Source organism: Pelagicoccus albus (genome assembly GCF_014230145.1).
In the GTDB taxonomy this organism is placed as follows: domain Bacteria; phylum Verrucomicrobiota; class Verrucomicrobiia; order Opitutales; family Opitutaceae; genus Pelagicoccus; species Pelagicoccus albus.
In genome coordinates this window covers 807,402-865,072 of sequence record NZ_JACHVC010000013.1, presented here as the reverse complement: position 1 = coordinate 865,072, position 57,671 = coordinate 807,402, and the positions used below count along the sequence as shown (strand labels likewise).

The following is a 57,671-nucleotide window of genomic DNA, read 5'->3' as shown; positions in this document are numbered from 1 at the left end:
GCTCATTTGGCGTCTCTGTTGCTCGGTCTTGAGGGCTTGTGATATGAGGCTCATCGCTTTCCGTTTCTTTGTTCAATCCGGACGCGGAAAATTCGCGTCCAGTTATGAAACGACAGGAGTAGCCTCCAGTTAAGCTCTCTTCCCCATTATAGTGGAGAGAATCCGCTATGACCCTAGGTAAGGCAGGCGTTAGCGTGGGCTTAGCCTAAATCGAGAGTTTTGATCTCTTTCAAGGCGGCTCGCACGTCTTTCCACTGCACGACTTCGCTGCTCCTGATGTAGGAGGATAGCAGAGCTTTGTCGCAAATGTTGTTCACGATACGAGGGATTCCCTTCGATTTCCTGCTAATTAGCCGCACCGCCCAACTGGTGAAGAAGGGGATGCCTTGGCCGCCGGCCATGGCGATACGGTGATGGATGTATTGCTCGATCTGCAGGCGGTTGAGCGGGCGAAGCTCTGTGTGGACGAGGATCCGCTGGCGGAGCTGACGAAGTCTTTCCTCTGCGAGGATTTCCTTAAATTCAGGCTGCCCCATCAGGATAATCTGTAGGAGCTTTTGTTTGTCGGTTTCCAGATTGGAGAGGAGTCGGAGCTGCTCGAGAAGCTCGAAAGTCAGGTTTTGCGCCTCGTCGATGATCAGCAGGATATCCTTGCCGGCTTCGATCTTCTTCAAAAGCAGGTCGTTGACCTGTTGGACGAGACCGCCACGGCTTCGGCTCATGGTTCCGGTTTCACCGAGTTCAGACAAGATGGTCTTTAGGAGTTGGGACTCCGTGATTCTTGGATTCAAAATGAGAGCGACTTCATATTTGTCGTCGTCGACCTCATTGATGAAATGCCGGCAGAGCGTCGTCTTTCCGCACCCGACTTCGCCGGTCAGGACGATGAAACCCTTGCGCTCTGAAATGCCGTATTTCAGATGTTGCAGCGCCTCTTGGTGAGTTGGGCTCAGGTACAGAAAGTTTGGATCGGGAGTTATGTTGAACGGCATCTCCCGGAGACCGTAGAAACTTTGGTACATTAGTGCGAAATCTCCGCTAATTGATTAGGGCTTACAATTATTTTTTTGCAATATTTGGAGGTGGACCTCTATTTGCTGCGTATCTTTCAAAATGAGTCTTAGCCGCTTCACTAATTTGCTGTTTGCTTTGCTGTTCATCGGAGCAGGGCTTTTCGCTGCGGTGTTTTTGTATCGAGACTATCAACACTACGATAATCTAAGATCGGAAAACACTGTGCTGGCGAAGCGACATGAAGCGCTCAAGCAGGAATCGGCCCGTCGGGAAGACGAAGTGGAAAAATTGAAAAACGATCCCGAGTTCATTGAAAGGGCTATCCGGACCAAGCTAAATTACGCCAAAGAGAAGGAAGTTATCTTCCGCTTTGAACGTTAAAGCGCTTCCTATGGCGCCGAGGCGCTGGAATGTTGACAGAAGAATGTTGCCATTCCCGGCGTGGGACGAAACCTATGGCCTCGGTATAAGTGAACTATGGAATTAAAACAACTTTTTGAATCCCACGGCCAAGGCCAAGTGTTCCGTTTCTGGGACGAACTCGATGAGACGCAGCAAGCGAACCTGAGTTCGCAAGCTTCCGAAATCGACCTCGACGAACTCGAGAATCTCGTAGCCACCTTGGTGAAGGGCGGTGGCGGCCACGACGAGGAAGATTTTTCGACCCTCAAGCCAGCTCCCTACATTTCCATTCCAGAAAATTTGGATACTGATCCAGAGTGGAAGGAAGCCAAGGAGCTTGGAGAGGCAGCTCTGAAAGCAGGCAAGGTCGCCGCTTTCACGGTAGCGGGTGGACAAGGCACCCGGCTGGGCTACGACGGGCCGAAGGGGACTTTTCCCGTGACTCCGATCAAGAGTAAGTCACTGTTCCAAGTATTCGCGGAGAAAATACAAGCCGCCCGCGTTCGCTACTCATGTGCCTTGCCATGGTTCGTCATGACGAGTGACATCAATCATACGGCGACTGTGGCTTTCTTTGAGGAGAACGCGTATTTTGGACTTGCTGAAGGTTCCGTTACCTTCTTTCGCCAAGGCCGCATGCCGGCTGTCGATCTAGATGGTAAGATCATTCTAGAAGACAAGGGGAGCATAGCCATGAGCCCAGACGGACATGGAGGCGCTCTGAGAGCCCTCGACCGCAGCGGCTCTTTTCAGGCTATGGTAGATGCAGGGATCGAAGTGCTCAGCTACTTCCAAGTTGATAATCCGCTGGTCCAGCCTGTTGATCCTTACTTCATAGGCTTTCACCTAAAATCGGGTTCTACTCTCTCGAGCAAGATGCTTCCCAAAGCCTACGAGAAAGAAAAGCTAGGCCACTTCTGCGTTCAGGATGGAATAAACAAGGTCGTTGAATACAGCGATATGCCAGATGAGCTTTGCGCTCTGCGCGATCCTGATGGGCAGCTTTCATTTAGAGCGGGAAGCATCGCTATCCACGTGATCTCTGTAGACTTCGCTCGCTCATTGGTAGCGCCCGGAAGTTCCGTTTCCCTACCATTCCACCGCGCGGACAAGAAGATTCCTTTTGTCGACGAAAACGGTAATGTCCAAAAGGCGGATACGCCAAATGGAGTGAAGTTTGAGATGTTTGTCTTCGACGCGATCCCGTTTGCGAAGACTTCCATCGTTATCGAAACGACAAGACTTGCCGACTTTAGCCCTGTGAAAAATGCGGAGGGCATCGATTCGCCCGAAAGCTGCAAGGCGGACCAGATCAAGCTCTTCAAGCAGTGGTTTGAAGCAGCTGGTATTGAGTTGCCGGAAGGGTACGACTTGCCGATCGAAGTTTCCCCCTTGTTCGCTACGGATAAGCAAAGCTTCCTAGAGTCCTGGTCAGCCAAGCCCGTAGAATTGGATTTTTCCAAGCCAATCTACCTTGGCTGAGCTTTTCCCCCTTTTCGGACTCCTCCCCATCTCAATCAGGGAGGGGTCTTTTGTTTTCTCTCTGTTGTTAATACCAATTCCCTAGGCTTGTTCCTCCCAAGCCGAAAGTGTCCTTCCTTTGCCTTTTCTGGCCATGCGGACCGTATTCTGCATAATCCTCGAACCCGATCCGGCCTTAGCCTGTAGAATCCTCGAACTCCTGAGTCGCTCGAAAAGCTATTCGTTTTCTTGCCACGTCGCGGTCGACTGGGTCGGCGAGGCTCGAGAACTGGATGGAGAGCGTTTTGATATAGTCTTCGCCAGTTACTCCTCGTTGGGAAATAGCGATCTTCTTTCCCGGATTCAGGAAAGTGAAAAGCCTAGCGTATTTGTATCAAGACCAGGGCAAAAGGATGCCGTTGCGGGCTCCAGCGGGTTCGTTTGTTGCGCCGAGTTGACGGAGGAGAGTTTAGATAAGGCAGTTGTTGAGGCTTTGGGGGCAGGTTTTGACGATTTAGTGGACGACTCTGCATTCGTGCATTTCGAGTTTCTCGATATTCCGATTTGCGTACTTAACAAAGAGTCTGGTCGTATTGTATTCAAGAATACATCCTGCCAAGACACTATTGGGAATCAGTTGAAGCCATTCCTCGAGGAACTATTCGAATTTGGAATTTTGGAGTCAGAGTCGGTTTCGATGGATACCGATGCTAGGGCGTTTGGATTGGATTTCGTGGAAGTGAAGTCGAACCAGTTTGTATCCAGAGAAACTGAGTTTGTCTCGATTTCCCTGAGAGATATTTCCAAGCGTAAGCGACTCGAAGCGACCTTGAAAGAGAGCCAGAGAAAGTCAGCTCTATTGGCTCGAGTTAATGGGGCTGGGATTTGGACTTGGGAGCGTGATCGCAATCAACTTTCCCTCAGCAAAGAGTGTTTAGACCAATTGGGATATTCGAGCCCAGATGAGAGCACTAGTTTGGATGCGTTTTTCGAAGCTATTCATCCCGAAGATCGGCAGGGGTTTCGTAAGCGATTTGAGGAGGTGAATTCGGGAAGCGTCTCGAGTTTTGACGAGAAGTTTCGCGTACGCCACCGAGATGGGGCTTATCGAAGAATTCGTTGTCTCGCAGAAAGTTCGCACGATTCTTCCGGAAATTTGACCGGCTTGCTGGGAGTAAATGTTCCTTACCCCGAACAAGCTGAGCCTGGTGGTAAGCGATCCGCTGACGCTCACCTGCAAGAGATCCTCCGAAGTCGGATTCGCACTTTGCTGAGTGATCAACAGTCTGTGTTGTCGGATTTCGAGGAGGTTTTCCGAAGTGATTCAGGTATTTTTAGAGAGCTTAGCCTCCTCGGAAAACAGTCCCGTCTTATCGAGCGACTGGCCGACATGTCTGGCTCTTTGCATAAAGATAATTCCCCTGAAAAGCAAAACGTCGACCTCGGTGCGGTAGTGGAAGAATCGCTTTCAGTCGTCTCGGTGTGTTTGTCCCAAAAATTTAAGGCTCAAGTGAGACGGTTAGGAAATGCAAGTGTCTGGAGCTCAAATCCAGCGAGATTGCGGTGCGTTCTGGCGGAAGCCTTTTTGCGACTCGGGTTGACGGTGGATAACGAAATCGGGTGCCAGCTAATGGTCTATGTACGAGCGACTGAAACGGGGGCAGGGGAGCTCATGTTCGAATTTTCCGGAAGGGTTGATGCCAAGCCACTGATGGAATTGTTCAACACTCTTGATGGGATGACTATCTCTTGCACGAACAAGAATGGCCGCACCTCTCTGCGGATCGTAATTGCTTCAGAGAGTCGGCAGTTAATAATGCCTCGTAGAGGCGGACGGCCTCGTGTCCTGCTGGCTGAAGACGAAGATGTATTGAGATTGTCTATACGCATCCTATTGGATGGTTTAGGCTACGAAGTGGTCGTAGCCGAGGATGGTCAGGATGCTGTATCCAAATTCATGAACAGAGATTCGGATTTTGATCTTGCTCTTATAGATCTGCAAATGCCGGGAGTGGATGGATACGGAGTCGTTTCCAGTATTCGAACCACGCATCCGCAGCTTCCCGTAATTCGCATGAGCGGAGATTTCCTTGATCAGGAAAACGATCTGCTCTGGCGGGCGGACAGGTACAGTACGTTTTTGGCCAAACCTTTTGGTGTTCTCGATTTGGAGGCAGCGATCGGAGAATTAACCGGCAGAAGCGTCTGCAAGGCTTGATTCTATGGGCTTGGTATAGGCTTAGATCAATTGACGAAGAGGCACCATTGGAGACAGCTTGAAGCCATGCTTCTGGTAAAACTTCTCAGCGGCCAAATCATCGAAATCCGTGAGCAAGGTGATCCGATGGCAATCGAGTTCCTTAGCCAGTTCCATGGCGGCTCCCACTAGCTTGCTACCACATCCTTTTCCTCTGAAGTCTGGGTGCACGATCATGTCCTCGAGCAGGGCCACCTTTGATCCAAGGGCGGTGCTAACGGTGAAGAGGAGACTAACCATCCCAATGACTTTTCCGGCCTCGTTCTGGGCCAGTAAGATTTTGCCAATTGTGGGGTCAGAGATAATCATTTCCAGTCCGGCTCTTTGACGATCGTAGTCTGCCGTAAACTCGGCTTCTTGCTCGAACAAGTAGCCCAGCAGTTCCGCTAGGTATGGTATGTCGTCTAGTCCCGCTTTGCGTATTGAAATCATACTACAACGATACTCAGCCAGAATCGTGCCTAGGCAAGTATCTATGAGTCTCTGAATACGTATCTTATCGGTTATCTTGAGCTCTCCTAAGTGGCTTTAGCGGAGATTATCACTCGGTAACACCTCTCCATTATGAGCTTGGAGAGGGCAGATAATCGGCTTTTCAACTATTTGTTAAAATTCTCAAATATCCTTTTGGCGATAAAAGGAGGGATCCCACGCGGCATAAATGAGCAATTCATCCGTACCGCGGTTTTTACAGAGAAAATAGATCATTTAGTCTGAGGGGCGGAATATTTCGAGCTGCCTCGATCTCTCAGGGGTATGACGAAAAGGCTTAGCATCATTCCTCTGCCGAACAGGAACATCGCCTTTTTCTTTATAGGTGCGGTATGGCTGACTTCGCTTGCTTTTGCCGGAGAGACGGGCCGAAACCTTGGCGAAGGCAACCTTGCCCTCGAGGGATATGATCCTGTCAGTTACTTCAACGATAGTGGCCCAGAGTTGGGCAAAGCCGATTGGCAGGTGACTTGGGAGTCAGCGGTTTACAGGTTTGCGAGTGAAGAAAACCGAGATCGATTTTTGAAGTCGCCAGAGCGTTACGGTCCCGCATTTGGAGGATGGTGCGCTTGGGCAATGCGGGAGGGAGATCTCGTTGAGGTCGGTCCTCTGAGCTATCGAGTTTTCGAGGGGCGGCTGCTCCTCTTTTACGACGGATTCTGGGGCGATACCCGCGGTAAATGGGTAAAGCTATCGGAAAAATTGGGCGAGCAGACGCTCTTTGATCAATCGGAAGCACAGTGGGGCAAACTGAGCCCAGTAGGAGAAAAATATGAATAGTGGTAACTCTAAACTCTGGTCAGTCAGCGACTTGTTGATGCGGGTGTTGGCGGCATTTATTTTTGGGCAAACTCTGTTTTTCAAATTCGCTGGGGCGGATGAGTCTATGTACATCTTCGATCGTCTCGGAATTGAACCGTGGGGACGAATCGGTTCCGCTCTGGCGGAACTCGTTGTGGTCCTAGCTTTGCTCATTCCCAGGACGGCTTTTCTGGGTGCTTTAGGAGGAATGGCGATTCTCAGCGTGGCCATTCTCTCGCATCTGACTGTTCTGGGGATCGTTGTTCAGGGGGATGGAGGATTGCTGTTTGGCATGGCTGTCCTCGCGTGGCTCTGCTGTCTGGGTATTTCGATTTTGCGTCGGAGGGACCTTAAATTGATTTTATGCCGGATTCGGAAACAAGACAGACCGTCCAACTCTTAGGAAGTGGTAGACTTCTGTTTGCGAAGTCGGCTGTCAGTCGGAAACTCCGGCTATGATCAAATCTCCCCGACTTCTCTTTCAGATCCTTCTTTCCATTTTCTTCAGCTCATACGCGGAGGTAGGTGCCGCTGGCCAAGAAATTGATCTCTTCAATGGCAAGGATTTGAGTGGCTGGAAAATCGTGGTCGAGGAGGGGGCGGAGGTCGATGGCGCGTCACTTTTCGCCGTAAGCGAAGGAGTGATCCATGTGTATCCAAATTCAGAGGATGGCAGCCAGCAGCCGTTTGCGGGGATTTTTACGGAAGAGAGCTACGAGAACTATAGGCTAACCGTCGAATACCGATGGGGCGATGATCGCTTCGCACCACGGGCGGATTCGGTCCGCGATGCCGGGATCATATTCCACATGGTGGGTGAGCCTGTTATCTGGCCGACTGGCATCGAGTGCCAAATTCAGGAAGGAGACACCGGAGATATTTGGATCGTAGGTCAGACGCGGGCTTCCTCTTACGTGCAGCCGATTGCTTTCAATTACGATCCGCGAGGCGATTTGCTCACCCGGGGCGTCGACCGAAATCCGCAGCGTTTCCCGCGGGGTTATTGCCGCGAAAAAGAGGGCTGGAATCGGATAGAGCTAATTGTGGAAGGCGATCATGCGACCTACATCGTCAATGGCCACATCGTTAATGAAGCGATCCACATGCGTTATCGAGAGGATGAGTCGGAGTGGAGCTGGATGCCTCTTGATCGCGGTCGAATCTTTCTGCAAGCGGAAGGGGCCGAAGTCTTTTACCGGAATATCCGGCTTCAGAGCTTGGACTAGGAAGCACTTCCGCCGGCTTGTATCCTAGCGTATCACTTGGTCTTTCTGTCCGCCGTACCACGGAGTTGCGTGGTCGCTAATGAGTTTGTGGATGAATTTGAGCTTGTTTGCCACGGGTGTTGCGGTCGTGAAGGGGTAGGCGTCGGGCATGCCCAAGCTGCGGTTGAAGCTGTTGATCAGGCAGGCAAGGGCGGGCCAAGAGCTGATGATCGAATCGAACGAGTTCAAATCTATCGATTTGTAGTCGAAGGTGGGATCCCCTTGTCGGGTTCGTTCTATGAGAGTGTGTGAATGCACTGCGGTCCCGATCGAGTCCATCATATGAAGGTAGTGGGCCCAAGTTTCCGCCCAATCTTCCCAGGCGTGGGCGGTAGCGTAGGCGCTGATGAATGAATCGGCCCAATCTGAGGGCGGTCCCTCCTTGTAGTGACGTTGCAGGGCTTCGCCGTAATCTTCTCGCTCATCTCCAAACAATTCGCGGAACCCCTCCCTGTCTTCCTCTTTGACGAGGAGGTCGAAATAATAGTGCCCGACCTCATGCCGCATGTGCCCAACTAAGGTGCGGTAGGGCTCTCCCATGGCGGTTCTTCGGCGCTCCCTCTCTGCGTCGTCCGCTTCGGCGATATTGAGGGTTACCACCCCGGCAGCATGGCCAGTCAAGACAGGAGGAGCATTCGGGTCGTCCGGATCGGCTAGGAATTTGAAAAGCAAGCCATCTGGGTTGGTTTCGGTCTTCGGCTTGGGGCGGAGGCCCAAGCGATTTAAGTTGTAGACCAAACGCCGCTTCGCCTCTTCGATTTTACCCCAGGCGACTAGGTTTTCCGTCAATGTCAGATCGGGTATCGTCTCGGTCAATTTGCAGGAGCAGCAGAGGGAGTCAGGCGAGTCCGCTGGGATGGCCCAGTTGCAGGTAGAGTGGGTCGTGTAGTTAAGGCACGGTTTGAATTGCCCAGATTGCGGATTCTCGGGGAGAGCCACCATTTCGCAGCTCTCGATGTCGAAGCCGATGGCGGTTCCGCAGTTTAGGCACACGGTGTTTGAGAAGAAGACGCGGGATTCGCAATTCTCGCAGTAGAAGTTTTTCATGAAAGTCGGATTTGATCGGGTGAGTCTGAATTCGAGAAGTGAGGCGTGGCTGTTGCAGGAAGCAAGCCGTCTTGGTTTTTATTGGAAGCGAGAAAAGCTAAGTAGCTGTAGGGCAAAGTTATAAGATGTTGCTCCGAGATCGGCGGCGTGGTGATTTCGGGCAGGATGCAATTTTATCTCAGGCCGGACGTTTCACTTTACGTCTTAAGAATCTCCAACGCCTAAGTATTATGAAACGCTTCGCATTTATCTCCGCGCTTTTTCTTTTCATTCTAAGTCCTATGAACGCTGACACTTCCATTTACGACATCCCTCTGGTCGATATTGACGGCCACGAAACAAGCCTCGAGCAGTACAAAGGTAAGACCTTGCTGATCGTTAATGTGGCCTCCAAGTGCGGCTACACCAAGCAGTACGCTGGCTTGGAGGAATTGAACGAAGAATATGCCGACAAGGGGCTAGTCGTTCTCGGGTTTCCGTGTAACCAGTTTGGTGGTCAGGAGCCCGGTAGCGAGGAGGACATCAAGGAGTTTTGCTCTCTGACCTATGGCGTTAGCTTTCCGATGTTCTCCAAGGTCGAGGTTAATGGCCCGGATCGCCATCCACTCTACGTGAAGCTTGCGGGCGAGGAATCTCCGTTTCCAGGCGACATCACTTGGAATTTCAACAAGTTCCTCATCGATGGAGAAGGCAAGATCGTGGCTCGCTTCCCGTCGAAGGTGAAGCCAAAGTCCGAAGAGCTTCTCGCCGCGGTGGACAAGTCGCTTGCCGTGCACTGAGCCTAAGTACCCAAACGATTATAGCCTCCGAGGGTTTTCCTGCACGGAGCACACTTTTCTGCCCCCTTGGCCATTGGCTTTTGGGGGCATTATTATTTTAGAGCGAATCCGGAGCGCGAAAAAGATTGCTCAAGCTTTCCGGTTGAACAGACGCATCTGTTCGTTTTTGGGCAATCTAGGTTGCTGGCCTGAGTGATGCTCGGAATGGGGTGATGTTTTAGGGGTGTTTTTGCTATGTTTTTGAGAGAGAGTTTCCGTTTGAGCTTCGATCCTTCGTTTGTACGAAGGCTTCTCGCTACGGCCATCCCGGTCAGTTTGCAGACCTTGATGTTTTCGTCGCGATCTTTGGCGGATATCATGATGACTTCGCACCTTGGCGTGAGCGAGGTAGCGGCCATTGGATTTTCCGGCCGAATCGCTTTCATCATGCACTTGGCGATCTTTGGTATCGCCAGTGGTGGCGGTGTCATCGTTAGCCAATACTGGGGAGCTAAAAATAGGGATGGGGCTCGTCGTGGCACCGCCATTTCCCTGCTCATGGGCTTGCCCTTTGCTTTGTTGTTCTTCGGGCTCTGCTTGTGGATTCCGGAGCAAATGGTGGCCTTAGCGAGTGATGATCCAGCGGTGGTCGCATTTGGAGCCGAGTATTTGAGGATTATGGGGCTGGTCGCCTTTCCAGTTTCTGCTGGAGCGGTCTTTTCGGTGGCTTTGCGTAGTATCGGCCTGGCCAAGATCAGTATGCGGATGAGCATCATCGGGGTAGGCAGCAATATCCTGCTCAACTACGCCCTGATCTTTGGAGCGTTTGGCCTTCCCAGATTGGGAACGGCGGGAGCGGCCTATGCGACTCTTATCAGCTCCCTGCTGGAGACAGCCTGTATATTCGCTTATGTTTACCTGAAGAAGAGTCCGCTGGCGTTTCGTTGGGGCGACTTCGGGGAAGGTATTCGCAGTGGATTGGCCCACAAGGTAGCTAAGGTCGGGTTGCCGCTGGCGGTGAATGGGGTGGTTTGGTCCATGGGCGTTCTCGTCTACAATGTTTTGGTGGGGCAAATGGGTACTCAGCAGCTGGCGGTATTCGCTATGATTACCCCGATCGAGTCTTTCATCACCGCGATGTATTTCGGGATCGCGACTGCAGCTTCGGTTATGACAGGGCATCGCTTGGGTGCATTCGAGTTCGCTGAAGCCTGGAGCGAAGGGAAAGCCTTTGTTGTTTGGTCAGCCATCTGCGCGGTTTTTTGCAGCGTCATAATCTGGTGCTGCAAGGGGTTCCTTTTGAAGCTGTATCCAGCGATCGACGCGGCCACCCTGCAGGAGGCGAATCTGGTCCTCACAGCGGTGGCATTCGTGAATGGTTTCCGTTCTATCAATGTGACTGTGATCGTCGGGATTTTACGCAGCGGGGGAGACACTAGGTTCTGCTTGGGGCTCGACCTGTTTTGCCAATGGGCCATCGGCATCGTTCTGACTTATCTTTCCATCTTCGTCTGGTCTATGCCACTCTGGGTGGTCTTTTTGGCCATGAACTCTGAGGAATTCGCCAAGGTGTTTCTCTGCGTCTGGCGCTTCGGCAGCAAAAAATGGATACGCAACTTGGTCGGATCCGACGACGCGAAACCAAGTCCGGTTATAGCGGGCTGAGGGTCTGCTATTGTTAGCGGAGCGGTCTTGCAGCTTTTACAGTCTGTGTGTGAGGCAGCTCTCTTACTGTAAGCGGTTTCTGGCTGGTGGGTGTATAAGCGCAATTACGTTTTGGGTGTTGATATTTGAGCGGTTTGCTTTTGTTAAAAGTACGCACTCTTCGAAGTATCCCCATGAAACACCCTTACCCCTTAGGATTTCGTGCCCGCGTGCGCGCTGGCTTTGCGTTAATGTCTGCTCTGATCCTCTTTGGCTCTCTGCAGGCCATAGAGAATTGGCGTGAGATACCCCCGGAAGATTTCGCGGTTAAGGCATCCTCAATCGATCCCGAAGCGAGCGTAGAAATCCTTTTTGCGGAGCACAAGGCTTCCCAGGAGCTCATCAGCAACACGGACATTACGGCCGGTATCATGACCATGGAGCGGTCTTTGGTAGGAAATCGAACTGTTTATGTTCGGATGAAGGTCTTCAATGAACTCGGTGTCGACTTGCTCTCAAAGCATGCGATTCGGCCTATGCACGGCGAGAAGGTGGTAGATGTGGCTGCAAGGACCGTTAAACCAGATGGTACATCGTACGAATTGGACGAAGCGGATGTTCATAAACTTTTAGTGGAAGAGACCGAGGATGAGTCCCAGAAGGCTGAGACCTTCGCGTTCCCATCGCTCGCAGCTGGGGATATCGTCGAATATCAGGCTACTTTCGACATTGATGATGTTGGGGGCGTCTTTACCCGCTTCTCAGATCGATTCCCAGCCCGGCGAGTAACGGTGAGGATCAAACCGACAGACGCGATTTCCCACCGCGTGATTTCGTTTGGATTCCCCCTCGATAAACTAAACCAAAAGGATGGGGATTACTATCTGTATGAGATGACGGATGTGCGGGCGGAGCTCGACGAGAAGTATGCGGTACCTCCCATGCAAGCGGAGCCGCACGTGGTTATGTTTTACGTGAAAGAGTATTTTCCGGATCCGGATGACTTCTGGGATGATTTCAGTTCCGAGCTCGCCTCCTACGCCAAAAAAGACTTCAAGCCCAGCAAGACGATCAAGGCGAAGGCAGCCGAACTGACTGCGGGAGCGAAAGACGATTCGGAGAAGCTCCGCCGAATCCTTAAATTTTGTACCGAGGAAATTACCAACTTTGTTTGGGATTTCACCAAGTACTCGGAAACGGAAAGAAAGGAGCTGAAGGACAATAAGTCTCCGTCCGACACCTTGAAAAATGGATACGGAAAACCAAGGCATATCCGGGCTCTCTTTGGCGCTTTGGCGACCGCAGCGGGATTTGAGGCTCGTTATGTGGCGATCGGAAATAGGGATGAGTTTTTCTTTTCGAAAGAGGTGTCGGTTAAACAAGTGGTCGATGAGCGTTTGATCGCGATCAAAGATGGTGAATCCTGGCTCTATTTTGATCCGGGCAACCCTGCTTTGCGTTTCGGTGAGCTTTCGTGGAAGCATGCGGGAAGCCAGTGCATGATGGGAGACTTTCGGGATCCGATATTTGCGGTCACCCCGGGCATCAAATCGGAAGACGCCGTGGTGCAGACCAAAGCCGATCTTGAAATCTCAGAAGAAGGAACCTTGAGCGGAAAGGTGACCAAGACCTATATCGGGCAGAAAGCCTGGGTGAAGCGTGACCAGTATCGAAAGATGACCTTCGGAGAAATTGAAGAGGATGTATCGGATACGGAACTACGGCACTATTCGAATGTCACGGTAGAAAACGTCTCCATGAAAAATCGTAGTGACGAGGATTTGCCCTTTGTCATCAGCTACGACCTTAAGATCGAGAACTATGCCGATGTGATTGGGGATAGGTTGGTTATCGCACCGGCCCTATTTCAGAAGGAATTGAGCCTGCCATTTGTGAAAGAGGAGCGACTTTCCGATATCGTTTTCGACTGTCCGTGGCGCGATGTCGATCGTATCGAAATTGTCATGCCAGAAGGTTATCAGTTTGAAGCTGGGGATGCTCCGGTGCCGTTTGCCTTGGGGGATGTGGTTCTTTTCGATTCCAAGATACGGATCAACAAAAAGAAAAATTCTTTGGTGTTGCAGCGAGAGTTTAGGGTCAATCAAGAGATTATCCCCTCTAAGGCTTACGCTCTGCTGAAGAGCGCTTTCGAGACGATGAAGATCGAGGACAATAAATCGATCACCGTTAAGAAGGCTGACTCCTAACCCCATTTCGTTGGTGTATGAAAATCTCTAGGCGGCAGCTTCGCTGGCTCTTCATTAGCGTATCCGTTCTTTTTGTTTTGGCGGGAAGCGAGGCATCACGCATACGTCCCAATACGAAAAAGGTACCCGATTGGGTGCTGACCCACCTTGATAAGGGAAAGGATGTAGACGGCGGAGAAGCCGGTTATGTGATTCTATACGACTCTCGTGAAATCGAAGTAGATAAGAATGGGAAGGCGACTGTGGTCACACGTCAGATCTTGCGAGTCACGGGCTTGGAGGGGCGGGGAGAGGCTCGTAGCGGAGCCTATTATACGACCGACACGGACAAGGTCGTTTCTTTGAAGTCATGGCTGCTGCAAAAGAATGGGAAAGTTATCGAGTATGACAAAAACGATACGGTGGATTCCATTCGGCTAAGTTCCGGCAGTATTGCCTCGTCTGGACGATTCAAGATAATCAATGCGGAGCTGGACGCTCGTATAGGCGATGTTTTCGCTTGGGAGACCGTTACTCAAGAAGCAGGGATCCTCCTCGCTTGGCGGTGGTTTTTTGAGTCCACTGGACCCAATCTTTTCTCAACTATCAGGGTACACGTTCCGGAAGGGTGGAAGGTGAATCCCTATTTCTTAAACATGGATGCCTTCGAACCGCGCCGTGAAGGCGATGCCTTGCGCTGGAGCACTCGTAATCAAGATGCGATTCTCGAAGAGGATTGGGCTCCGGCTTTGTCTGGTAAGTTTTTGGAGATCAATGTTCATCCACCGGAGGGCAGCCCCTTAGAGGACAGGCTTATAAGTGTCTCCTCTTGGAAAGAACTAGCGGCGTATTATACTCGCGAATACGATAAACTAGCTGGATCTCCCGAAGAGCTCGATGAGTTTGTTGCCCAACATACTTCCGGACAATCGAGTCGAATCGATCGGATTCGGCGATTGGCTGCCTTGGCCCAGGAGGTTAATTACGTAAACATCAGTCTAAATCTAGGCCGTGGGGGAGGTTGGTTTCCGAGGTCTGCTTCCGTGGTATGCGAAAGCAACTACGGTGACTGTAAGGATAAGAGCAATATGCTTTGCCATTTGCTGAAAGCAGCGGGAATCAAGGCGTATCCGGTAATTGTGAACGCGTATCTACGGAGTCCAGTAGAGGAAAGCTGGCCCAGCGGTTCACAGTTCAACCACTGTATCTCCGCTATCGAAATGCCGGACGGTTTTGAGGGGGGAGCTATATTGGATCATCCCGATTTGGGTCGGCTTCTTATCTTCGATCCTACCGATGAGATTACTTCTTTCGGAGACCTGAGTTCTCGCATGCAGGGTAGCGGAGCCTTGTTGCTGGCAGGAGAGCAAGGCGGTTATGTAGAGCTGCCGATCGTCGCTCCCGAGCTCGGTGTCTGTAAGCGAGACATCGAAGCAGAGATCCTTCCCAACGGAGGATTGGTTGCCAAGATGAAGGAAAGTTCGGTTGGCCAGTCCGCGAGAAAATTTCGTGTTTTGACTCGCTACACCGAAGGTCAAAGCGAGATATCGCAATCCGTTAAAACGCGCTTATCAAGATCTCTGCCTGCTCCGAAAATGTCTCCCCCGCAGATCGTTGACGACCTGGATGGGAATTCGTTTACCATGGAAGTCGATTTCGGTGCGGCTCAGTATGGCAAGACGATGGGTGGTGCTTTGATACTGTTTAAACCGGCTCTCGTCGATAGGCAGTCTGGGGTACCTTTCGAGGTCGAAGAGGAGCGTATCTACGATTTGATCCCTGAGCCCATGCATTTTGAAGAGACGGTTAAAATTTATCTACCGAATGGGTATCGCGTAGCTGAATACGTCGATCAAGAAAGTTTCGTCGAAGAGTTTGGTGAGTATTCTAATTCCATCACTTTGGAGAAGGATTATTTGTTATACCACAGAAGTCTCCGTATTGGCCGAGCCCGTGTCCCAGTGGAGCATTTCGAGGATGCAAAAGCCTTCTACGAAAGTGTGACCAAAGCAGATCAAGCAACTGTCGTTTTGGAGAAGATCTAAGAGATCGCGGCGGCCGCGTTTATTGTCGCGAGTCTTAGTAAGCGTTTAGCTTGCCATCTTCGAGTCCAGTGACGGATCGAGTCTCCAAGTTTTCCACAGCGGTGAGCTTGGTTTGCGGCAGCTGAGACGGATTGAAGATGCTTGTATTGAAGATTCGGGAATCGACCACGTCTTCGAGGAAGAGGCAGGGGCGATTGTCTTCTTCCTCCACATGGAACTGGACGGAGGAAAGGCTCAAGTTTTCGACATTTCGAGCGAACATGCCCCATGAGGGCATGGTTCCGAAATTATAAGGATCCGGGTAGTCGCGAGCCATTTCGGGGACGTCTCGGGCGGCTTGTTCTAATGTGCCACCTCCTTGGTAGTGCAGTTGTATGTTCGAAAGGGATACGTCCTTGATTCGGTGTCCGGGTAAGCCCGCTATAATGATCCCATGTTCTGGAGCTATATCCCAAGCGGTGAGATTGTTGATGGAGATTCTGGCCACGTTGCCCGGACCAGTAGCCTCCGGATTTCGAAGTCGCGCTCCGAGGCGGATGAAAAGGGGAGCATTTTGAACTTCTCTCATTGTTACGTTCGAGATAACGATGTCTTCCAGTATACCGCCGTCGACCTGTTCCAACGCGAGCCCTCGACAGTGGTAGAAAACGCAGTTTGAAATGCTGATGTTGCGGAATCCGCCGCCTGATTCGGTGCCGAGCTTGATACGGCCGTGTGGACCACCCCGCGTTTTCCAAGTCGTTTTGCGGGTTCCGTCCAGCAGGGTGCCTTCATCGTAGCCGCTTACGAAACAGTTTGTGATACTCACGTTTTCGGTCAGGCGTGCTTCGCCCAAGGCATGGGATGATTTGAGACAGATAGCATCGTCCCAAGGCGAGTTGACTGAGCAGTTGGATATTTTGACGTTGCTGCAGGCGTCGATATCCATCCCGTCCCGATTGGTGTCGATCAGCAGGTTGTCGATGGTCAGGTTATTGACCTCGGTCGCAATTATCGCGAAGTGCCCTCCATGCAGCATGGAAAAATCCTTCAGCGTGACGTTGCGGCAACTTTTTAGGGCGATGGCTTTGTTGGCGACGCCGTCGGCCAGCGTGTCTCGTTCGTTCGGGTGGTTGAATGGTCCTGGGACTATATCGGGGCGGCTCGGTATTTCGAATTCGCCGTCTGCAACGAGAACATCGGGAAGAAGTCCATCTATCGCTGCCGGTGGAGGCGATCCTAGAGGGGAGGCGATGGGTCCGTTTCCGCGACTCAGTCCGCGTCCGTAAATTAGGCCCGGTCCGGTGATGGTGACGTTTTGCAGGTTCTCTCCCCAAATCAGAGAGTTTCGAAAATGTGAGTGCCCAAAATCCTGATACTCGTTCCACTCAATCGCTTCCGGAGCGTCATAGCCGCTAGGGTCCGCGGCTATAAGCGTACATCCCGCTCCGAGTTTTAGGATGATATCGCTTTTAAGGCGAATGGTATACGACAAGTAGTCTCCCGCTGGCAGGATAACCTCGCCGCCTCCGGCGTCGCTAGCAGCCTCGATTGCTTGGTTGATCGCCGGGGAGTCTAAGATGACCCCATCTCCTTTCGCACCGAAATCTTGTACGTTGAATACGTTCCCGAAGAGATTGTTGCTTGTGAGGAGGGCTAGAAAAACCAGAGAGGCACTGTAATTCGAACGAATAGTCATGGCGTGTGTGGGGGGGGGACTATCGACTTTTTGGCATCCCGTTGATCTGAACCGAGGAAAGTTTCAGATTCTGGATACCGGTAAGGACGCTTGGTTTCTCGACGTTTTCGAAAACGCAGTCCACTACTGTTACGTCTGTGATAGGATGGTTTTCCAGTCCGTGAAAATAGAAGGCCCGGGGAGCCTTGCCGCAGTAGACATTTTCCATGGAGACGTTGCGTACCGGCGGCGGGAACTCGCCTCGCTGGCGGCCGTAGAACATGTTTATGCGAAAGATCGCATCTGCCACTTCGCTTACCTTGACGTTGCGGAAGTGTACGTTTTCCACGAATCCTCCACGGAAGGAGTTCGACTTGATCCGCAGGGCTCTTTCCAGATGAGGGCTATCCATCACGCAATCTTCCGCGAATACGTTGCGAACGCCTCCTGACATCTCGCTGCCGATGACTACGCCCCCGTGGCCTTCCAGCATCTTGCAGTTTCGGATTATGATGTTCTCTGAGGGGACTCCCACGCGGCGACCGTCACCATCGCGACCAGCCTTGATGGCGATACAATCGTCGCCCGTATCGAAGTAGCAATCCTCGATCAGCACATTCCGGCTCGATTCCGGATTGCAGCCATCGTTGTTGGGGCCGAGCCCTTGTACGGTGATTCCGCGAACGGTGACATTTTCGCACAGCACCGGATTAACGAACCACATAGGCGAATCGCGAAAACTCACTCCTTCGATCAACACATTACGGCAGCGGTATGGCTGGACGAATACAGGCCGCAAGCCTGTGTGGTCTCCAAAAATCCTCTGCTCAACGGGAGTGCCGTCCTCTCCCATCTGTCGTGCTCTTTCTATATTGGGTCGGGCTCCGTCTGACCAGGTCCACCAGTCATCTCTGCTGGCTTGCCCGTGGAAAAGTCCTTGCCCGGTGATGGCTATGTTTTCCTGCTCGAAGGCGTAGATGAGAGGCGAGTAGTTCATTACCTCGGTTCCTTCGAATCGAGTGAAAACTAGTGGTTCGTAGTCCTCGGGTTTGACGCTAAAGTTGATGACAGCTCCCTTTTCCAGGTGGAGATTCACATTGCTCCGCAAATGGATTGGGCCTGCGATGAAATAGGTTCCAGAAGGGACGATCACTTTGCCGCCTCCCAATTCCACTATTTTTTCGATAGCCGCATCGATGGCTGGTTTCAGGTCGGTCGAGTTGTCCGCGACCGCTCCAAAATCGACCACGCTCACACTTCTATCTGGAAAAGTCGGAGGCACGATTTGGGCGAGAATCTCCGGAAGGTCGTTCCAACCGATGGTGCCGGAGTCCGGTGCGGCGTTAGAAGTTTGCAGCGTTATCGAGCAGGCTAGGGCGATAAGCGCAGCGCTGACGTGCTTAACAGGTAGGGGCATATTGATAAGGGGTAGAGTTTAGCCGAAGTTGAAGGAAGAGCCCTCGCGGGTCGATGCCTCTTTGAAAAATACATTGGAAGCCTTGGGCTTTTTTGTGAAGGACGACTGGTCTCCCACATAGCACGAAAAAGCCGCCCGACAAAACAGTCGGACGGCTTCCTTTTAGCTGGTCTCAGCTCTGTTTGTAGTTTGAACAGCCCTACATGCGAATGGCCTCAGCGGTCACCATTTTGCGCTCAGTGGTGAAAATAAGCCCGAGCTCGTCCTCGCCCCACGAAAAGTCAGGAACTTGAGCGGAGGAGTACTCTTTTAGAACAAGAGCGTGGGCCCCGAGATTGGCTGCTTGCTTTTGCAATTCTTGGAGGGCGTTACGGGCAGCGTGCTCCGGCTTTCTCAGGTAGCCTTTAGGAGCGGAGGCCTCAACAAGCCCGACGGTTTCGTAGGTCTCTGGATACTGAGTCAGTACTTTGACCTCACTTGCGTTTGTCGCCGCATAGTGATGAGTGCCGGTTGAAATAGCGCTGCCGGTCGCACAGGAAATGCAAAGCACCGAGGTAGCGATAGCCAACGGTAGGAATAGTAGAATGTTCTTCGTTTTCATGAGTATGGAAGGATTGAATAACCGGATCTTGATTGCTCCGTTATCCCTACAGTTTATCCCGTTTGCTCCTTTGACGCCATGTCATAGAAACCTCAAAATCGGACATTGATTCCGACTTCCCGCCTTGTTGCTTCAAGAAAACCACTTTCAGATACTTGATTTAGTTCATATGAAATATGATTACTGAAACGCCTTTTGAATTGGGATCGTCAGTTTCGGGGAACGGGTGGGTGACCTGATCTCTATTCAAATCTACAAGCGTCTCGATATCAGTTTGTAAGGCTGTTGAATATCTATTCCGTAGGATCTCCTGTTGACTTTTTCTCTCAAGATGTCGTGGTAGGGGAACCCTGAAATAAATAATTTCATAAAGATTTCATGAAATATAAAACCCTATTTAGCCTCCTGTTGGGAGGAGCGTTCGCAGGTTGCGCGTCCGTGGCCGACGAATCGGAATTACTGAAAGATCGCTACCCGTTGGCGAAATCAGCTTTTAGCCTGATCGAGGAGTCTCCCCTGATTGAGCAAGCCTTGCTTGATTCGGAGTACTTGCATCGGATCGGGGATCAGCCAGCGGTGGAGCGAGCTTTGCGATCCCGTCTGGCGAGCTCCGAATTCCGAGCCTTTGGCGATACCCGTTCGGTTCGTGTGGAGATCTTGCAAGGTACGGTTCTTGATAGCTCCAGCATCGTTTTGGAGTACCAGACAGATTGGAAGGAATTCACGTCCCAACCATCTGGCGGTCCGCAGCAAAAGGATCCTGTGATGCTAGGGAACGGTCGCGACTCGATGTGGCACCGTAGTTTCTATGGCGGTACCGACGACCCGCAGGCCTTGAAGGAATTCGAGGATCTTCTACAGGCCCGTCGCGAAGCCCCTTCGAACAAGCGGCATCTGAAGGATCCGGATTTTGTGAAACTGGCAGAGAAGCACCTGCCTTCCGTCCCATTGAAGCAGGTTCGTTCGGACGTAAAATCGCGTATCGAAAAACTGGTTGAGGCTTTCGCTCCTTATGGAGCTCATGTGTTAGATACGCCGGAGCTGGGTAACTTCGGTGCCAAGATCACGGATGGGCTTTACCTCTACATCCGCGATTTTCCGAAGGATGCGCCAACCCGCTATGATCACGATCCTTTCTTCTGGCTCATCGTATCCGGTGGACCGCGACAAGTTCCAGCTGACTTCATTCCCGCATTCCCCGGAGCAGAAGGCTTTGGAGCGCTGGCAACCGGAGGCCGCGGCGGTAAGGTCATTTATGTGACCAATACGAACTCCGACGGCCCGGGCAGCTTGAAAGAAGCCCTTGAAACGCAAGGGCCGCGCACGGTGCTCTTCAAGGTCAGCGGCCAAATCGATTTGCCCGACGACACATGGATCACGCAAGGGGATCTCACTTTGATCGGATACAACGCCCCCGGAGATGGAGTAGAGGTGAATGGCCGGCTTTGCATGGCCGCAAGTAACATTGTCATGCGCGGTATGCGCTTCCGCCTGCGTCCTCCCATGGTGAAGGATGGCATGAGCACGCGTGGTCGATTGGAGAACATCGTCTTCGACCACTGTAGCTTCGCCTACGCTAGCGATGAGCTGTTGCGTATGATCGGTGGGGATTCCTCCTTCTACGGATTTAGTATTCAGTATTGTCTACTCGGCCCTGGGCTCGCAGGACTCGGCGACCATCCTTATGGGCCAGAGGTAGGGGGCTACGGCACCTTTCACCACAATCTATTCTACAATACTCTAAGCCGGTCTCCGGAGATCGATTGCGTATTGATCGATTGGAGACATAATATCATGGCCAACATGAGAAGCGGCCACTCGCTAAGGCCACACAGCCGATTTAACATGGTTGGCAATTACATTATCGATATTCCCGGTAATCCTAACGAGTACAGTTTCAAATCCAACGACACTGCCTACTTGGCGGACAACTTGGTGGAGCGAGGCAAGAAGGTTCGTCCTTTTGCGTCTGACTATAATAGCAGTTTCATGAAGGAGCCGCATACCGTAATGCCGGTCACTGAAACGGATCCTAAGGAGTTGGTGGATCTGCTCGTTCCAATTGCCGGGGCCTATATTCCTGCACGGGATAGCACCGACGCTCATTTTATCGAGAAGTTTAAGGCGCGTGAAAACAAGCTGCCACACTTGAAGGGCGGTAAGTGGAAGCCTTATGGCAATGAAAATGACAACATGGAGCTTTATGAGATGTGGGAGGATGCGAACTTCCCGCCACCAGCGGAAGGAGCCGAGCTAGTGGATCAGGACTCCGACAACGACGGGATGCCTGACGCTTGGGAGGAAGCCAATTCTCTACGTTCCATGTATGGTAGGGATGGGGCTCAAGACGCTGACCACGATGGCTACACGAATTTGGAAGAGTACCTAAATGGTACCGATCCTAATGAGTTCGTGGACTATACGAATCCTGCTAACAACGTTCATACTTTGCACTAGAATTTGGGTTATCGACATCTATGGAAAAGGGATGCCTGTGCGGGCATCCCTTTTTTGTATTACTCTATTTCTTGTATCCAAAATTAGGGCTCAGTTTTGCATCAGACGGTAGAAGTGCGGTGAATCAGTTGCCTGTAGTGAGAGTGGCAGCACAGTTGGTCCCTCGTATCTCCAGCTGGTTTCGGTTTCCCAAGATTGTAGGTCTCGAGAGTGCAGCAGGGTTAAGGTGCTTCCCGGTTCAGCCTCTTCAACGGAGAGGGTGAATGGATTTGCGGAAATGGCGGTGAGTAGGGGACCGATGGCTAGGTTTTCCTCCACGAGCTCGGCGATCGACTTGGCCAGCTCGTAGTGAGACCCTTGGATGCCCTCTGAGTAGAGATCGATTTCGTAGTGAGGGGGAATGCCCTGTACTTCCCAGACTCGCCCTTCGAAGTCGCTGTAGACCTCGTTGGAAATCGTCAGCCCCCAGCCATTTGGCAAGGGCTTGGAGAGAATATTCGAAAGGGCACCGTAGGTCCGCATCCCGTAGTGGCGGGTTTGTGGTAATGCCCTCAGCGAAAGGGTCAGATCTTCTCCGGCGCTTATGGTGATGTCGCTGGTCAACAAGTAGAGCGGCCCGTGGTAGGAGATCCGGTCGCTTGGCTCGATTACATAGTCCAGGGCCGGCACTTCTGGAGCAGAGGGCAAGGTTTTGCGATGGGAAAGGACGGGCTCTGCCGCGAATCGGCGGGCGATCCTTTGCGAGATCCATTCGTAGCCTCCGAGGTTCAGGCTGAGGTCTATTATTAAGGCTTTGGAATCGGACAAGTCGGTTAAGGCTCGGTCCAAGGCCCGATCAAGCCCGGCGATCTCGTCTGGAATTTCGCCGCTTAGGCTAAATCCCGCCATAGAGCCGATGTGGAGGTATCCGATTTCTCCGAAGCTCGTCCAATAGAAGGGAGTGGTTTCTATGGTAGATCCCTTTTGCTCCATGGTGGCTTCAAGATTTGAATACCGACTAATTATCCAGTCTAGGAATAGCTCGTCGTCAGTCTTTGAGGAGTTCGGATATTGTTGCTGAATCAGTGGGGTGAGGTGCCTAGGAAACATAGCGAGACGATGCACGAGCTGATCATTCAAAATGGCGTACAGTCCAGTGTGCGGATCGCCAAGTTCCAGTAGGAGATTATTCATCGCTTGATAGAGCTGTTGATCGCTGGAGTTGGAACGGAGGGTGGCTCTCGTGGCGGCCGAACGCGATTCCCAGTCCATGCCGTGTTCTTCGAAAAAGGCGAAATGAGCTTGCATGTAGGCGTCGAAGAAATCGAAGGTTTGCAGGGCGTTGGTGGAAGAGGTGGGACCGCAATTATTTGCGGACGAAATTCGTGAGAATTGCCACCGATTTCCGAAGGCAGTGGGGGCAGCGAAAAAGGTATTCTGGTCCACTATGTCGAAATAGGCGTACTGGGCTCGCAGGCTTTGCTGGGTCGAATCAGGCATCTCGATGCAGCCCATATCGGTTTGATGAAACTCTCGTAGTTGGCCTGACGATACGCTGAGAATGGTGCCGTAGCCCTTGGCTTCCCAAGTGCCTTCGATTTGCGACAGCAGGGAGTTGGATACAGGAAGCATCTCTCCACGGAGAGAAATGAGCGCTAAGGATAGAGCGATGAATATAAGCGGCAGCGTTTTCATGGAGATTGGAAATCTCGCATAGTTTAGCCGATCTCATAATGGACTGCCATGTCATAGAAACCTCGAAAACTGCCATCTGGATAGGACAAAAAAGTGGATGCCGGTGTAGGCATCCACTGGGGAAATTCTATTTGTTTGGACTCGTATTATTCGGCGAGGAGTTCGCTAACTTGGATGCCTGCCATTATGAAGGGGGCGGTGCCATGCGGACCGTTGTCTACGATCTGCTCGGTCATGTAGTAGCGGAAACTGCCGTCTCTACCGTAACCGAGCCCAGCTACCTTGCACACGTCCTTCAGACTGATCGCACCGTCGGCGTGGAAGGTGATGAACTCATCGATTAAGCCTTGGTAGCCTTTCAGGGCGGCCTCTTTGTAGTCTTCGGACAGATACCCTTTGTTCATGGCCTTGGAGAGGAAGTAAACGAACATAGAGCTGGCTGATGACTCCGTGTAGTTTCCTGCCGCGTCCGGCTTGTCCATGACTTGGTACCAAACCCCTGTTTCTGGGTCTTGAGAGGCGACAAGCGAGTCGGCCACTTCTGCGATCATGTCGATCATTGACTTGCGAAGCTTCTTCTCTGATTCCGGCACGAAATCGAGTATGTCGACCATGGCCATGGTGTACCATCCGTAGCCTCTTGCCCAGAATTCGGGTGAGAGTCCAGTGCTCTTATTCGCCCATTCCTGTTCGCGAGACTCGTCCCAGCCATGGTAGTAGAGACCCGTCTTTGAATCTCGCATGTGCTTGCGGGCGATTTCGAATTCATGAACTGCTTCCTTGGTGGATTTCCCTTTTTCGAATAGTTCGCTGTAGTGGGCGAGGAAGGGCATGCCCATGTAGACTCCGTCGAGCCATACTTGGTTGGGATAGATTTGCTTGTGCCAAAAGGCTCCTTCTGAGGTGCGGGGGTGATCTACGAGCTGAGTTCGGAGTTGATCGACCGCCTTTTGCAGCTTGGGCTCCTCGGAGCGTTCCCAAAGTCGAAGCAAGTACTTGCCCGCGTTTATGTTGTCGATGTTGTACGACTCTTGATTGTAGCCGATCATGGTACCATCTTCGAGTATGTGTGATTCCACTACGTGTTGAGCGTAGGACGCAAGGTCCGCTCGATCGGCTGCGCTTGCGATGTCGTCTATTGCTTGCATGAGAAGGCCGGTTGTGTAGCCCAGTCTTCCGCTTGGCATTTGCGGGTTAGAAAGGTCGGCGGCCAGGGTGTTTCCAAGGCGGGCTTTCTCTGATTCCGCCATCAGCACGCTATAGGAAAGGGCAGTCTCGGCGGAAATCGGCGAGGCTTTGTTGGCTTGGTCCAGGGAGGTAACCACCTCTTGTCGAATTGGCAGGTCGAGCTGCTCGAGGCGGTTCTCGAGGTAGGCAACGAAGTCCTCCTTGGTTTTAATTCCGTCAGGTTCCGATTCCCAAACGGAGCCAAAGTAGTAAGACTGCTGGTCGCTATTCTTCAGGACGACGATGTGGTTGTGCTCGTCTTCGGTGATTTTTTCCATGCGGCCCTTGGTGAAGATTAGCACCATACCCAGCTGGTCTTTATTGAGGCTTTGCTCGCCCCAAGTGGCGATATACGAAAGGGCTCCGAATGAAGAAACGTTTAGGTCGCCTTGGATAAATTCAGTGCCCTCGTGTTTGACCAAGCCGATGGCTGTTTTTCCGATCGGTTCTGAGGCTTGCAAGTCTACCTTCACCAGCCGGCTGCCCGCTTGCATGGATAGGGTCGCGTCCAGATCGAACTTTCGATCATCCACTTCCCAGCCTTTGTATTTGATTTTGAAGGACGAAAAGATGGATCCGTTCTGCAGAATACTGGCGTCCCAGCCATCGACATCGGAAACGCGAATCGCCTTTTCTCCATCCCAAAAGCCGTAGCTGCCCATTCCTAAAGAAGGGCCAACCTTCAAGGTATCCATGCCCCATTCTTCGAGTTCGTGATAAGAGTCAAATCCATCGAGGCCGACTTTGTGCAAAGCGATCTCATGGCGAGCTTTGCTAAAGATATCGAAGCCATTTCGCCAGTCGAGATAGACGCGGTATCCGACGAGGTCTGATTCGATCCCTGGGCCTTCGTAACGAATGTAGAAAGAGTGGTCGGTGTGCGATGCTGGGGGTGTGAGGCTCTGGACGTTTGCCCATTCGCCACCTTCGTAGACGCGTCCGTTCCACTGGCCACCTACCTTGTGCGAGATTTCCGCCTGGGTCCGTTTGGGAAAGGCGGTGGCGCGAGCAGCGACTGGATCGACGAGAATTTCAAGCGGTTTGCTCTGGGCTGCCTCGAAGTCGAGCAAGGCGAGGAATCGGTCGGGCATGCCATCTCCGTCGTCGTCCACCGTCTGGCTCGGCACGTCGACGCCATTAGACTTGGCGATCAGGAAGTCGGCTCGTTGGTCGAATTCGCGTAGGCCGAGATCGTAGAGGTCGAATGATACGACTTGGTCGGGGCGTTCGAAATCGCTAGGGTTTGAAAGGGTGGCTGAGGCGATCGATTCTTTGCTTTCCAAGGCTCCATAAGCGAAGCAAGGAAGCAGAAGGCTTAAGCCCAGTAAGGTCTTACACGTGTGTGATTTCATGCTTTGGGTTCTGAGTGGGTAGAAGGGTTAGGGGTGATCCGATCTTGGCTAAGCAAGGGGCGATAGGTGTTGGAGATCGGGATTCCGACAGTTGAAAGAACAAGGTGCTTAGTTTCAATCGTCAAAATTCGAATTTTGCTCCCTGAGTCGCTTTACCGTTAACAAGCGGATCGACTCGGTCTGGTATCGAGCGTTAAGCGTTCGGGCGAAGTATTGGGGTTCGACGCAATTTGACTTAGCCTACAGTACTCTGAAATCATCCTCGCCAAATTCTAGCTATGGATACGCAGTTCCAGTTGAGTTTAGAGTCCGAGTCTTCGAAGCCCGTCTTGCCAATCTCCATCTTACCTGCGGATGGAGAGGCTCTTTATCATGGCTGTATCTTTTCTAACGATGTGTCGGAAAAATGGCTGAGCTACCTTTTGAATGAAATTCCATGGAAGCGGGATGTGGTGGTGATGTATGGCAAGACAATTGAGACGTCTCGAAAGGTCGCATGGTTTGGCGATCGCGCTTTCGACTATCGATATTCTGGCCGAGTTCGGACAGCCCTTGTCTGGACGGATCGCCTGCGTGAATTAAAGCGGATTGTTGAAGAAAACACGGGGGAGTCGTTTAATTCCTGTTTGCTGAATCTGTACGCAGATGGGGATCAAGGCATGTCTTGGCACAGCGATGACGAAAAGGAGCTGGAAGAGAGCTCGGCAATTGCATCGCTTAGCTTTGGCGCAGAGCGACGTTTTGATTTTCGACGTAAGAGCGATAAGCTGAAGGTATCCGTTCAGCTGGGACATGGCAGCCTCTTGGTTATGAAGGGAGAGACGCAAAAGTATTGGCAGCACCAGATACCCAAAACAAAAAAGGTTCATTCCGCTCGCGTGAATTTAACTTTCCGAAAAATGCGGGAAGTATAGCTCGCTTTTAAGTCGGACTTCTGGCCTTTGCGGAAGCAATGGTTGAGTTCGGCGCGAACTTGGCTAGCATTTATGATGTGATTGTCGCGCAACCAATCTGTTCGCTCACTGGTCCTCTTTATGGAAGAGTGGCGCCGAACAATTTTTTATTTCGTTGCGTGTCCACTTTGCGAAGCATCCGATCAAGGAGGCGGGAGTTGGCTGGCGCGCCAGTTTCCGTCGAGTTGGGGAAAGGTCCCAGCCTGCGAATAGCGTCAAAAGGAATATGCCAACAGAAGATACATTAGTAGAAAGAAGCATCGCTTTGACCGAGAAATGGCAGCGGGCAAGCAATAAGATAAAGTCGAAGCGACAGATCGAGTTCGACGAAAAGGTAGCCAAGATGGTTAGGAACCCGGTCAATAAGGTATTCCTGACTGAACTGATCGATCAGAGCTTTCGCCCCTCTGAAGCAAAACGGGCGGCCGATCAATTAGCGTATTTGCTGAATAAATACGAAAAAGTGGATCTGTTCGACTCATTCGAGTCGCTGTTGATCGAGCTTTTTCATAAGGCCGGAAGGCATGTTCCTAGAGTTTCGGTGCCTGCGGTAGTCAGCCGTATTCGGCAAGAAACGTCGGATGTGATCCTAGATGGCGAGACGGAGGCCTTGATCAAACACATCAAGCGACGCCAGAAGGAAAAGGTTGGCGTTAATGTAAACGTCATCGGCGAGGCTTTGCTCGGGGAAGAGGAGGCTAGCAAAAGGATGGAAACCTACGAGCAGACTCTCGCCATTCCTCAGGTCAATTACATCTCCATTAAGATTTCAACGATCTATTCCCAGCTCTCTTCTTTGGCGTTTGACGATACTGTGGATACTTTGGTCGAGCGACTGACCCGTCTGTTTCGCAGTGCCAAGACCAACTCCTACACCGATGAGTCCGGAGAGCGGCGGGCCAAGTTCATAAATCTGGATATGGAGGAATACCGGGATCTGGCTCTTACGGTGGTCGCCTTCAAGCGTACTTTGGATCGCGAGGAGTTCAAGGACTTTCAGGCGGGGATCGTATTGCAGGCTTACTTGCCTGATTCGCCTGCCTGGCAGAAGGACCTGACGGAGTGGGCTCAAGAGCGTGTTCAAAAGGGTGGCGCCCCCATCAAGCTACGACTCGTGAAGGGGGCGAACATGGATATGGAGCAGACGGAGGCTTCCAGCAAAGGCTGGCCCCAAGCCCCGTATCATGAAAAATTGGATACCGATGCCAATTACAAGCGTATGCTCCATTATGCGATGACGCCGGAGCGTTCATCTTGCGTTCGCCTAGGCATCGCGTCCCACAACCTTTTTGAGCTAGCCCATGCCTATCTGCTGGCGACGGATAAGGGTGTTTTGGAGCATGTTGTTTTCGAAATGCTTGAGGGAATGGCGGATGCGACCGCACGAATTATTCACGAAGCCGGTATGCCTATCCTGCTTTACGCACCCGTGGCGGAGAAAAAGCACTTCACGCATGCGATCGCCTACTATGTGAGGAGACTGGATGAGAATACTAGTCCCCAGAATTTTCTTACGCACAGCTTTAAACTAGAGCCGGGTGACAAGGATTGGAATTTTTTGGCGGAACAGTTTAGATCCGCTTACCGCCGAATGGGTAAGGTGCGTTCGGGGCCCTATCGTTTGCAGGACCGAAACGATGAAAGTCAGCGGAGTATCAAGTCTACTTTGGATATTGATCGCTTCGTGGCAGAGTCGGATACGGATTGGACCCTCGCTCCCAATCGCGAGTGGGCTCGCTCCATAGTCGAAAAGTGGCGTGGTTTGCCGGGTGGCGAGGTCAAAGAGATTCCCGTATCAGTGGGGGACCGATACGTCTTTGACGATTTGGATACAAAAGAGGTTATCGACCTATCCCAGTATGAGCAGAAAATACCGATTGCTCGGTATGCGCTGGCCAGCGAGGCATTGATCGATGAAGCACTAGAGGTGGCGGCGGAAGACCGAAGTGGTTGGGCAGCCATGACGCATGAGGAAAGGCATCGCATCCTAAGCTCCGCGGCACAGGAGATTCGCCTCGCTCGCGGAGACTTGATTGGTGTAGCCGCTGCAGAAGTGGGGAAATTGTTTACTGAAACGGATACGGAAGTTTCGGAGACGGTAGACTTCGCCGAGTTTTATCCGATGGCGATGGGACGGTTTGTGGAGCGTCCCAATTTGGAATTCACAGGCAAGGGAGTCGGTGTCGTGGTGCCTCCTTGGAACTTTCCGATTGCGATCCCCGCAGGTGGGGTGCTCGCTTCACTCGCTGCTGGCAATAACACGATTTTGAAGCCCTCGCCTCAGTCGACCTGCTGTGGGTGGGTTATCTGCGAGGCCCTCTGGAAAGCCGGAGTGCCGCGGGAGGCTCTGCAGTTTTTACCCTGCCGAAACGATCCAGAGGCCACTCGACTTGTGACCAGCGATAAGACAAGCTTTGTCATCTTCACCGGAAGCACGAAGACGGCGCTTTCCATCCTGAACGGTCGACCTCGTCTTCCGATTTACGCAGAGACCGGCGGCAAGAACGCCATGGTCGTATCAGGATTGTCTGACAGAGATAAAGCAATAGCGGATATCGCTCAGTCAGCCTTTGGCAATACCGGGCAAAAGTGTTCTGCGACTTCGCTCGTTATGTTGCATCGATCCCTCTACGAGGATCCCTCTTTTAAGGCAGCCATGATCGATGCGGCCAAAAGCTTGCCAGTGGGCTACGCGTGGGATTTTCGAAGCAAGCTCGGTCCTTTGGCAAACCCTGTTGGTGGTCCGCTTGAGCATGCCATCAATCACTTGGAAAACGGGGAAGAATGGGCCCTGCAGCCGCAGGTTTCGCCTACTAACCCCCATCTTCTAACTCCTGGGATTTTATGGAATGTGTCCCAAAAGTCTTACTGCTACCGCAACGAACTATTCGGTCCTGTGGTGGGGGTTATGCCATACGATGACTTGAATGAGGCCATACGCCTGGTCAACGAAACGGACTATGGTTTGACCGCGGGGCTCCACTCGCTCGACGAACGGGAAATCAAGAAATGGCAGGAGTCGATCCGAGCCGGAAACTTGTATATCAATCGAGGCACTACGGGGGCGATCGTACTGCGTCAGCCATTTGGTGGGATGGCGAAATCGGCCATCGGAGCCGGCATAAAGGTGGGAGGTTGGAATTATCCTCTCGAGTTTGCGAATGTGCGGGAGGTTGGGCTGCCTAAGCGAAGGACTGCTAACGATCCGCTGCTGTCTAAATTCGAGTTTCTGATGGAGTCTTATCCTGAAGAGATCGACGAACAGGTTCAAAAGCGTTTGCAAGCGGCCTTCGAGAGTTCGCTTTACGAATACGATCGGGTGTTCAGCAAGATCGAAGACTATTTCAAAGTGAGAGGGGAAGCGAACCAGAGTCGCTATCTGAAGATGCATGATATCCTTGTGCGTATTGAAGAGTCCGACTCCACCTTTAGTGTGTTTTCCAGACTCTTCAACGCGATATTATCCGAGACGGCCTTGTGTATTAGCTTGTCAGATACGATCTCAGAAGAGTTGAAGGATTGGTATGGGCAACATACTCCAGAGCTTAAGGCATCGCTCGTTGTGGAGGAGCAATCCGCACTTTGTGGAAGAGTCGCCTCTGTGGACAGAATGCGATTTGCATCACCCTCTTCGGTAAGTGACGAGCTCTACGAAGCTGCCGCTAAGAAGGGTGTTTACATCGCGGCGGATCCTCCCCTAGTGGATGGACGCTTGGAGCTGATTCTCTACTTCAGAGAGCAAAGCGTTAGCCACGCCTATCATCGATACGGAAACCTAGGGCAACATCAGCTGAATCCCCACGCGGAGGACGTTCTCTCTCCCGGTTCTTTGCCCGAAGAAGTGTATCGAAGGAGCGAGAGCGAAGAGGAAGATAGTTGAGTTTTTGTCGTTTGCTCGACCAGAGATGAGGACGATCGGAAGGGCCCGATCGTCTTTTTTTTCTGTCTTGGCCATTTCGATTTAGGCTTAAATATTAGAATCGCGGCGATTTTTGTCTCAGGGCGAGTAGATGCAAAAGCGTGCTTGTAGTAGATTGTCATCTACAACCTAGGTTATTCTCACCCCCCCAATAAAGACTTAGGTTTTGTCGATTCTATCCTCCGAATTTCGGATCCAGATAGAATTTTTGGATACAGAATATGATTTCAATCCTAGAACCCCCGCGATTGTTAAGCTGATACCCCCCGCCCGTCGCTTGAGCCTTTGGTTAACACCGATTACTTCGCGTCGTTCGCCCTTTGTGCAAGTGCGGGAGTAGCTACGGGGTGGTTCGAGAACAGCTTGGCTTAGGCTTTCTCATCAACGGTTTTATCTTATTATTGCGAGAGTAAACTTTGGGTTGGATCGCACGCAGATGGATTTGCTCGGTTTCAAAGTGTTTCGAACCAGCAGCCGAAAAAACAGAACAAACTAGATCGAAAAAATGACCCCAGATTATACTACCCCCCGGAAACACTCTGCCCCCAGTAAGTTGTTTCGAAAAAACATCCTTAGCCTAGCCTCAGTTATGCTCTTAGCCTCGCTTTCTGGGCAAGATGAGCAGTTCGAAGACACGGAGGTTTTCGAGCTGGAAGGAGTGACAGTCGGTATCACCGCATCCATGTTGAAGGCTCAGCAAATAAAGAAAGAGAGCGGACAAGTCATGGACTCCATCGTGGCCGATGACATCAATAAGCTTCCTGATCTCAGCGTTACGGAAGCCTTGCAACGTATCTCAGGGATCCAGGTATCCAGAGATTTGGGAGAAGGAGCGAACGTCTCGTTGAGAGGGTTGACCGATGTGACCTCGACTGTGAACGGTCAGGAGGTCTTCAGTCCGCAGATTGTTACCGGTGAAAGCCGAGTAATGAACCTGCAAACCATACCGTCAGACATGATCCGAGAAATCAACGTGCTGAAGAGCCCAACAGCTGATATGATCGAAGGAGGAATAGCGGGGACGATAGATATTAGGCTCCGTCGCCCGCTCGATTTTGATGGCGATACGCATGGCAGTTTCCAATTGAGAAATGGATACAGCGAATTGGCTGGAGAGTCCAAGATACAGTACTCAGGGATGTTGACAGATACTTGGGATATTGGAGAGGAGGGGCGCTTCGGGGCCTTGTTTAGCTACTCGCTACAGGATCGTATTTCTCGGCAGGATATGAACCAGACGAGTGCTCCTAAAGGCTATAATGTGGGGACTGCTGACGAGGTGGTCGCTTCAGGAGGATCCTATGAGCCCTTGTTTATCATCGATCGGTCTCGTGAAGGGATTTTGACTAATTTTGAATATGCCCCGAACGATCGTTTGTCGTTTTTCCTAGAATACAACGAATCGAGTCAGACTAGTAAGCAAGAGACGCATGGAGTGCAGTTCGAGACCCCTGCGGCTACCGCCACGGATATCGTGACTTCTGGCAATATGATCACCTACACACGGAATGGAGAAACGGTGACAGTGCCGCATGCAGACGCATTGACTGTGACGGACGGAGATGTGATCTCCTTTGCCGCCTACCGTTATTGGCTGGAGGACACCTCGCAACTGAGCGCGGGAGGTACTTGGTCTGGCGATAATCTTACCATTGAAGCGGAGATTGCCAAAACGGACACCTACAGTGATTTCTTCTATAATGGTATCCACCCCAAGACGGATGCGGCTCACGAGTTTCGTTTCGATTCGAGAACCAAGGTTCCGCAAACGTATCCGATCGAATCCGATTTACTGTCCACTCGTAGTAACTTCACTCAATACCTCTACTCTTGGACCGCTTGGCGCGAACATCATGGGGACGCTTTGACCGCATCGCTCGATTTTACGCAAAGCTTAGGGCATGAGTTCTTTGACAGCTTGAAGTACGGAGCTCGATTCAATGATCGGAAGTCAGGCCAGGATGAGTATGGAGGGTTATACAACTTCGGTTGGCCCTCTGCCGATGAGATCGTGCCTCCTGGTGAGAATCCAAACATGCTGGTCGAAAACGATTTTTCGGACTTTTTCGATGGAGCAGTTGGGAAAACTAATAATTACCTGTATCCGAATCTAGCTATCTTGAGAGCGCCTGATGTGGACACCTCTTGGTATCAGCTCGCAACTGAGCTTGGCTCATCAAGCCCGGATACTACCGAGACGCCGCAAGACCGAGTTTGGGAAATCGAAGAAGAGTCTACGGCTGGCTACTTCATGGCGAACTTCAGTGGAGGCGATTCCGGACCATTTCGTTTCGATGGGAATGCAGGGGTTAGAATCGTGGAGACGAAAGTAACGTCAAATGGATACAAACGTAGCAGTGGAGGGGATTGGCAGACTTTCACCGAAACGGGCAGCTACACGGACGTTTTGCCCAGCTTGAATGGCAGGTTTCATTTGCCGGGGCGGGATTTCTATCTGCGCGTTTCGCTCTCGAAGCAATTGTCTCGTCACAGCTTGAGTAGTCTGAACTCGCGCATGACATTGACCCCGGTCGAAGGACAAGATGGGTACGATTGGACCGGTTCAGCCGGTAATCCGAATCTGGAGCCACTTCGCACGGAGGCGATCGATATCTCGCTGGAGAAATACTTCAACGAAAGTACGAATGTGTATGTGTCATTCTATGACAAAAGTATCGATGGGTATAAGCAGAACAGCTCGACGATCGAAGTCATAGATGGAGAAAACGTGCTGGTTACACGCCCTTACAACGTGGATGACGCGAAGGTCAGCGGCTTTGAAATTGGCTATCAGCAGTTTTTCACTTTTTTGCCGGAGCCATTTAGAGGCTTTGGTATTAACGCCAACGGGACCTATGTGGACGCAACTGATCCGTCTGGAGAGCCCCTGCAAAATCTGTCGGAGACGAGCTACAATGTTATCCTAATGTATGAGAAGAATAAGTTCTCTACTCGTATTGCTTACAACTGGAGAGATTCTTTCACCCGTTCGACCACCAACGGCGGTGCTTTGGGCAGCAGTGTGCCGCTCGTGGACGACGCGTTTGGTTGGATGGATGCCACCGTTGGCTACGATCTTACCGATTCAGTACGAGTGCAATTGGATGTGGCGAACGTCTTGCAGGCGCATCGAGAGGATTTCTACGATGGGAACCCGCTTTTCGATCACGAGGATGTGCTCGAGGACCGTATGTGGTATTTGAGTCTTAACTACAAATTGTAGGAGATAGGGTAGAGCTCCCGGTCGATTTGTTGGCGATCGGGAGCTTTTTTGTGTTCGGTATCGTTTATCTGGCGGATTCGAACCGGCAATATGGTTGCTCGACTGGAAAATTCCCGCAAATGGCGCAGAGTTTCCTATTGGGAATCATGAATTTAGAGCTGAACGAGAATGTGCCTTGCCCCTATTGCGGGGAGACCGTGGGAATCGTAGTCGATTGTACGCTCGGCTCTCAGAATTTCGTAGAAGACTGCCAGGTCTGTTGTCGTCCCATCGAGTACACCATTTTGATCGATGAGGAGGGTGAACTGATTGATTTAAGGGCAAGCCGGGAGGACGAATAGTCTTTGAATCCTGGCCGGGTGGGGACCTCCGAAAATAAAATTATCGGTGCAACTGGAAGTATCACGCTACTGCTATTGAGAAACAGGTTATCCCTAAGTTGTAGAAAACCATATGGTTACAGAATTTCATTCGATATCATAGGAATAACCTATGATAGGTGAAGGATCTAAGTATTTCACAAAGGCTTAGAAATATCGTATATTCCTTCCATCAGCCAACTGGAAGGTAAGAGCTGATACGAAGCCAAGCTTCGTTACAGAATTTTTGGGGTATAATACATACAGATAGCACAAAGGGTGTAGGGGTACGCCCGCTATCAGAAGGGCCCGCACCGAGCTTAGCTTGGGCGGGCTTTTTCGTGCCCGGGTTTCGCGAAGTCGTCCATTTGCCCTCGGTTTGTTAGGGATTCTTTTTTCGGGATGATGAGAGGCTTATAAGGTTAAGTTTTATTACCTAGTTGTTGACCCTCTCTGCTGTTCTGTTCGTGTAGTTCTGAAAGGTTAAGCCCCAACTATCGGTTACCTCTAGACAGGCTATGAAAATCTTACCCCTATTACTGAGTCTTCTTTTTCTTCCCTCGGTTATGGCTGCCTTGGCTTCGACTGAAGAAGCGGCCCTGAGATATGGCGCTCTGCCTGATGTCTCTTTGATGACTCTCTCGCCAAGTGGCGATAAAATCGCTTTTCGAAAACTTTCGAGTGAGCTCGACCTGGTCATGGTCGTTTCGACTCGTGACGGCAAGCTTCTCAACACCTTGGAATTGGGAGATGTGAAACCATGGCGTTTGCGCTTCATCGGAGAGGATCAACTTTCCCTGGTCGCCTCCCAGTATCAGAAGATATTTGGTTCGAACCTTGGCTACGAGTTGAGTACCGCGTTTGTTTTCGACCTGTCTCGCAATAAACTCCAGCAACTCCTCACTCCTGGAGACGGCATTTTTGCGAATCAGAGTGGGTTGGGCGAGATACTTGGAACGTCGTTGGATTCTAAATACGTCTATATGTCTGCATATTTAGAAGAGGATGAATTTTCTATGGGAGCCTCTTACAATTCAGACCTAGTCGATCCAGATTATGCCTTGCTCAAGGTCGATGTCGAAAATCCGGTTCGCCCAAAGCCTGCTTTTCACGGATCCAGTATGACGAGGAAGTTCCTTTATTACGCACGTACTGGCGCAGCGGTGGAGGAGACCTTTGACCGTAAAGCAGAGGAACATTCGTTTTGGTTGCACGAGGAGGGAAGCCGCAAACGACTTGTTCGATTTAAGGTATCGAGTCCCTCGCATCAAATGTTGGGATTTTCTCCAGATGAACCCGCTTTGCTACTGGTCTCGGAGACTATCAAGGGATATCGCTACCAATGGTTAGATTTGAGCGATGGAAGTTTACGGGACGCCTCGAGGTTTGGTTCTGAAAAAGAGTTCGATGAAGTTATTCGCGGGGCCGACAATATCGTACAAGGCGTAGTGTACAGAGGGTTTAAGCCGAGCTATTCATTTTTGGATGAAGAAATAGATAGCAGAGTTGCTCGTATTGTAGATTCCTTTCCGAAGCAGTCCGTCTGGCTCAAGGGATGGAGCAGCGATTGGGAGTCTCTTTTGTTTTTTGTGGAAGGTAATGGGATGCCGGGCGATTATTTGTTGATTCGATCCGGTGAAGCTCCTCGACTTATAGCGGGAGCTCGGAGTGGCATCGACTCCCAGGATGTGAATCCGGTAGTTGAATACGTCTACGAGGCGAGAGATGGGGTAAGCATTCCTACTTTGCTTACTTTTCCTCGGTCTAAATCCGGTAATCCCAAAAATCTTCCAACCGTCATTTTACCACATGGCGGTCCTCAGGCGATGGATACGCTTGGTTTTGATTGGCTTGCCCAAGCGATCGCGAGTCGCGGTTACCTCGTGGTGCAGCCTCAGTTTAGGGGCTCTATCGGTTTTGGTAGTTTGCATCGCCTGATTGGGAAAGGGCAATGGGGTAGAAGCATGCAGGACGATTTGAGCGATGCGGTTGAGGTGTTGACCGAGAAGGGACTCGTAGACGAGGGGCGGGTTGCGATCGTTGGGGCTAGCTACGGAGGTTACGCGGCTTTGGCGGGGGCCGCCTTTACGCCAGACCTTTACCGCTGTGCGGTTTCCATCAACGGAGTCTCTGACTTGCCTCGGATTATTGACGACGCCCGATTTTTGAGCGCTGGCGCTCGCGATGGTTGGCGGATCGACAATTGGCAAAACTCTATGATTGGCGACAAGGGGGACAAAAAGGATTTAGAACGAGTCTCTCCTGTTCGTTTTGCGGACAAGGTCGAAATACCGGTACTTTTGATTCATGGCAAAGATGACACTGTAGTTCCCTTCGACCAAGCTAAGGCCATGAACAAGGCTCTTAAGCGGGAGGGAAAGACGGTGGAACTCGTTAAGCTGAGCAAGGAAGACCATCATTTGACGCGAACTGAGACTCGGGTTGAAACCCTCAAGGCGATGATTCGTTTTTTGGACGAAAATATGGCCTCCGGTGATAGTTGAGTGCGTGCTAATCATTCGGCTTGTCGAGGTCGTAAGCCTGATTTTCTGAATTTTCCGCCGAATTTTGAAAATCCATAGAGGCGATTTTAGACGGAACTGACTTGTAAGTTACAGATTTAGATGAGGTTAAAACTTTCCATCCAAAACTATAGGAATAACCTATGATAGGTGAAGGATCTAAGTATTTCACAAAGGCTTAGAAATATCGTATATTCCTCCCATCGGCCAACCGGAAGGTAAGAGCTGATACGAAGCCAAGCTTCGTTACAGAATTTTTGGGGTATAATACATACAGATAGCACAAAGGGTGTAGGGGTACGCCCGCTATCAGAAGGGCCCGCACCGAGCATAGCTTGGGCGGGCTTTTTCGTGCCCTGATTTCCGCGAGTGGAGCTCCGGTGGTTCGACCGTTTTGGAGTGTTCTCTATCGTTGGCGGGTGCGGTATTCCCTCGGTGAACAGCCGCACGATCGGCGGAAGGCCTCGTTGAAGCGAGAGAGGGAGTTAAAGCCGGAGGCCATTGCGATATCTAAGATCTTATCGTTGGTCGTGACCAGCAAGCGTTGGGCGTGGGAAACGCGGTGGTGGGTGATGTAATCTATGAGCGTTGTGCCAAAAGTCTTTTTAAAGAGATTCATGGCGTAGTTCGGATGTAAATCGACGGATTCGCCGATGGATTCCGCGGTCAGTGGCTCCAGATAGCGCTGGGCTACGAGGCAGGCCATTTGTTCCACCTTGTTTAGGCTGCCGTCGTGCAGGTGTCCGCTTCGATTGCGTGAAGACATGTGCTCCGCGTTTTCGGCGGCAGTTCTTTTGGCCATGCGACGCAGACGAGCCTGTAGCTCCAGGAGAACGATATCTTGATTGTCCTCATTCCTCTCGGAAAGGTCGGTGGTCCATTGTTCGAACAAGGCTTTTTCCTGCAAGGCGTCAGCCTCGAGGGTTTCCTTGATCATGAGTCCTTGCAGGAGCGGTTGTACGAAAGAGTCGGGCAGCTTAAACTGCAAAAACCAGGCAAAGGGGATTGTGACCACGAGGTAGCGGGTGTCTTCCTCGGTCTCTATGACTTGATGGGGGATGGAAGCCCAAAAGGCGGCTAACTGGCCGGAACGGATGCGAACTTTAGACCCGCCAAGTAAGTAAGTGACCGATCCATGAATAAGAAGGTTGAGTTCGACCTCATTGTGGTGGTCGGGCCGCTTCATGGGCGTAGGTCGCCAATCTACGCAGGTCAAGCCGTACGGTTTGAAGTCGGGTCTGTCAGGGTCGAAGGAGTCCAAAGTGGGAGTTGCTCGGGGAGGCGTCTGGTATCTGCTAAATCGATACTGAAGTCAGTGAGTTCGATTTGGCTGGCAAGGCAAGCATAGGAGGCTTCCCTGATTATGAAAAAAGCCCACTCCCTTGGTTTCAACCCCTAGGAAGCGGACTTTGATCAAATCGAACTGTCAGCGAATTAGGCTCAGAAACGAATTTCAGTGGAAACAGCGATTTCCCTTGGGGGCGAGAAGCCGCCATTCATCATCCAACGATCGTCTGTCAGATTGCTTCCGCTCAGTTCGATGCTCATATCTCTCTCGTTCACGGTGAATGAATAGCGTACGAAGGCGTTGACTTGGAAGTTGCCATCCTCGTTCGCGAGGGGCTGAGTGACGGGATTGTCGACGTAGACTGGGCCCCAATTTTTAACGAATCCTCCACCAAAGCTCAGGCCCTCGAATCTGCCATCATTGACTTTATAGCGGCCAAAAAAGGTGAGTGATTCAGGGGGGACTTGCACGAGGGGAGCGTTGTCAGCCTCTGGGTTCGGGTCACCTGGGAGGATTCGGGCATCCGTTTTCGCGAAAGATGTGATCATTTGAAAGGAGGGGTTCGGCTGGTATTGCACGCTTGCTTCGTAGCCCTTGCTTTCGGAGCCGGGGGTGAAGGTGACGGTGTCGTCTACCAACCCTGCTGCGTAGTCCACGATCAGCCTTGGGTCGTTAATCGCCAAGTTGGTTTTTTCTATATTAAAGTAGGTGAAGCTTCCTGTTAGCTTTGATTCCAACATGTCGAATTTGAAACCTGCGTCCCAAGCCTTCGACTCTGATAGGGGGCGCGGTTCTTTGTATCGCACGGTTCGGCCGTTGCTTTCAGCTGTCTCGGACCAAATGACATAGGGAGAGAAGTTGGGTGTGAGTTCGTATATCACCCCGATCTGAGGCAATGTTCGTTCTATTTGCAGTTCGCGGTACTGCTGACGTCTTATTCCTCCCAATATGTTCAGTTTGTCGTCGATCGCAGAAATGTTCTGAGTCAGAAACAGGTCGGAACGCCCCCAATCGTAAGTGCTGCCGGTCGTGAACCAAAGCTCCCAATCCTCTGGGTTGGTGTCTGGCCGATAGTATCGTTCGGATAGGGGATCGCTGACCCGTACGGTGTACGGTGATTCCAGGGTGTAATCGATTTGACCGATTAGCGATACATCTGGAGCGTAGTATCCGTTGTTTGGGTATGTGGACGGGCTACGGTTCGCTGAGATACCTACCAAGGTGTTGCTCTTAAAGTGTTCGGTCTGAAACTGAGCTAGGAGATTCGCTTCCAAGTACTGGTTGTGAGACTCTACATTCTCGTAGATAGGCATCACGCTAAGCAGGATGTTGTCCGCATCAGGTACTTGTACGTCTTCGTATCCAATGTTACGTACAGCTTTGAAGTTTGTAAAAGAGGTTACTTGTTCGACGTGTCCGTAGTCGTCCGACCCTATGGCCAAAAATCGGAAATGATCGTTAATCTTGTGTTCGATCCTAAGTTCGGAGCGGCGACGGGTCCATTCGGCGTCGGCCCAGGGGGTTATGCCCGGGTTCCAATCGTATCCCACAGTGCCGCCCAATTCGTCGTTGTAAGGGGCGAGGACAAGGGATTCGAAGTTTTCATCCTTATTTAGGTAGTAGAAGCGAATACGTTCGAACGCGCCTTTGCGCTTTCGGTAGGAAAACTCATAGTCGACAGTGGTATTGGGAGTCGCTTGCCAGCGTAAAGTGGGGGTCAAGACCAGATCATTTATGGATTGGTATTGGATCCAAGTGCTTCCATCCGCCTGCGATCCAGTGAGCCGAAACATGAGCTTGTTTGAATCAAGTAGTGGCCGGTTGATGTCGAATTCTCCTCGGAACCCGTAGTTCGAGCTGTAACGCGCTTTCAGCTTTGTATTTGCAACCGAATGAGGACGCTTGGTTACATAGTTTACTACGCCACCTGGAGCCACGAATCCGTATAGGATGGCGCTTGGACCCTTCGCTACCTCGACTCTTTCGATATTGGAAGTGTCGGTCCAAGAGGTGAATCTTACTCCGTTTCGGAGAACAGTACCTTCGTAGCCTCGAAAGACAAAGGTTTCCTGGTCCTGCCAAGTTCTGCCGGTATTCGCTACTCCGGCTTGGGTGAACGCGACTGCGTCGGTTACTCTATCCACATTGATGTCGTCAAGTAGTTCTTGGTTCACTACTCCAACTGTCAGGGGCGATTTCATCAATGGAGTGGCTATTTTTGTTCCGGTGACGATGTCCTTGGTACGGTATCCTTCACTAGCATCAGGTGAGACGCTGAAGGGGCTCAGCTCGAATATTTGTTCGCTTTGCTGGCCATAGCCAAGACTGGCCAAAGCGAAGATTAGAGGCACAAGTAGGTTTCGATTCATTTCTGTTTTGGGGCTGCGTTATTTTTTGGATATTTGTATCCGCTGCACCGGACGCAGGTTCTCGTTTCCGTAAGGTCTGAGGTGGGGGCCTGCTACTGGCGGGTGGATTCCGATCTGCTTTAACCATGCGTGAACCAAATTGGATATTCCGCATAGTCTTTGAAAAGTCCCTTGATGTCTAAACGAAGGGGGGTGTAAATTGGGGTAATCTTGATTTGGAAATGTATCCAAATATCTATTATGAGAAGCTCTATACTATGATAGGGTCGGTCTTTCTTCTACGCGTGTATCGAAAAATATTAACGGTTTTGTAAGGAAATCGTATACCTAGTAGGATCGCTCTTTTCTGTAGTTTCGGGGTGAGGTGCCAGAAAGGGAACGGAATGCCTCATTGAAGCGACTAATTGATAAGAACCCGGATGCGTGGGCGATATCCGGAACTTTTAGATCGGTTGTTAAAAGCAAGCGTTGGGCGTGTGTTATCCGATTGAATGTAATGTAATCTACAATACTCATTCCGAAGAACCGCTTGAAAAGGCTCATGGCGTAGTTTGGGTGAAGGTTTGTCGCTTTGCCGATTTGGTTTGCAGTTATCGGATTTAGATAATTCTGCGCGATGTAGCAGGCCATCTGCTCGACGTGGTCGAGGTGTCTTAAGCGGGCCTTATGGAAATGAGCGTTTTTCGGACGCGGCTCGTGGGGTAAGGTATCCGCGATGCGTTTCGCCATTCGCATAAGTCGTGCCTGTACTTCTATCAGTACTATTTCGCGCCCCTCTTCGGTTCCTTCCTCCAAGTCTTCTTGCCAAGTTGAGAAACGGCTGCATTCTTCGGTTATGCGTTGTGCGATGGGCTCTTTGAGGAAAAAACCTCTTTGGATCGCTTCCGTAAATGCGGTGGGGAGCTTAAATTGCAGAAACCACGAGTAGGGAATAGTGGCCACGAAGTAATTTGTATCATCTTCGCACTCGATCGTTTGATGAGGAATGGAGGCCCAGAAAACAGCGAGCTCTCCGCTTCGCGTGGTGATTTGGGTCGTGCCGAAATCATAGGTTAGGCTTCCTTTCGCCACCATGTTCAGTTCGATTTCGTTATGGTGGTTGGGACGCTCCATCGGAGCAGGAGTCCACTCCACGCAGGTCAGGCCGTATGGAGTGAAGTCAGGTCGATTTGGATCAAATGAATTGACCATCCGAGGTGACCGGCAAGCTGTCTTGGTTTCTGTCAAGGCTGAGCGGGGTTCGTGTCTAGCTGTGGTGTGCCCGCAGGTAGGTTTAAGTGTCCACTGAATTGGGGGGGGCGGACACAGATCCGTTAAAGCTGGGGCATTCTGTTTTTTTGGGGGGGGCTTTTTGAAGCAGAAGGATAGTACCGCGATTACCTTTGGATCGCTACCCATTTCGGGAGGAAAAACAACGGAATCCTAAGGGTGTTTTGTTGGGGGATCTAACAATGGTTCAATCCCACGGTATCGGAGTATTAGGCTTAAAATAGAGGACCTTAGGATACAGGTGTTATGCCTCCGCCGAGAGGAGGAAACGAAAATAAAGTTAGGATATATTGCGGTAAACCTGAGCCGGATAACTTGATCCGGACCTTCTTAGATTAACCCCTTGCTCTTTGGCTTACCCCCAAGTCTCGAGCCTTTCCTATACGATATTCTACACTGTGAAATCTCCCTCTCAAACGTTTGGCGTTATTTTTGGCAATCGCGACTTCTTCCCAGACAAACTGGTGACTGAGGCTCGCTCTGATATTATTAAGCTCTTCGAGGAGCTCGGTTTCGAAGCGGTCATGCTCTCTGAGGAAGAGACAAAACTTGGTGGCGTGGAAACGCATGCCGACGCTCGTAAGTGTGCTGAGCTGTTCAAGTCTCGTCGCGAAGATATTGATGGTATCTTCGTTTGCCTACCGAATTTCGGTGACGAAAAAGGAGTGGCTGATACCTGCAAGCTTGCTGGCCTAAACGTGCCGATCTTGGTGCAAGGCTATCCTGACGATTTGGATCGTCTCGACGTTATTCGTCGCCGTGACGCGTTTTGCGGTAAAATCTCGGTTTGCAACAATCTCAGGCAAGCTGGTATCCCGTATTCACTTACACGCAAGCACGTCGTTCATCCGAGCGACGAATCGTTTAAGCAGGATTTGATGAAGTTTGCTTCTGTCTGCCGCGTCGTCGGTGGAATTCGTGGGTGCCGCATTGGAGCAGTGGGAGCTCGTCCTGGAGCCTTCAATACGGTCCGCTACAGCGAGAAAATTTTGGAACGCAATGGAATCAGCGTCACTACGGTGGATCTTTCCGAAATCCTTGGTGATGCGAAGAAGTTCGCTGCCGATGACGATAAGGTTTTGGCGAAAACCGCCGAGATTAAGGCTTATGCGAACGCCTCCATGGTCCCTGCTGAAAAGATGACGCAGATGGCTCGTCTTGGTGTCGTCTTGGACGAGTTCGTAGAGCAAAACGCTTTGGACGCGACCGCTGTGCAGTGCTGGACCTCCGTGCAGGCCAACCACGGCTGCAACGTCTGTACTAGCATGAGCATGATGAGTGAAGACTTGTCCCCAAGCGCTTGCGAAGTGGATGTAACTGGAGTCCTTACCATGTACGCGATGCAGTTGGCCTCCGGAACGCCTAGCGCCTTGGTTGATTGGAATAACAACTATGGCTCCGAGGACGACAAGTGCGTACTTTTCCACTGTGGTAATTGGGCGAAGTCCTTTTTGAAGGAACCTAAGATAGCGACCGCTCCCATCCTAGGCACAACCATTGGCGAAGAAAACACTTACGGCGCGCTCGACGGACGTTCTCCAGCTAGCTCGCTAACGTACGGGCGTATCACAACGGATGATACGAACGGAACTATCCGTGCCTACATCGGCGAAGGCAAGTTGACCGACGATACTCTGAAAACCTTTGGCAACCGCGCGGTAGCCGAAGTACCAAAACTGCAGAAGCTAATGCGTCACGTTTGTCGTGAAGGCTTCGAACACCACGTCGTGATGAACGCGTCGCATACTGCGGACATTTTGAAGGAGTCCTTTGAGGTCTATCTTGGTTGGGAAACTTACTTCCACGAAGAGCCCAGCGAGTAGGGCCAGTTCAGAATCAAATTTGTTAGAAAGACAAAGTATGAGTAAGACCTTCGAACGGGAAATTGGTAGAGCCCGTTCGGAAGTCCGCTCAGACAACAAAGATGCTCCCTAGATTCTCAAATAGTGCAGGGAGAAATCGCTTAATCCAATATTTCCATGAGCTACAGTGATGAACAATTAGAGCTGAAATCGATCCAGCTCCGCAAAAGCGCTCTGCGCTGGATCAAGCATGCAGGGGCCGGACATACCGGAGGTAGCCTGTCTTGTTTGGATATTCTAAATGTACTTTATAACCGGATACTCAACGTTAGGCCGGAAACCTTTTCCTCGCAGGATAGGGACCGCTACGTGCAGAGCAAAGGTCATGCGGTGGAAGCTTTGTTTGCCGTCCTAGCAGATGCGGGATTTTTTGAGGAAAAGGAATTGGAAACGCTTTGCTGTTACAAGTCGCACTACGTCGGACATCCGACCCGCAAGGTTCATGGAGTGGAGCAAAACACGGGTGGACTTGGGCATGGCTTGCCGATATGCGTGGGAGTCGCATTGGCAGGAAAGATGGATCAGAAAAACTATCGAGTCTTCACTTTGCTGGGCGATGGGGAGTTGGCCGAAGGGTCCAACTGGGAGGCGGCTATGGCGGCGTCCCACTATGGCTTGGACAATTTGACCGCCATCATCGACTGTAATACGCTACAGATTGCAGGCCGCACCAAAGACGTAATGAACAGTGAGCCGCTTGTCGAAAAGTGGGAAGCGTTCGGTTGGGCGGTAAGGAGAATCGATGGTCATTCCATTTCGGAGCTGACCGAAGCCCTCAAAGCTCCTTTGGAGCCAGGTAAGCCAAGTATGGTTATTGCCAATACGATAAAAGGTAAAGGTGTGGACTTTATGGAAGATGTCGGAAAATGGCACCATGGTGTGCCGAACGACGAGGAGTATGAGCGTGCCATGGCAGGCTTCGACGCGATGTTGGCAGAGAAGGAAGGAGCGTTGTCATGAGCGGAGCGGCACCCTCTATGTACAGTAGCGAAGCGGAGGCAGTGGCTAAGGGTCTCGGACTTAAACTCGGGAAAGCGAACCTGCAGGTGTTCGCGGCGACTGTTGAAAGTCTGGCATCAGACGACAAGCAGGTTGTTGCGGTAGTTAGCGACTCGCGTGGCTCTGGCAAGCTTGGTCCTTTTGGTGAAGCCTACCCAAAGCAACTAGTCGAAGTGGGAATAGCGGAGCAAAACCTAGTTGGCATCGCAGCCGGATTGGCTTCCGCGGGCAAGAAAGTGTTCGCAGTGTCGCCTTCCTGTTTCCTTACCGCGCGTTCTCTAGAGCAGATCAAGAACGACGTCGCTTACTCCGACAATCCTGTCACGTTGGTGGGGATTAGTTCGGGGGTAAGTTACGGAGCCCTCGGCACGACCCATCATTCCTTGCACGATTTTGCAGTCTTGCGCGCGATCAATAACTTGCATGTCGTGTGTCCAGCAGACAACTACGAAGCAGAAGCCGCAGTTCGCGCAGCTGCAGCCCTCGACAAGCCCGTTTTTCTACGTTTCGGAAAAGCTCCTTTGTTCGATCTCGGTAAAGAGAAGGAGCAGCCCTTCGAATTTGGGAAAGCTCGAGTTCTGCGGGAAGGGGACCAGCTCGCATTTGTGGCCACGGGCGAAGCCGTGATTCACGCCTACCTAGCGGCCGAAGCTCTCAAGAAGGAGAGTGGTTTGGAGGCACGCGTCATTAGCATGCACAGCCTCAAACCTTTCGACTCCGACGCGGTGGTTGCGGCGGCTCGGGAATGTGGAGCTGTGATCACGGTGGAAGAACACATGGTCAACGGCGGGCTTGGCGAAGCTTGCTCCTCTGCGATACTCGAAGCGGGAGCATCCAGCTGCCTTTTCAAGCGCGTCGCCATACCTGACGAGTACACCGTGACGGGTAGCCAAGCCGACATATTCCATCACTACGGGATATCGATGGAAGGGCTCGTCGCCGCAGCTAACGAAATGCTGGTCAAGATATAGCCTCCCCTAGGGCGAAGCCGCCTCCTTACCCTTTACTGATTCCATGCCCCTAATCCTCTCAATCGATCAAAGCACCTCCGCCACGAAGGCGCTGCTCTTTTCTGAAACCGGAGAAATCCTCGAACGCGCTTCCCTCGAGCATGCTCAGCTATACCCGAAACCAGGTTGGGTAGAGCACGACGCGGAAGAGATCTGGCAAAATACATTGGCGGTTGTTTCGAAAGTGCTAGGGAGCGACGCTGCGAAAGCAGGCGAGGTCGCTTGCGTGAGCATCGCCAACCAACGTGAAACCGTGGTGATCTTCGAAAAGGGAACCGGCCGACCGCTTTGCAAAGCGATGGTTTGGCAATGCCGTCGAGGGGTCGGTTATTGCGATCTCGCTGTAGCGGATGGTTTCAACGAGATGGTGGAAGAGCGGACAGGCTTGAAGATCGACGCCTATTTTTCGGCGTCTAAGCTCAAGTGGGCCATGCGCAACAATCCGGAGGTTGCACAAATGATCGCGTCGGGTGAAGCCCTCGTGGGCACCATTGACGCTTATCTTGTCTACCGCCTAACGGAAGGCCGTACATTTGCGACGGATACGACTAACGCGAGTCGAACTCTGCTATTCGATATCGCAAAACTAGATTGGGATGACGAGCTTTGCAGACTTTGGGAAACGCCGCGCGAGGCATTGCCCGAAGTACGTGATAGCTCGGCCCGATTTGGCGAGACCACCTTCGATGGTTTGCTGCAAGAGCCACTTCCGATTTGTGGAGTTATGGGAGATTCTCAGGCGGCCCTCTTTGCTCAAGGTTGTTACGAGCCCGGAACGGCTAAGGTCACTCTTGGTACCGGATCTTCGATCATGCTCAACATCGGTTCCGAGCTTAAGCGATCGGACAAAGGTGTGGTCACCTCCTTGGCTTGGACGATGGGCGGTGTGCCTACCTATGCCTACGAAGGTATCATCATAAGCGCCGCTTCCACTTTGTCTTGGCTCAAGGATCAGTTAGGGATTTTTCAGAGCTATTCCGAAATGGAGCCCATGGCTGAGGAACTCGAGGATAACGGAGGCGTTTACCTTGTACCCGCATTTACAGGACTTGGCTTGCCCTATTGGAGAGCAGACGCTCGAGCAAGTATCGTGGGTCTCACTTCGCAAAGCGACCGACGGCATGTGGTGCGGGCAGGGCAGGAATCCATCGCTTATCAGATTTGCGAAGCGCTCTCTGTCATGCAGAGCGAGGCGGGTTTGAGGCTCAAAAGTCTGAACGCCGATGGAGGTCCCACTTCCAATCGTTTCCTCATGCAGTTTGCCGCCGATCTTTGTGGCGTGGAAATTGGTATCGCTACGACGCCGGAGTGTTCTCCCATGGGAGCGATGCTATCCGGATTGATCGGGATGGGGCTGCTCGAGAAACCTTCCGACTTTTTCCTGAATCGTGCCGCAGGGGTGAGGTTTCGGCCTTCCATGGTGGACTCGGAGGTTGAGAAGCTGCTTGGGCAGTGGAGAGACGCGGTTGCCAGCGTGTTAACCCCTCGCAGCCCGCTCGCTGAAAATTTTCAAAATTCTGAAATTGAAGTTGTGAAATAGAGTGAAATAAACACTGTTTCATAAAATTCTTGTCATGGGGATAATTCGCTTTAGCTGTAGTTGATCCCTATTTTTTGTACCCGACCCAATTGAAATAGCCGGATTGTTTCATTGCCCCAGAGGTAGTGTAAACAGTTTCGGCATCCAAAGTATAACCCCTGACCTGACACCGTGCCCCCACAAAACGCGATGTCTGTGTCACCCTGACAAAACAGACTGTAGATCCTATGCTTAAACGAATTTCATTCCTGTCTTCGTCCCTTGCCCTTGCTGTCGCTTCCCACGCCGGAGAACGTTCTCTGGTCGATACTTCAGCTTCACCTTATGCGGAAATGTACATGGTCGACATCGACGATGTGCATTGGGGCCAAGGCTTCTGGGGAGAGCGTTTCCAAGTGCTTCAAGACTCCATGATCCCTTACATGTGGGAGCTGTTTCAGGACGACTACGAAAGCCATGCTTGGTCGAACTACTTGTTAGCTGCTGGCATGGGAAACGGTCGCGACGGGCATTTCCATGGCCCTCCTTTCAACGATGGCGATTTTCTAAAATGGTTCGAAGCGGTGGTGAATGTCTACGCCGTGACCCAGGACCCTAAGCTTGATGAGCTGATGGACATGATCATCGAGGTGGTGGGCAAGGCTCAGCGAGAAGATGGTTATTTGCATACCAAGACGATTATCCCGCAACGGCAGGGTGTAGAGCAGGCCAAGGAATTCGCTGATCGCGAGCACTTCGAAACCTACAATATGGGGCACCTCATCACGGCTGCGTGCTTGCATCATCGAGTCACGGGGAAAGACAGCATGCTAAAGTTGGCGATCAAAGCGGCGGACTACATCGACGGGCTCTGCCGCGAAGTTCCGGAAGACTTGGCCCGCAATGCTATTTGCCCCTCCCATTACATGGGTGTCATGGAGTTGTATCGAGTAACCGGTGACGAGAAATACAAGGAACTCGGAACTCAAATGATCGAAATCCGAAGCTTGGTCCCGGAAGACATTGGCAGCGACCATAATCAGGATCGAGTTCCGTTTCGCGAAATGACTGAAGCGGTCGGACACGCTGTGCGAGCCAACTACCTCTATGCGGGCGTAGCGGATGTGGTGGCGGAAAATGGAGATAGCACCTTGCTGGATCCTCTGGAGAAAATCGCTGATGATGTGGCCACGCAAAAGCTCTACATCACGGGTATGACAGGAGCTCTGTACGACGGAGCTTCCCCTGATGGATCCAAGGATCATCATTCTATCAAGTTGGTACACCAAGCCTACGGCCGCGACTATCAACTGCCGAATAGCACCGCCTACAATGAGACCTGCGCCACCATCGGGTACAACCTTTGGAACTGGCGGATGCTAACCTTGACGGGAGAATCTGAATACGCGGACCTTTTCGAGCAAACGCTCTATAATGGGGTTATGGCAGGTATCAGTCTGGAGGGGACTCATTACTTTTACGCGAACCCGCTTCGCAAACTAGAACGGGATAAATGGCCACTCCGTTGGCCCCTCAATCGGGCGCCAAATATCAAGTCTAGCTTCTGCTGCCCGCCCAACGTGCTCCGGACAATCGCGGAAGTTCACAACCACGTTTACTCCCTCGCCGAGGGTTCGCTCTTTGTTAACCTCTATGGGGCGAGCGAATTGGATACAGAGTGGAAAGACGGACAGCGTATCAAGCTGAGCCAGAAGACAAATTATCCATGGGACGGTTCTGTCGCCCTCGAAATCGAAGAAGCTCCCAAGTCCAAGACCAGCCTGAAGCTTCGTATCCCTTCTTGGGCGGAAAGCTCTTCGACGTCTGTGTCGGTTAATGGCGAGGTCGTCGCCGAGAACGTTAAAGGCGGACAATACTTCGAACTTGCTCGGAAGTGGAAATCTGGAGACGTGGTTAATCTGGAAATCGGCTTTGAAGTCAGCCTCTACGAATCGAATCCATTGGTTGAAGAGACGCTGGGTCAAGTCGCGGTAAAATACGGCCCCTTGGTCTATTGCGTGGAATCAAATGACCTCCCCGAAGGAGTCGATATCATGGACGTCGCTCTGGACCTAAAGACCGCAGCCCAAGGGGTAGCCTTTTCCGAAAAGGAGATAGAGAACACGACTGTGAAGGCCCTTACGCTCCCCGCGTGGAATATGAAAAGTCCCGAATGGGACGAATCCAGCTTGTATCGCAAGGCCGTAGCCTCCGAGCCGGAAGCCATCGAACTCGAATTGGTTCCCTACTATGCGTGGGGGAACCGAGGCGATACCGATATGACTGTTTGGCTAAGAGCGAAGTAGTTTTCCGTATTTTTTATTCGATTACAAAAGCCCCATCACCTCTCTAAATGAGCAATCCTGAATCCCCGAAACAAACCTTAGTCGATCGACTCGACGCGGTTAACGAATTCGAGAGAGAACCTGTCTCTCAAGATAAATTGCACGGCGCCAAGTCGTTCATCGCCATGTTTTCCAGCGAACACGTGGCGGGTACTGAGTTCGTGTTAGGAACCTTGCTTGTGGTTCACGGGGTTTCCGCCTTTGACGCTCTGGTGGGCCTGTTGGTGGGGAATATCCTAGCGGTGCTCAGTTGGGCTTTGATGTGCGCCCCGATCGCAGTAAAGGAGCGACTCACCGTCTATTGGCAAATCCGGAAAATCGCTGGTCCTTACGCGACGGTCCTGTACTCCGCCTTGTTTGCTCTGATCATGTGCGTGCTAGCGGGGTCGATGGTCAGTGTATCCACTACAGCCATCGCTCATCCATTTGGAATCGACAGCCCGAATTACGCGGCAGGGGAGATTTTTCCGAGTCTTCCTTGGATCGGGATCGCTGTCTTCGTGGGAGCGGTCATTTCGGCGCTCGCCATCTTGGGATTCGAGAAGATGACGCATTTTGCCAAGATTTGCGCCCCTTGGATGCCGTTTGTTTTTATCGCTGGAGCCTTGGCTAGTTTGCCAATTTTGGGAGTTCACAGTCCTGGTGATTTCATGCAGGCGGCTCGGGAGAAAATTTGGACCGGTGTTCCCACACCGGGAGTATCCAAGTACGGCTTCTGGAGCTGCGTCGGTCTTGCATGGCTTTGCAATATCTCGCAGCACATGGGCATGGGGGATGTAACGATTTTTCGATACGCGAAAAAGTGGCAGTATGGTTTCGCCTCCGCATTCGGCATGTTCATCGGGCACTACATCGCTTGGATCTGTTCGGGAATCATGTGCGCCGCATTCTTCGCAGCCAATGGAGCGGATGCAAATCCCACTCCGGGCAATATCGCGTGGTTGGGCGCTGGCTGGGCAGGGCTCGTTTGCGTGGTGCTTGCCGGATGGTCGACTGCGAATCCGACGCTCTATCGGGCAGGCTTGGCATTCCAGGTGGCGACTCCGAATTGGAGCCGCTGGAAGATCACCATGTACGCAGGGATCGGAATGATGGTAGCTGCGTGTATCCCGGCGATCACTTTCTACCTCGATAAGATCGTCGCCTATTACGGTCTCTTTTTCATGCCGCTGGGAGCCTTTATTTTCTTTGATTATTGGGTCTTCCCAAAATTGGGCCTGACCCGCTTTTGGGCGGAAAAGCGAAAGCTACTCGCTAGTTGGCCCGCGATGGTTGGTTGGTTCGGGTCTTTCATTGTCTGCTTCTTCCTTTTCGCGAAAGAGGCGTATCCTAGTTTTGCATGGGTCAACGACGTTTTACCCGGTTTCTTGGCCCACTACAAACCAGACTTTTTCATGCAAGTATTACCAGCGTGGATACTCGCGGTGGTTCTCTACACTGTGTGCAGTGCCTTGCAGCAAAATTTCTCCAAACCTTCCACAGTCTATTTCAAGTAATCCCTATGAATCTTTTAAAAATCGTATCGTACTTAGGACTCACTCTTTCGGTGCTGCCCGCTATTTTAGTTTATTCGGGGGTTATGGAAACCGAAACTCATTACATATTCATGGCTGTTGGCATGGTGCTATGGTTCTCCACGGCAATCCTTTGGGTTAAGCCTGATGCTCACGAAGAATAGAGTTCTGTTGATCTTTGAGGAACGACTGCCTCGGACCGTCTAAATCCAATTACTGAATCACCTCTTACCCTATGTCATCTGGCTTCAGAATCGACAATCTTCGTTGTGAATACCTGTCCAACCCACTAGGTTTGGATGAACGAAAGCCTCGTCTCAGTTACACGCTGGAATGTGGTCGCAGGGGCGCTAAGCAAGTCAGCCGACGTATTCAAGTCGCCTCCACTGAAGAGGCTTTAGAGCTTGTGACTGCGGACCTATGGGATAGTGGCACTGTACAGAGCGAAGTTGTCTCCCAGATTGAATACGAGGGAAAGGCTCTCGGTTCACGTGATCGTTGTTTTTGGAGAGTCCTGGTAGAGGATGAGCTAGGGCATTCTCACATTTCGCCGGTTGCGATGTGGACGATGGGACTATTGGGAAAAGAGGCATGGTTGTCTAAATGGATAGCAGCGGACCCTGAAGTGATCGAACGGGATGAGGAAGCGACAGTTCCAACTCTCAAGGATTGCGGAACGCCGACCCAGTTTCGCAAGAGCTTTCCGGTAAATGGCGCTCCCGCTAGGGCTACGCTCTACGTGACTGCTCGAGGTCTGGTAGAAGTAGAGCTCGACGGAAAAAGGGTGGGGAAAGATCTGCTTGCTCCCGAATGGACGGATTACGATACCCGCATCCACTGCCGAACTTACGATGTGACTGATCTCATCTCGGGCGCCGGACAATCCGCGATTGGCGTCATTTTGGGAGATGGTTGGTGGAGTGGCTATGTTGGTTGGCAGGAAACCCGAGCTCGTTACGGAGATTTGCAGAATAGTTTTTCGGCGCAGTTGGAAATCGAATACGAAGGTGGCAAGGTTGAAACGATTTGTACCGATTCGACCTGGCGTTGCGAAACAGGTCCGATTCTGAGTTCCGATTTTATGATGGGCGAAAGCTACGACGCCCGGCGAGAGCATGATGGATGGAGTCTTCCGGATTTTGATGATGCCGGCTGGCTTTCTTCTCTTGAAGTAGAGACACCCGCAGTAGAGCTCTGCTCTCAGCGTTCTGAGCCAGTTCGGATTATTGAAACGATCGAACCTCTATCCAAGAATGAGATAGAGCCCGGCGTATTCATCTTCGACATTGGGCAAAACATTTCAGGTTGGGCGCGACTGAAGGTCCGCCAACCAAGAGGGACTCGGATCCAGATCCGTTTTGGAGAAAAACTCAAACCAGACGGGACGCTCTACACGGAAAACCTCCGTTTGGCGAAGTCGACCGATGTTTATATTTGCAAAGGCGACGGCGAAGAGCTTTGGCAACCACGCTTTACCTTCCATGGCTTCCAGTATATTGAAGTGACTGGCTTAGCCGAGCCTGAGGAGGGTAGCTGCGTAACCGCTTGCGTGATACATTCCGGAACGCCTCCGGCAGGAGAGTTCAAGTGCTCGAACCCAGATGTGACGAGGCTCTGGAAAAACGGGCTATGGTCTCAGAAGGACAATTTTCTATCGGTTCCGACCGACTGTCCTCAGAGAGATGAACGCCTCGGCTGGATGGGCGATGCGCAAATCTTCCTGCGTACCGCGACCTACAATATGGACGTGGCTGGCTTCTTCACCAAGTGGATGGTGGATGTCGAAGACGCCCAGACCGAGGAGGGGATCTTTCCCGACACCGCTCCGCGTTTGCGGGAAGGAGAGAATTTTATCGGCCTCGACGACCTGATCGGGGGAGCCGCTTGGGCGGATGCCGGTATCATAATCCCTCATACCATTTGGCGTGTTTACGGCGACACCCGTATGGTTGAATCGCATTGGCAGGCGATGACCGCGTGGTTGGATTACCTCGAGCGAACGAATCCCAACTATTTGCGCCTGAACGATCTGCGAAACAATTACGGCGATTGGCTGTGCATTCCCTCGGATCGCGAATTTCGTACCCATTCTCCCATGAAGAACCTTTTGGCCACCGCTTATTGGGCCAGCGATGCGGCGATGATGGCGGAGATGGCTCGTTCGCTTGGAAAGAATGCGGAAGCGGAGCGATTTGAGGAAACCTTCGAAAAGGTAAAAGCCGCTTTCCAATCCGAGTTCGTAAACGAGGATGGAAGCATGACGGTGGAAACGCAGACTGCCTATCTGCTTGCCCTCGCTATGAACCTCTTGCCGGAGGAGCTAAGAGACGCGGCTGCGGCTCGCCTGGTAGAGAATATTTACAAGCTCGATTGGCATCTGAGTACTGGATTTGTGGGAATCCGTTTCCTAAATCCAGTGCTGACCGAAGCAGGGTATCCAGAGGTCGCCTACAAACTACTTCTGCAGGACACCTATCCCTCGTGGCTGTATCCAGTAAAGCATGGAGCCACCACCATCTGGGAACGTTGGAATGGCTGGACAGAGGAGGATGGGTTTTTCGAACCGACCATGAATTCCTTTAACCACTACTCGCTCGGTTCGGTGGGAGAGTGGTTGTACAGCCATGTAGCCGGCATAGAATTGGATCACACTGCATGCGGCTTTTCCAAAGCGAAGCTTAAGCCGTATCCTTGCCAAGGGCTTGATTGGGTCGAGGCGAGCTACCGAAGTGTTAACGGTCTGTATAAGAGCTCGTGGCGTTTATCCGATGAAACTTGGAATTGGGATTTCACGATTCCCGCCAACGCGAGCGCAACGGTTTGGGTACCAGCAGCTGAGGAGGAAACAGTGGAATCCGAGGGACTCGATTTGCTAGAAAAGCGAGACGGCTGGCTTCTTTATGAAGCGGTGTCTGGTAGCTACCAGATTTCGGTTCAACGGTCCGCGATGCGTGCAGCAGGAAAGGTTGCGACCTAATGGAGCGAGTCACTGCAGATTATTATATAGAGACTCCTTACCCGCTTGAAAAGGCTGCCGCCACCTTAGCGGGGGAACAATCTTCCGGCACCTTCGTCTCGGTTCCCGGAGAAACGGAGGAGCTTAAGACTCGATTTGCGGCGAGAGTCGAGGCTATTGAAGAACTGGATACGGTAGATCGGCCAAGCATTCCGAGCGAGAAGCTTAGCTTCGATTCCTATCGCCGTGCAAAGGTACGGGTTTCTTGGTCTATTGAAAATTTTGGATACAATCTGCCGACCATGGTTTCTACCCTGCAGGGAAACCTTTACGAGCTGACTCAGTTCACTGGCTTAAAGCTGATGGACATAGAGGTGCCGGATTCGTTTCGGTCTCAATACCGCGGGCCAGCCTTTGGAGTGGAAGGGTGTCGTAAACTGACAGGAGCTTATGACCGTCCCCTCATTGGCACGATCATCAAGCCAAGTGTGGGGCTTTCACCCAGCGATACCGCGGACTTGGTCAAGGTTTTAGTCGAAGCGGGTATCGACTTCATCAAGGATGATGAATTGCTTTCGAGCTCCGCGAATTCTCCTTTTGCGGAGCGCGTATCTGCCATCATGGCGGTAATCAACGAGCACGCGGAACGCACCGGAAAGAAGATCATGTACGCTTTCAACGTGTCCGACGAGATGGACCAAATGATGCGGAACTACGATGCGGTCGTAGAAGCGGGCGGCACTTGTGCCATGATCAGTTTGAATAGTGTCGGTCTTGCAGGCGCTAAGAAGATCTGTGATCTTGGCCAGCTGGCGATCCATGGGCATCGTAATGGCTGGGGAATGATGAACAGGCATCCGCTGTTGGGCATCGAGTTTCCCGCTTACCAGAAGCTTTGGCGCTTAGCGGGCGTGGACCAAATCCACGTAAACGGGATTGCCAATAAGTTCTGGGAGAGCGACGACTCCGTAACCCGTTCCATGGAAGCCTGCTCCAAGCCGCTTCTCGGTGGCTACAGCGTTTTGCCGGTTGTCTCTTCGGGGCAATGGGGCGGACAAGCGTTCGAGACCTACCGACGCGTGCCAACGGTCGATCTGCTTTACATGGCGGGGGGAGGCATCATGGCCCACCCGGGTGGGCCGAGCGGTGGAGTTAAGGCTTTGCAACAAGCTTGGCTAGCGGCAGTTGGCGGTCAGTCTTTGGAAGAGGCTGCCAAGGCGTATCCAGAGTTTGGGGCTTCGGTTGAAAAGTTTGGAGGCAAATTAGGCTGAGACGGTTCCTATGCCTGAGGCAGAATCCAAACTAAAGATCGTCTACTATGCCGATGACTTTACAGGCTCGACCGACGCGCTTGAATTTCTAACGCGTGCCGGAGCGAGAGCGGTTCTTTTTGTCGAACCTCCGAGTCCTGAGCAGCTGCAGCGTTTTCCAGACTTGGATGCCGTAGGCGTAGCGGGTCTTACTCGCTCTATGGCTCCCGGTCCGATGGAGCAGCGATTGCGGGCAGATTTATCGGAATTGAAGAAACTCGAGCCACGGCATTTGCATTATAAGGTTTGCTCCACCTTCGATTCATCGCCGGAGATAGGAAACATCGGACGAGCAATCGAAACCGGAAGAAGTGTATTCAAAAACAAGTTAACCCCTGTGGTTGTGGGGGCTCCGGCTTTAGGCCGTTATGTTAGCTTTGGCAATTTGTATGCAAAAATGGGGATCGGAAGCACTGGTCGTGTTTACCGCTTGGATCGTCACCCGTCGATTAGCCGTCATCCGGTAACACCTATGAAAGAGGCCAACCTTGCTATGCATTTGGCTCAGCAAACCGAGTTGGAAATTGGCGTTGTCGATTTCCCAGAACTCGAGGCTGGGTTTGAATTTTCCGAAGAAAGAGGAGGAGAGCAGGTTCTTGTTATCGATACGCTCAGCGAGAGTCATCTCGGTATGATCGGTGGCGCTTTAGAGAGGGCAGCCGATAGGATAGGCGACACGCTCTTTAGCGTGGGCTCCTCCGGCGTGGAAATGGCTTTGGGAAGGGAGTGGGAACGTTCCGGCTCTCTGGTACCGATAACTCAGTTTCCAGCGGTGGATCCCGTTACGAATCTACTAGTAGTGTCCGGTAGTTGTTCGCCGGTTACAAGCGGTCAGATAGATTGGGCTTTAGAGAATGGCTTTGCTGAAGTCGCTCTCGATACCAGCAGACTTGCGAATGCGGAGGATTCCACCTCGGAGAAGGACCGTGTGATCGAGGGAGCTGTGGCTCGCCTTCGCTCTGGGAGTCCGGTAGTTGTTCATACTGCAAGAGGTGGAGAAGATGCACGACTTGCCCGCACGCAAGAGGCGTTTTTGCGATCCGGCATGACTCTAGAAACGTTCAAAAGCCAGACAGGTAAACTGTTTGGCAAGGCATTAGGTGAGATCGCGAAACGCTGTGTCGCGGAAGCGAACTTGAAGCGGGTTCTCTTAGCTGGCGGAGATTCGTCAAGTTACGCAGCGAGGCAAATGGGAATCGAAGCGGTCGAAATGATTGCACCTTTGTCTCCCGGCGCTCCGCTTTGCCGAGTTTATTCGCAGGATCCCTGTTTGAATGGGGCTGAAATTAATTTCAAAGGAGGCCAAGTTGGAGCGGAGAATTACTTCGGTCAGGTGGCGAATGGAACGCTTTGAGAGAAAAGGAAATTATGAAAAAGAAGACGCTAGGCCTAGTCCATACATCCGCAACGTTGGTACCCATTTTTCAGGAACTCTGTAAGAAACATATTCCTTCTGTGGATACGTTTAACATCGCAGATGATAGCCTGATCAAAGATGTTATCGCCAAGGGTGAACTTACCCCTGCGACGGCCCGTCGCGTAGTGGAGCACGTCGGATCTGCTGCTGCTGCGGGAGCTGACTATATCCTGGTAACCTGTTCCTCGATTGGAAAGGCAGTGGAAGCAGCGGCCGAATTGACAGGCGTGCCGGTGTTACGCGTCGACCAGCCTATGGCCGATCAAGCCGTGGCGGCAGGAACGCGGATTGGAGTGATCGCGACTTTACCGACTACACTTGGACCTACTGCAGATCTTGTGGTTCGTCGGGCCGCGATCGCTGGCAAAAAGATCGAGCTTGTAGAATCGCTTTGCGAGGGAGCGTTTGAGGCCTTGATGAGTGGCGACGCGGCTACCCATGACCAGAAAGTGGCCGATGCCCTGAAGTCCCTCGCCAAAGAAGTCGACGTGATCTTGCTGGCCCAAGCGTCTATGGCACGCGTTGTGGATACGCTATCTCCGGAAGATCGTAGGACGCCCATCTTCGCCAGTCCACCCATCGCGATGGAGTATTTGTCCCAAATCTTGCGAAGCTGATCCGCTAGTCTCGTTGCCCCAACCCTTTGCCCCCTAAAAAACAGACCTATGTTATTACCCCGAAAACTAAGTCTCCTCTGTGCACTCGCTTGTCTCATCGGATTGGCGGCATCGTTGGGCGAGGCTTTCCCATTGTCGGTTGCTTCCGCTTGTGGCTTTTTGTTGGCGGTGTTTTTCGCTTTTGGGATTGGGGCGATCCCTGTTTTGAGCGGCTACCAATACACGGCATGGATCGTGACGGCCGTGGTAGGTGGGATGGTTTATCCGCAAACCTTTTTGCACGTCGGTGAATTCGATATGCGAAACAAGTGGCTCATCCTCGTGGTGGTGCAGTCTGTGATGTTTGGCATGGGGACGCAGATGAGTTTGAGGGATTTCAAAGGCGTCGCTCGCTCGCCCAAGGGCGTGCTGGTGGGCTTGCTTTGCCAGTTTACCATTATGCCCACTATGGGATGGCTACTGA

At 51.7% G+C, this 57,671-nt stretch carries 39 protein-coding genes (2 of these 39 cut by a window edge); 27 read left to right on the top strand and 12 right to left on the bottom strand.

The window, feature by feature from the left end; genetic code table 11:
* Positions 1-54, bottom strand: partial view of a hypothetical protein gene (locus tag H5P27_RS18820; RefSeq protein WP_185661969.1) — the beginning only. 603 nt of this gene lie to the left of the window's left edge; 54 of the gene's 657 nt are visible here — the first part of the coding sequence; its start codon is at positions 52-54; its stop codon lies off the left edge, out of view.
* Between the two features lie 146 nt (positions 55-200).
* The gene (locus H5P27_RS18815; protein ID WP_185661968.1) at positions 201-1,022 is read right to left on the bottom strand and encodes an ExeA family protein; all 822 of its coding nucleotides are present in this window, start codon (positions 1,020-1,022) and stop codon (positions 201-203) included.
* 91 nt (positions 1,023-1,113) lie between these two features.
* Between H5P27_RS18815 and H5P27_RS18810 the strand changes: the two genes are divergently transcribed.
* The 3 genes from H5P27_RS18810 (at position 1,114) to H5P27_RS18800 (ending at position 5,095) form a co-directional block, all read left to right on the top strand.
* Positions 1,114-1,395: an FtsB family cell division protein gene (locus H5P27_RS18810; protein ID WP_185661967.1), complete on the top strand. Its 282-nt coding sequence runs from the start codon at positions 1,114-1,116 to the stop codon at positions 1,393-1,395.
* Positions 1,396-1,491: 96 nt separating this feature from the next.
* Positions 1,492-2,898, top strand: a complete 1,407-nt coding sequence (locus tag H5P27_RS18805; RefSeq protein ID WP_185661966.1) for a UTP--glucose-1-phosphate uridylyltransferase — start codon at positions 1,492-1,494, stop codon at positions 2,896-2,898.
* A gap of 133 nt (positions 2,899-3,031) precedes the next feature.
* Positions 3,032-5,095 carry a response regulator gene (locus H5P27_RS18800; protein ID WP_185661965.1) on the top strand — a complete coding sequence of 688 codons (2,064 nt, stop codon included), beginning with the start codon at positions 3,032-3,034 and terminating at the stop codon, positions 5,093-5,095.
* Between the two features lie 21 nt (positions 5,096-5,116).
* Here the strand turns inward: H5P27_RS18800 and H5P27_RS18795 are convergent, their stop codons facing one another.
* A complete protein-coding gene (locus H5P27_RS18795; protein ID WP_185661964.1) occupies positions 5,117-5,566 on the bottom strand; it encodes a GNAT family N-acetyltransferase in 450 nt (149 codons plus the stop codon).
* A 324-nt stretch (positions 5,567-5,890) separates the two neighbouring features.
* Between H5P27_RS18795 and H5P27_RS18790 the strand changes: the two genes are divergently transcribed.
* The 3 genes from H5P27_RS18790 to H5P27_RS18780 are packed head-to-tail and all read left to right on the top strand — an operon-like array spanning position 5,891 to position 7,653.
* Positions 5,891-6,406, top strand: coding sequence for a YHS domain-containing (seleno)protein (locus H5P27_RS18790; protein WP_185661963.1), 516 nt, complete (start codon positions 5,891-5,893; stop codon positions 6,404-6,406).
* Complete coding sequence (locus H5P27_RS18785; RefSeq protein WP_185661962.1) at positions 6,399-6,830, top strand: DoxX family protein; 432 nt, start codon at positions 6,399-6,401, stop codon at positions 6,828-6,830. The genes H5P27_RS18790 and H5P27_RS18785 overlap by 8 nt, the downstream gene beginning before the upstream one ends.
* A 52-nt stretch (positions 6,831-6,882) precedes the next feature.
* A complete protein-coding gene (locus H5P27_RS18780; RefSeq protein WP_185661961.1) occupies positions 6,883-7,653 on the top strand; it encodes a 3-keto-disaccharide hydrolase in 771 nt (256 codons plus the stop codon).
* 24 nt (positions 7,654-7,677) lie between these two features.
* Here the strand turns inward: H5P27_RS18780 and H5P27_RS18775 are convergent, their stop codons facing one another.
* The gene (locus H5P27_RS18775) at positions 7,678-8,739 is read right to left on the bottom strand and encodes a zinc-binding metallopeptidase family protein (RefSeq protein ID WP_185661960.1); all 1,062 of its coding nucleotides are present in this window, start codon (positions 8,737-8,739) and stop codon (positions 7,678-7,680) included.
* Between the two features lie 281 nt (positions 8,740-9,020).
* Here H5P27_RS18775 and H5P27_RS18770 point away from each other — a divergent pair, with 281 nt between their 5' ends.
* The 4 genes from H5P27_RS18770 (at position 9,021) to H5P27_RS18755 (ending at position 15,372) form a co-directional block, all read left to right on the top strand.
* The gene (locus H5P27_RS18770; RefSeq protein ID WP_221774802.1) at positions 9,021-9,518 is read left to right on the top strand and encodes a glutathione peroxidase; all 498 of its coding nucleotides are present in this window, start codon (positions 9,021-9,023) and stop codon (positions 9,516-9,518) included.
* A 234-nt stretch (positions 9,519-9,752) separates the two neighbouring features.
* Positions 9,753-11,162, top strand: a complete 1,410-nt coding sequence (locus H5P27_RS18765; protein ID WP_185661958.1) for an MATE family efflux transporter — start codon at positions 9,753-9,755, stop codon at positions 11,160-11,162.
* 173 nt (positions 11,163-11,335) lie between these two features.
* A complete protein-coding gene (locus H5P27_RS18760; protein WP_185661957.1) occupies positions 11,336-13,348 on the top strand; it encodes a DUF3857 domain-containing protein in 2,013 nt (670 codons plus the stop codon).
* 17 nt (positions 13,349-13,365) lie between these two features.
* Positions 13,366-15,372, top strand: coding sequence for a DUF3857 domain-containing protein (locus H5P27_RS18755; RefSeq protein WP_185661956.1), 2,007 nt, complete (start codon positions 13,366-13,368; stop codon positions 15,370-15,372).
* A gap of 34 nt (positions 15,373-15,406) precedes the next feature.
* Here H5P27_RS18755 and H5P27_RS18750 read toward each other — a convergent pair whose 3' ends face one another.
* The 3 genes from H5P27_RS18750 to H5P27_RS18740 all read right to left on the bottom strand — a co-directional run bounded on the left by H5P27_RS18750 (position 15,407) and on the right by H5P27_RS18740 (position 19,047).
* Entirely contained in the window at positions 15,407-17,050 is a 1,644-nt protein-coding gene (locus H5P27_RS18750) for a rhamnogalacturonidase (protein WP_185661955.1), read from the bottom strand.
* 19 nt (positions 17,051-17,069) lie between these two features.
* A complete protein-coding gene (locus tag H5P27_RS18745) occupies positions 17,070-18,446 on the bottom strand; it encodes a glycoside hydrolase family 28 protein (RefSeq protein WP_185661954.1) in 1,377 nt (458 codons plus the stop codon).
* A gap of 199 nt (positions 18,447-18,645) precedes the next feature.
* Positions 18,646-19,047 carry a hypothetical protein gene (locus tag H5P27_RS18740; RefSeq protein ID WP_185661953.1) on the bottom strand — a complete coding sequence of 134 codons (402 nt, stop codon included), beginning with the start codon at positions 19,045-19,047 and terminating at the stop codon, positions 18,646-18,648.
* Positions 19,048-19,425: 378 nt separating this feature from the next.
* Between H5P27_RS18740 and H5P27_RS18735 the strand changes: the two genes are divergently transcribed.
* A complete protein-coding gene (locus H5P27_RS18735; protein ID WP_185661952.1) occupies positions 19,426-21,504 on the top strand; it encodes a hypothetical protein in 2,079 nt (692 codons plus the stop codon).
* A 90-nt stretch (positions 21,505-21,594) separates the two neighbouring features.
* On the opposite strand, the gene H5P27_RS18730 is transcribed toward H5P27_RS18735, so the two are convergent.
* Positions 21,595-23,178: a S41 family peptidase gene (locus H5P27_RS18730; RefSeq protein WP_185661951.1), complete on the bottom strand. Its 1,584-nt coding sequence runs from the start codon at positions 23,176-23,178 to the stop codon at positions 21,595-21,597.
* Positions 23,179-23,324: 146 nt separating this feature from the next.
* On the bottom strand, positions 23,325-25,757 hold the full coding sequence (locus H5P27_RS18725) for a glycoside hydrolase family 88 protein (protein ID WP_185661950.1): 2,433 nt from the start codon (positions 25,755-25,757) through the stop codon (positions 23,325-23,327).
* Positions 25,758-26,035: 278 nt separating this feature from the next.
* Here H5P27_RS18725 and H5P27_RS18720 point away from each other — a divergent pair, with 278 nt between their 5' ends.
* From H5P27_RS18720 to H5P27_RS18700, 5 genes are all read left to right on the top strand, one after another.
* Positions 26,036-26,671, top strand: a complete 636-nt coding sequence (locus H5P27_RS18720) for an alpha-ketoglutarate-dependent dioxygenase AlkB family protein (protein WP_185661949.1) — start codon at positions 26,036-26,038, stop codon at positions 26,669-26,671.
* Positions 26,672-26,936: 265 nt separating this feature from the next.
* Complete coding sequence (locus H5P27_RS18715; protein WP_185661948.1) at positions 26,937-30,590, top strand: proline dehydrogenase family protein; 3,654 nt, start codon at positions 26,937-26,939, stop codon at positions 30,588-30,590.
* Positions 30,591-31,218: 628 nt separating this feature from the next.
* On the top strand, positions 31,219-33,852 hold the full coding sequence (locus H5P27_RS18710) for a TonB-dependent receptor (protein ID WP_185661947.1): 2,634 nt from the start codon (positions 31,219-31,221) through the stop codon (positions 33,850-33,852).
* Positions 33,853-33,971: 119 nt separating this feature from the next.
* The gene (locus H5P27_RS18705; protein WP_221774790.1) at positions 33,972-34,193 is read left to right on the top strand and encodes a CPXCG motif-containing cysteine-rich protein; all 222 of its coding nucleotides are present in this window, start codon (positions 33,972-33,974) and stop codon (positions 34,191-34,193) included.
* Positions 34,194-34,729: 536 nt separating this feature from the next.
* Positions 34,730-36,715 (top strand): alpha/beta hydrolase family protein, encoded by a 1,986-nt coding sequence (locus H5P27_RS18700; RefSeq protein WP_185661946.1) that lies wholly within the window; start codon positions 34,730-34,732, stop codon positions 36,713-36,715.
* 424 nt (positions 36,716-37,139) lie between these two features.
* Here the strand turns inward: H5P27_RS18700 and H5P27_RS18695 are convergent, their stop codons facing one another.
* From H5P27_RS18695 to H5P27_RS18685, 3 genes are all read right to left on the bottom strand, one after another.
* Positions 37,140-37,994 carry a helix-turn-helix domain-containing protein gene (locus tag H5P27_RS18695; RefSeq protein ID WP_185661945.1) on the bottom strand — a complete coding sequence of 285 codons (855 nt, stop codon included), beginning with the start codon at positions 37,992-37,994 and terminating at the stop codon, positions 37,140-37,142.
* A gap of 179 nt (positions 37,995-38,173) precedes the next feature.
* Positions 38,174-40,390: a TonB-dependent siderophore receptor gene (locus H5P27_RS18690; RefSeq protein ID WP_185661944.1), complete on the bottom strand. Its 2,217-nt coding sequence runs from the start codon at positions 40,388-40,390 to the stop codon at positions 38,174-38,176.
* 327 nt (positions 40,391-40,717) lie between these two features.
* Entirely contained in the window at positions 40,718-41,581 is an 864-nt protein-coding gene (locus H5P27_RS18685; RefSeq protein ID WP_185661943.1) for a helix-turn-helix domain-containing protein, read from the bottom strand.
* Between the two features lie 476 nt (positions 41,582-42,057).
* On the opposite strand from H5P27_RS18685, the gene H5P27_RS20160 reads away from it, so the two are divergent.
* The 11 genes from H5P27_RS20160 to H5P27_RS18630 form a co-directional block, all read left to right on the top strand.
* Positions 42,058-43,482, top strand: a complete 1,425-nt coding sequence (locus tag H5P27_RS20160) for an L-fucose/L-arabinose isomerase family protein (RefSeq protein WP_185661942.1) — start codon at positions 42,058-42,060, stop codon at positions 43,480-43,482.
* A 156-nt stretch (positions 43,483-43,638) separates the two neighbouring features.
* A complete protein-coding gene (locus tag H5P27_RS18675; RefSeq protein WP_185661941.1) occupies positions 43,639-44,481 on the top strand; it encodes a transketolase in 843 nt (280 codons plus the stop codon).
* 17 nt (positions 44,482-44,498) lie between these two features.
* A complete protein-coding gene (locus H5P27_RS18670; protein ID WP_185661940.1) occupies positions 44,499-45,491 on the top strand; it encodes a transketolase family protein in 993 nt (330 codons plus the stop codon).
* Positions 45,492-45,534: 43 nt separating this feature from the next.
* The gene (locus tag H5P27_RS18665) at positions 45,535-47,070 is read left to right on the top strand and encodes an FGGY-family carbohydrate kinase (protein ID WP_185661939.1); all 1,536 of its coding nucleotides are present in this window, start codon (positions 45,535-45,537) and stop codon (positions 47,068-47,070) included.
* Between the two features lie 227 nt (positions 47,071-47,297).
* Complete coding sequence (locus tag H5P27_RS18660; RefSeq protein ID WP_185661938.1) at positions 47,298-49,355, top strand: glycoside hydrolase family 127 protein; 2,058 nt, start codon at positions 47,298-47,300, stop codon at positions 49,353-49,355.
* A 47-nt stretch (positions 49,356-49,402) separates the two neighbouring features.
* Positions 49,403-50,890, top strand: coding sequence for a purine-cytosine permease family protein (locus tag H5P27_RS18655; protein ID WP_185661937.1), 1,488 nt, complete (start codon positions 49,403-49,405; stop codon positions 50,888-50,890).
* 253 nt (positions 50,891-51,143) lie between these two features.
* Positions 51,144-53,885: an alpha-L-rhamnosidase gene (locus H5P27_RS18650; RefSeq protein ID WP_185661936.1), complete on the top strand. Its 2,742-nt coding sequence runs from the start codon at positions 51,144-51,146 to the stop codon at positions 53,883-53,885.
* Entirely contained in the window at positions 53,885-55,135 is a 1,251-nt protein-coding gene (locus tag H5P27_RS18645; RefSeq protein ID WP_185661935.1) for a ribulose-bisphosphate carboxylase large subunit family protein, read from the top strand. Before H5P27_RS18650 ends, H5P27_RS18645 begins: the two co-directional genes overlap by 1 nt.
* 10 nt (positions 55,136-55,145) lie before the next feature.
* Positions 55,146-56,528, top strand: a complete 1,383-nt coding sequence (locus H5P27_RS18640; RefSeq protein ID WP_185661934.1) for a four-carbon acid sugar kinase family protein — start codon at positions 55,146-55,148, stop codon at positions 56,526-56,528.
* A gap of 14 nt (positions 56,529-56,542) precedes the next feature.
* Positions 56,543-57,208, top strand: coding sequence for an aspartate/glutamate racemase family protein (locus H5P27_RS18635; protein WP_185661933.1), 666 nt, complete (start codon positions 56,543-56,545; stop codon positions 57,206-57,208).
* 48 nt (positions 57,209-57,256) lie between these two features.
* Positions 57,257-57,671, top strand: partial view of a bile acid:sodium symporter family protein gene (locus H5P27_RS18630; protein WP_185661932.1) — the start only. The gene runs 899 nt beyond the window's last position; 415 of the gene's 1,314 nt are visible here — the first part of the coding sequence; its start codon is at positions 57,257-57,259; its stop codon lies off the right edge, out of view.

What these genes read in the sequence shown, in the direction of transcription:
- H5P27_RS18760 (WP_185661957.1), top strand. Translation starts at nt 11,336, where the DNA reads ATGAAACACCCTTACCCCTTAGGATTTCGTGCCCGCGTGCGCGCTGGC.
- H5P27_RS18725 (WP_185661950.1), bottom strand. Translation starts at nt 25,757, where the DNA reads ATGAAATCACACACGTGTAAGACCTTACTGGGCTTAAGCCTTCTGCTT.
- H5P27_RS18810 (WP_185661967.1), top strand. Translation starts at nt 1,114, where the DNA reads ATGAGTCTTAGCCGCTTCACTAATTTGCTGTTTGCTTTGCTGTTCATC.
- H5P27_RS18665 (WP_185661939.1), top strand. Translation starts at nt 45,535, where the DNA reads ATGCCCCTAATCCTCTCAATCGATCAAAGCACCTCCGCCACGAAGGCG.
- H5P27_RS18640 (WP_185661934.1), top strand. Translation starts at nt 55,146, where the DNA reads ATGCCTGAGGCAGAATCCAAACTAAAGATCGTCTACTATGCCGATGAC.
- H5P27_RS18675 (WP_185661941.1), top strand. Translation starts at nt 43,639, where the DNA reads ATGAGCTACAGTGATGAACAATTAGAGCTGAAATCGATCCAGCTCCGC.
- H5P27_RS18645 (WP_185661935.1), top strand. Translation starts at nt 53,885, where the DNA reads ATGGAGCGAGTCACTGCAGATTATTATATAGAGACTCCTTACCCGCTT.
- H5P27_RS18775 (WP_185661960.1), bottom strand. Translation starts at nt 8,739, where the DNA reads ATGAAAAACTTCTACTGCGAGAATTGCGAATCCCGCGTCTTCTTCTCA.
- H5P27_RS18780 (WP_185661961.1), top strand. Translation starts at nt 6,883, where the DNA reads ATGATCAAATCTCCCCGACTTCTCTTTCAGATCCTTCTTTCCATTTTC.
- H5P27_RS18740 (WP_185661953.1), bottom strand. Translation starts at nt 19,047, where the DNA reads ATGAAAACGAAGAACATTCTACTATTCCTACCGTTGGCTATCGCTACC.
- H5P27_RS18635 (WP_185661933.1), top strand. Translation starts at nt 56,543, where the DNA reads ATGAAAAAGAAGACGCTAGGCCTAGTCCATACATCCGCAACGTTGGTA.
- H5P27_RS18800 (WP_185661965.1), top strand. Translation starts at nt 3,032, where the DNA reads ATGCGGACCGTATTCTGCATAATCCTCGAACCCGATCCGGCCTTAGCC.
- H5P27_RS18690 (WP_185661944.1), bottom strand. Translation starts at nt 40,390, where the DNA reads ATGAATCGAAACCTACTTGTGCCTCTAATCTTCGCTTTGGCCAGTCTT.
- H5P27_RS18720 (WP_185661949.1), top strand. Translation starts at nt 26,036, where the DNA reads ATGGATACGCAGTTCCAGTTGAGTTTAGAGTCCGAGTCTTCGAAGCCC.
- H5P27_RS18785 (WP_185661962.1), top strand. Translation starts at nt 6,399, where the DNA reads ATGAATAGTGGTAACTCTAAACTCTGGTCAGTCAGCGACTTGTTGATG.
- H5P27_RS18710 (WP_185661947.1), top strand. Translation starts at nt 31,219, where the DNA reads ATGCTCTTAGCCTCGCTTTCTGGGCAAGATGAGCAGTTCGAAGACACG.
- H5P27_RS18650 (WP_185661936.1), top strand. Translation starts at nt 51,144, where the DNA reads ATGTCATCTGGCTTCAGAATCGACAATCTTCGTTGTGAATACCTGTCC.
- H5P27_RS18670 (WP_185661940.1), top strand. Translation starts at nt 44,499, where the DNA reads ATGTACAGTAGCGAAGCGGAGGCAGTGGCTAAGGGTCTCGGACTTAAA.
- H5P27_RS18700 (WP_185661946.1), top strand. Translation starts at nt 34,730, where the DNA reads ATGAAAATCTTACCCCTATTACTGAGTCTTCTTTTTCTTCCCTCGGTT.
- H5P27_RS18795 (WP_185661964.1), bottom strand. Translation starts at nt 5,566, where the DNA reads ATGATTTCAATACGCAAAGCGGGACTAGACGACATACCATACCTAGCG.
- H5P27_RS18715 (WP_185661948.1), top strand. Translation starts at nt 26,937, where the DNA reads ATGCCAACAGAAGATACATTAGTAGAAAGAAGCATCGCTTTGACCGAG.
- H5P27_RS18770 (WP_221774802.1), top strand. Translation starts at nt 9,021, where the DNA reads ATGAACGCTGACACTTCCATTTACGACATCCCTCTGGTCGATATTGAC.
- H5P27_RS18765 (WP_185661958.1), top strand. Translation starts at nt 9,753, where the DNA reads ATGTTTTTGAGAGAGAGTTTCCGTTTGAGCTTCGATCCTTCGTTTGTA.
- H5P27_RS18750 (WP_185661955.1), bottom strand. Translation starts at nt 17,050, where the DNA reads ATGACTATTCGTTCGAATTACAGTGCCTCTCTGGTTTTTCTAGCCCTC.
- H5P27_RS18705 (WP_221774790.1), top strand. Translation starts at nt 33,972, where the DNA reads ATGGCGCAGAGTTTCCTATTGGGAATCATGAATTTAGAGCTGAACGAG.
- H5P27_RS18735 (WP_185661952.1), top strand. Translation starts at nt 19,426, where the DNA reads ATGAAATATAAAACCCTATTTAGCCTCCTGTTGGGAGGAGCGTTCGCA.
- H5P27_RS18730 (WP_185661951.1), bottom strand. Translation starts at nt 23,178, where the DNA reads ATGAAAACGCTGCCGCTTATATTCATCGCTCTATCCTTAGCGCTCATT.
- H5P27_RS18790 (WP_185661963.1), top strand. Translation starts at nt 5,891, where the DNA reads ATGACGAAAAGGCTTAGCATCATTCCTCTGCCGAACAGGAACATCGCC.
- H5P27_RS18815 (WP_185661968.1), bottom strand. Translation starts at nt 1,022, where the DNA reads ATGTACCAAAGTTTCTACGGTCTCCGGGAGATGCCGTTCAACATAACT.
- H5P27_RS18660 (WP_185661938.1), top strand. Translation starts at nt 47,298, where the DNA reads ATGCTTAAACGAATTTCATTCCTGTCTTCGTCCCTTGCCCTTGCTGTC.
- H5P27_RS18685 (WP_185661943.1), bottom strand. Translation starts at nt 41,581, where the DNA reads ATGGTCAATTCATTTGATCCAAATCGACCTGACTTCACTCCATACGGC.
- H5P27_RS18805 (WP_185661966.1), top strand. Translation starts at nt 1,492, where the DNA reads ATGGAATTAAAACAACTTTTTGAATCCCACGGCCAAGGCCAAGTGTTC.
- H5P27_RS18745 (WP_185661954.1), bottom strand. Translation starts at nt 18,446, where the DNA reads ATGCCCCTACCTGTTAAGCACGTCAGCGCTGCGCTTATCGCCCTAGCC.
- H5P27_RS18755 (WP_185661956.1), top strand. Translation starts at nt 13,366, where the DNA reads ATGAAAATCTCTAGGCGGCAGCTTCGCTGGCTCTTCATTAGCGTATCC.
- H5P27_RS18655 (WP_185661937.1), top strand. Translation starts at nt 49,403, where the DNA reads ATGAGCAATCCTGAATCCCCGAAACAAACCTTAGTCGATCGACTCGAC.